We start from the raw sequence: 57,671 nt of genomic DNA, 5'->3' as shown, positions 1-57,671 counted from the left end.
CTGTAGTTCTGCCGGAAATGATGGAAGTAATTTTCCTGTAATACGGCTACCGGGGTACCGGCTAAATCTTCCGCTGGCCCGACGATGTGCAGATAGGACAAATCATACGTACTCAGCCTTTTCAGCAGGTACTGGAAGGTTGGAATGGTTTCCTCATCGGGAGTCATGATCCCTACGTGACTTAGGGCGACCGGAGTAAATTTGATGGCTACACGCGTGCTATCCCACACCTCCAGAATAGCATCTATGATCTCAAACACAAGGCGGGTACGGTTTTCAATACTGCCGCCGTAGGCATCGGTACGTTGATTGGTGGCCTGACTTAAAAATTGCGGAATCAACATGCCGGCCTGGGCATGGATCTCAATGCCGTCAAACCCCGCCTGCTTCGCATGTTGGGCGGCCTGCTTGTAGTGCTGTATGGTCTGTTTAATCTCAGTGACGGTCAGCTCGCGAGGCGTCAGGGAGTCTTTAAAGCCCTCAGGCGTAAACGATTGGGTTTGGGGATTGATGGCGGAAGGTCCGGCCGGCAATTCGCCAGCAAAGAAATCCGGGTGGGACGCCGAACCAATGTGCCCTAACTGGGAGAAAATCAATCCGCCCTTGTCGTGTACGGCTTGCGTGACCCCTTTCCAGCCTTCGATCTGTTCCTGCGTGTAGATGCCGGGTACGTTAATAAACCCAATAGACTTAGTATTGACCCAGGTACCTTCACTCAGAATTAAGCCAGCTGAAGCACGTTGAGCGTAATATTCCGCCATCAATGGCGTAGGGATCAGGCCTGCATTGGTGGCACGGCCTCGGGTAAGCGATGCCATCACGACCCGGTTTTTTAATGTTAAATCGCCTAACTGGTATTCCTCCAACAGAGGTTGTGCGGTCTTTTTCATTCTTTTTTCTAGCAAACCTCGGGTAGATGGCCTCGCGGTACAAGAAGGGAGAAATGAATGGCCTAGGGATAAATTTATCCCGTATCTGGAATCGAGCGGCAATGCCTATTTTTGAATAAAGAAATCAGCACATGTACGAAAGAAAAATTCCCCTCACCATAGATTGTGGCCTGCACTTAACGAAGGAAGTGCTAAACGGCAAATGGAAGCCAGCCCTGCTGAATGCGATTTCGCTGAATATCAAGCGTCCAAGCGAAATCCTGCGACTGTTACCGGGAGCTACCCGCCGGGTACTAAACGTCCAGCTCAAAGAACTGGAAGGACATGGAATGGTAGAGAAGWAAAYTTACCGCAGCTGCCACCTAAAGTAGAATACTCGCTTACGGAAATGGGCTGGTCGCTGATGCCCATTATTGATGCGATGAACCAGTGGGGCGACGCGAATCGCAACTTTCTGGAGGCCGTTATTGCTCAGGACCCTAAAACGGGCGAAACGTCAAAATCGACCTGTCAGTTTTACCGGCAGATGGCTTTAGAGCCTGAAGTTCAGGGATAGGTTGAGGTTACAGAATTACGAAAAAGGTTTTACGTGTCGTACCTGTCGTACGTAAAAGTGTCAAGACTAGTAGTTCCTCTCACGGTTCAAACGAGAAGCATTCGCGGCCGGAAACAAACCGAGAGGATTGATGATTGGATTTGTCCAGGAAGCGTTAGTCCATCGAAATAGCATACAATTGTTCTTCTATCGAAAATGGGCTGTAACCTAATGACCATAAATAAAAGTGGGACGATCAGGCTTTTCACCTGTCCCGTCCCATCCTTCCAAATTTTACGAACGGATGCCTACTATTTCTGCTGACACGCTTGAAGCATTAGAAGCGGAAGGTTAGCGTAAGCATAGCATTTCGGGGGGCACCAGGGAAAAGTCGAAGGTAGTTCTGAGCCCCAAGCCAATACGTTCGATCAAACACATTATTGACGTTCAGGGCCAGTTGCACATTGCTTTTCGCGGGCGTGTAGTAGAAAGCAGCATCAAAAACGGTGAAGGCCGGTATCAGGAAACTTCTGGTAAACCAGGGCACTTTATCGCCCTGATACTGTACACCCAGCCCAATCCCTAAATCTTTTAACGCCGATGCACTGCTGAAATTATAGCGTGTCCACAGGTTCGCACTGTGCCGGGGAGTATTTTGTTTACGGGCACCAATCAGGCTTTCATCCTGGTCGCGGGTAATCACTGCATCGATAAAACTGTACGACGCATTCACCTGCCATTCCGGCGTAATGTAGCCGGCCAGTTCCCACTCAATTCCTCGGCTGCGTTCGGCTCCACGGGTAACGAGTCGGTCTGGATTAACCGGATCGTTGGCGTTCATGAGAATGTTTTTCTGAATGATTTCATACAGGGCCACATTCATGTGCATACGGTTCTGGAAAAACGAAGACTTAACGCCCACTTCTTTCAGATTGCTTCGCAAGGGGTCAAACGTACTGCCAGCGGGTAAATTGCCCGTTTGCGGCATCAGACTCACGGTGTTGGATTGCGGCTGAAACCCTTCCAGATAAGTGCCGTACACGTTGATTGCCGGACTGACCGTATAGGTCAGTCCGATCCGGGGAAGCAGGGCCGTTTTTTTGACCGTACTCGCATTTGGCGTTTGGTAGTTCGTAATATCCTCAAACCAGTCGTTACGAAGCCCGAGCAGTACCAGCATTTTTCCCAGTTGAAGTTGTTCCTGGAGGTAAATGGCATGGGTCGTAGTCAGGGCCGCCGGCAATGCCGTTCTGACATTCATGGTGTAATCTTCCACATTGCGAAGGGTATACTGAGGGTTTTGGAGATCGAAATAGTTCACATTTGGCTTGGGTAATACCACGCSGTTGGCGGTAATGGTCTGGTAGTTGGCGGCATTGGCCAGCACAAACGAACTAGCTACGGTACCGTCTTTCAGCAGAAAACCCCGGGCTGCATTTTGTCCCCCGCCTTTGAGCTTGCTCCAGCTGGTCAGATCATAGCCCAGCAGAAGCTTGTGCCCAATCTTGCCCGTATTAAAATCAAAGTTCAGGTAAGCATTCAGATTGTCGGTGTTCCAGTATTGCTGGCGTTGCACAAACTGCATGGCAGCCAGACTGGTTACGGGTTCGTTTTTGATAGTAGGGGCGAAAGCGTTTGTGGTACGGTGTTCACGCAAATCCTCCGTCCAGGACTGCTTCATGTACGCGGCGTTGAAACCAATCTTCGAACTAAACTTATGCGACAGACTTCCCATCAAAATCAATTCCCTGGACCGGAAGTAGTCATTCGGTGCCCCCAGATTGAGTCGGGTGGAGGTACTGTTGAGCCGCGTCTGACCGGCAACTGCACCAAAAATGGGTTGGCCACGGTCAAGCGTACCGTTCATATCACTGTAGATCAGCTCCGCATTCAACGCCGTTTTTTGGTTCGGAATATAGCTCAAAGAGGGGGAAAGAAGGAGTGATTTGCTATTCACCAGGTCACGGAAAGAACGGGCCTGCTGATAGGCTGCGTTCAGGCGATAAAGCACTGTTTTCGATTCGTTCAGCGGACCCGTGAAATCCAGCGTACCGCGAAAGGTACTGAAACTTCCGCCGCCCAGTGTGACTTCCCTGCGTTGTACAGCCAGGGGTTTTTTCGTCACCATATTGATACTTCCACCCGGATCGACGGAAGAGAAAGTTGCACTGGCTGGCCCTTTGATCACTTCTACCCGTTCAATATTGGCCGTCAGTGGTTGCAAAAAATAGTATTGCCGCGTACGCATGCCATTGATGATCTGACCTTCCTCGTTCTGGCTGATTCCCCGAATGGTGTACTGGTTGTAGTAGCTGGAAGGAATCACGCCGCTGGCGATCTTAACGGCGTCTCCCAATTGAAAAGCCTGCCGATCGGTAATCAATTCTTTGGTAAGGGAGGTGATGGCCTGCGGAATAGCCTTGTTAGGTGTTGAAATCCGCGTGGCAGAAAAGGAATAATCGCCGCTGTAGTCCCTGGCCAGGCGACCCGTCACTTCGACCGTTTGTAACTGACTGGCCTCCGGTAGTAATTCAATGCTAAGAAAATCATTTCCGGCGACCCGTCGCTCGGTCTTGTAGCCCACCGCGGAAATCTGTATCGTTCCTTTGCCTGCCAGGGTAAAGAAACCGGCTGAATCGGTAACGGTTCCTTTGCCCGAACCCAGCAACCTGATGCTCGCACCCGAAATTCTGAAACCCGTAGCGGCCTCTGCAACGGAGCCCCTGATTTGCTGAGCCTGGATTTGTAAAGTGGTCAATAAAAAAAGAAGGGTAAAAAATCGGATCATACAAGGGGTAATTAGACTGTTTTGAGGTAAAGACTTTCCAGCTCGTTGGCTGAGATCGTATCGGCATCAAGGATGGATTGAAGAACGCCTTCTTTCATGATGCCAATGCGGCTGGCTACTTCTTTGGCACGAAAAATGTCATGCGTGGTCATTAAAATGGCAGTACCGTTGGCGGCCCGTGTTTGTATGATTTCCGAAAATTCACTGGAAGCCTTCGGGTCCAGTCCACTGGTCGGCTCATCGAGGAGGAGTGCTTTCGCTTTCTTGGCTACGGCGATGGCAATGCCTACCTTTTGCCGCATGCCTTTGGAGTAGGCAGAAAGCCGCTGGTTGAAAGCCTGGGTTTGCAATCCGGTCGCTGAAAGCAGAGAACCCAGCTCTTCCGGGGTATACGCGAAATCCGCCAGAGAAGAAAAATACGCCAGATTTTCGATACCGGTCAGGTTGGGGTAAAGCATGACCGTTTCGGGAATGTAGGCCAGATAGCGTTTAATTTCCTGCGGCTGGTCAGCCACGGAGAGGCCATTGATAAGGGCAACCCCTTCGCTGGGTTCAGTAAAGCCTAAAAAAAGGTTGATGGTCGTCGTTTTTCCGGCTCCATTCTGGCCGAGTAATGCAAAAACCTCACCCGGCTGAATGAGTAAATCCAGTTGGTTGACCGCAGTATGGTTCCCGTATCGTTTGGTGAGGTTTTTCGCTTCAATCATGGGATAAGTTTTTAATGGTCAGGAAATTTCTTTTAAACAAAACGAAGGCCAGTGCCAGACAAGCGAAAGACCACCCCAGGATCGCCAGGATTCCGGCAGCAGGAAATTCGCTCACATAACCGACGGGTTGATAAGGTGGATAACCAGCCCAATCCAGGTGTTCGGTAGGGGTGTCTTCGAAAATATGCGGATAGAAATATTCCCGAATCTGGCGGTGATGGGCTTTCACCGATTGCAGATAGCGTACGTGACTTTCCAGATCAGTATTGGCTACTTTATTTAAGGCTTGCTGGGCCGCGATAACCGGGTTAAACCAGCTCATGGTTTCGGACAGGCTTTGTCTTTGGCTTAATTTCTCGAAAAGTTGTTCCGATGCGTGTTTCGAATCCAGATCACCCGAGAACTGCATGGCATAGTACCAGCCGGGAGAAAAGGTATGGTCAGGGATCGGGTAGTGGCGATACTGAGGGTAGACCGCATAGAACTTTTCCATGGTGGCCTTCTTGGGCTGGTCCCATTTGGCATGATAGCCTTCCCGTTGACGAATTGCCGTTTCGCTTGCCTCGGGAACGGGAACGCTACTGCTAACAACGATAGTGGCGATGCCGGGCAGAAGGATTGTCAGAAAGATCCAGACGCAAATCAACGCAGTGGCATTGAAGGAAGAGCGTTTGCCGAAGGAAACGATCAGGGCTGCCATGGTGAACCAAAACAGGACGTAAATCAATACCACGAGCAGTAGCTGAAAAGTGGGCCCGGTGAAGGGAAGTTGCAGCGAAAGGCAAGCCGCCGTAAACACGGCGAAGGTGAGCAACAGCAGTACCCCCAGCCGCACCAGTAGTTTCCCGGCAACAGTTTGCCCTACATGGGTAGTTGAGGTGTGCAGGATGTTCCAGACGCCCGTTTCCTGCTCCTCGGAAATGACATTGTAGGTTAAAGCGATGATGAGCAGGGGAAGCAGGAACAGAAACACGAAAGCAGCATCCAGGTTTCCTGCCAGGAGGGTAAGCGGATTGGTTAGTTCTGAATCATAAAGTTGCCCTTCAATAGCAAGCATTTTTACTTTTAGCGTATACGGATAAATATCACGTTGACCCAGGGCAAACCGAGCCCAGGGGGCAGGTGGGTTGACGGTATAAAAAAACGGATAGTACGCCGTAGTCCCTGCGACTTTTCCCGTACCATGCGTAACGACCTGCTGCAAGTGGTTTTTTTGCACGGAAGGTACGGAGGTGATGGTTTGCTCCTGCTGATCAATCACCTGATTCGCGTGCAGAAAGCTGTAAAAGGCGAAAGCCAGCACGCCAATCGTTCCCATTTGTACCGTTTTACTCCGTAAAAAATTCCGTAGTTCCAGGAGCAATACACTTCGGTAACGTTTCATAACTGAAAATGGCGTTTGGTGGAAATGTAGTATAAGGCACCGAAGCCCGCCAGTACCCAGCAAACCAGTGCAGCCAGACTAATACCCGCCGCCGACAGGTTCGCCGCGATCGAAAGCGGCTGGAAGGTGAAATCAGGCATACGCTGCCAATGATCCGCACCGACCTTTTGCTGACTATCGTTCCTATACTGGATTTGCGTTAAATGAATCTCATTAAGGCGTTGTGATTTTTCGTAACGGTAGCGTTCGGTTTGCTGCTGAAAAGCGGTAAAGGAGTCGAAATCAGTACCGGAAAGATTCATCGAAAGGTTACGGATGGCCAGGAAAGGATCCGCGAAACCGAAAGCCGTGGATACGGCATTCTGCGATCGGTAAGTACCGATCAGGCGGTCAAAATGTTTATTGAATAAGGTAGACGTAATGGTTTCGCTTTCCTTCATGACGAATGCCCCGTAATTTAACGGCAGGGCCTGAACAGAATCGACGCCATACTTTTTCAACAGGTCTGCTTTTAATTGGGCAAAATGCGGATCGTTGGGGTTATGACTGTCGCCTTGCTGACTCATCTCTGCTTCGATGGCCTGTTCAAAGGCAATCTTGTTGGGGGCCTCGTAAAGACGGCTACCCAGGGTCTGGGCACTTTTAGGAATGATTATAATGAATAAAATCCAGCCAAAAACCAGTGCCATGAGTGCCTGCTTGGCCGACCTGCTCACCGCCGATACGCCTACGACGAGTAGAACAATACTCAGGAAATAGACTGCGTAAGAAGAAACGATTATCAATATACGTAATGTGTTGTCTACACCTATTTTACCCGAAAGGAAAAAAGATCCGACGAAAAGGCTTATCAGGATGAGCGGTAAGAATAAAATCCAGATCGCAGCGGTTAGCCCCGCCGTTTTGCCAACCAAAAGGTCAAAGTAAGAGGCACGCTGGCAAAGCAGAATTTTTAACACACCGTTTTGTTTCAGGCCCGCAATCGTTGGAAAGCCGATAAAAATAATGAGTAGCGGCACCAGTAACTGTAGAACCAAAGCCATACTTAATTCGCCAAATCGTAACATACCATTCGAAAAACTGGCCTCACTCAGGTTGATTGTATTTTGACGGTGTGCTTCCAGAAATACGGCGTTGCCGACGTAACTGTCGAGGCCAAAATCAAAAAAGCTAAGGGGCGATTTTTCGCGAAAAACCAGATAGCCATAATGGGCCACCCGGTGGGGGTGTCGATCGGGCTGGCTCATCCACTGGTCATAAACTTGCTGATGGGCAGTCGCTTGCTGTCGGTTAAACTTGCCAACGTACTGCCAGCCGGTAATCATTGCCAGTAGCGAAACGGCCAGTAGTGAAAAATACAGTATCCGCGTATTCCGGCCCCGAAAAATGGCATTCCATTCCTGGCGGGCAATGAGTTTGATATAATGAAGGTGCATGGGGCGAGTGATCCGGTCTCAATTGCAATAGTGTTGCAAATAAACACAGGATTCGTTGTATTTGCATCAGTGTTGCATAAAAACTGTAAACTGTTTCCAGCTATATCGACACGCTGCAATTGCTTACCCAAAGCGTTAGGGGCATGAATTGGATAGAACAGCTATTCGAAATTTTAACGAATCCATCTCAAACGGACCATTATTGTTCATTTGAATGAAAGCTTATGTTTGCCCAGATCATAAGTTCCAAAGCAGTCATTACCGAGGAAAGGAACTACGTATGCCATGAATGAATTGTCATCGGCCAGCGAATGGCACGACGAAAAGACTAATAAGGCGTAGCTCCGAAAGCAGGGCTGCTTTCAACATGAAAATTGAAAAAACGACACGGGTATGACTCGTGTCGTTTTTAAGGTGAATGAGCAGATTAGTCTACTTCACGGCTTTCTTACTGCCTTGCGGCTTCAGCCAAAACCGGGCAATAACCAGTAAAGGAACGCTTAGGGTCAGCCAGGATAACGCATCCCAGAGGTTATTACCGACCAGGGCGGAAATGAGGCCGCCGAGGCTGATGATAGCCAGTAACAACGGGATTGTCCAGATATGCCAGAATCGATTAGTCATCCGTTGGGGGCGAATTAAGGGTTAGAATTTCAGCGTTCTCGATCTGTTTTGCCTTCGACTCTCCCATGCGGGCAATCTGAGCTTTGGTTGCTTTGGTGCGAGCAAACCACAAATACAAACCGCTGATCAATACCACAATGGTTACCAGATCGAAAAGTGCCCAGATTATTTTTAGCGGGAGTCCGCCGTAGTCGCCAAAATGGAGCGGTTGCGAAAGAAACAAGGCATTGACAAACCAGGGCATGTCCCGCATATCGGTTAATTTTCCCGTTTTGGCATCAACCAGTGCCGGTTTAATCAATCGTTCGGTAAGGGGTGTTTTACCCTTGGCAAATACGGCGTAGTGGTGCTTACTGGAGAACATCGTTCCCGGATAGGCCACCAGATACGGTTCCATCTCGGGGGCGGCCCGTCGGGTAACCTCGAAGGCCTGATCCAGTGAACTGAGTTGGCCCGTTAAGGGGGCAGCATTCTTATAGGGAGCGGTCATCTCGGCCAGTTGGCCTACCTGCCATAAACCCAGCACCACTTCCGAGAGGGTATTGATGACGCCCGTGAAACCGACCACAACGGCCCAGGCCACCGTTACGACGCCGAGCAGGTTGTGTAAATCCAGCCATTTCAGTCGGGAGGACTTCTCGGTACGAATCATCCCGAAATCAAATCGTTTCATAATGGGTCCGTAGAGCATCAGCCCCGATACAATCGCCAGCACGAACAGTATGCCCATCAAACCCAGAAAAAGTTTGCCGCCTATCCCCATGAACATGTCGGTATGCAGTTGAAGCATGACGTACATGAAACCCTCTTGATCATGGGGCTCTTCCAGCACTTTGCCCGTTCGCTCATCCAGAATAACCGTTTTAAAATTAGTAGGAGGAGCCGTTAGCGAATCGGATAAACTCAGCGTCACGGTATTCGGCTGGTGATCATCCCAGTACAGAAACCGGATTACTTTGCTGGGATTGGCTTGCAGCCCGGTCTCCACGAGTTTATTCAGGCTTACTTTGGGGGTATTGGCGGGCAAGGTGGGAGCCAGCTTAGGTTCCAGCCCCTCAATTTCCTCATGAAAAATCAGAGGTAAGCCCGTCACGCATAGCATCAGCAGAAAAGCCGTGCAGATCAGACTGGTCCACTTGTGAATCTGAAACCAGGTTTTTACCCGTTTGGCCGTGCTCATACGTGTTCGATTCATTTTTTTTGACCGGATTTACCGGATTTTACAGAATTAGTCCTGTAAATCCGATCGTAGTAAAAACTTACTGTAATTTCACAAAGCCCCAGAGGCTGCCCTCGTGGGCTACGTTGAATACCTGTGTCGCCTTGGTGCCATCCAGTACGTAATAGCCGTCCACTTTCTGGCCTGGATTCCGAACCCAGCAATAGATTTTTCCATCGATTTCGGTAATCCCATAATCGTTGGCATAGGAGTAATCATGCTGCGGCATCCCTTCAATTTTTGTTTTCTGGCCCGTAGCCATATCGACTACGTAATAGTCAAAAATTGGGCTGGTGAGGTTAGAGAAATTAGCCGCCAGCGGAGTAGAAGGTAACTCAAGGTAGATCTTCCCGCCTTTTATTAAGGCAGTAGCAATGGAAGCTCCGTTTTGTAAGTCATTGGCTTTCAGTATCCAGTTACGATCAAAATCGGTTTCGCCTTTCTTGATCCGAATTACCGAAGAATTAGTAAAGCCCGTCCCCAGTGCCGTGCTGTAGAAATACAGGGCCCCATCATCGCCGATGCTCCACATCTTATTAGCCGAGGAACCCCAGCCCACGCCTTTCAGCCCCTCATACTTGATCGTTTTATCCAGTTTATCCGTGGCCATATCAATCACGGCAAACGCAATGTAGTTGTACATATCGTCACCGTAACCCAGTGCTTTTTTGGTGCCATAGGTAATACCGGCGTACAGTTTACCTTCCTTCGTTGCCAGCGTGTGCTTGCCAATGACCTGATATTCCACCCCGGATTTTTGCAGGGACGACAGGTCGATCTCCCCGGTTCGCTGCATGGTGGTCGGGTTGAACTTTTGGATCTTGAGCGTTCCCCGCGTTTCGTCCAGGTAATAGCCGCTGGTTTCCGTGGCAATCACGTACTGAGTAGAACCCGCAATGAAACCTCCATCGACAATACTGCCGTCGTCGGCTACGGTATACTTTTGCAGCCCTATGTCACCAGCCGCATTGCTACGGTTGAAAAACCACTTTCCGAAAGCCCGAAAGCCAAAGGCGGATTTGACTTGCAAGGCTTTCGACGTAATGGGGTTTACGGTTCCGGTCGGTATACTGGTGAACGCCGTCAGATAACCCGGTGACTGAAACTTGGTCACATCGGTCATCAGCACATATTTTGCGTTGGCAGTCGGGGTTGGCGTTGGGTTATCAGAACTGTCTTTGCTACACCCCGCGAGCAGGGCGATGGTCAGGCAGCAAAGAATAAACTGGGAAACAGACGTTTTCATACAAGCTTGATTAATAAAGGAGATAGTTTACTTTCAGATGGATACTGCGGCCCGCATTCTGAATGCGGAAATTGTCGTAAACGGGCGTATTCAGCAGATTTTAACCTGAACTCCCACCGAAAACCGGCGGCTGACGGGGTTATAGGTAAAGCCAACCGTGTGGAGCGACTGATTGGGAATGATATTGGGAGCATCGAACCGGGCCTTGCCCCAAAGGCCCAGCAATCCGCTTGGCTCCTGTGCTTTCGGTACGTAGTCCAGGTAATACTCCCGGACAAACAGGTAGTAGTAATACAGATGGAGTTTATCGCGTGAGGACAGCACCTGCGTACACGTGCCCGTGAGTCCAAGATTGGCAGAGAAGTAAGGTGTATTGCGGAGCCGGGAACCTTCAGCAATGCGGTTGCCGGTATCGAACAGCCGGAAATTCTGATACGTGAAATTCCCGTTGGCCCGCAGCCATTTCCACAGAGAAACGGTTAGGTCTGACTCCACGCCCAGGCCCCGTACGTTCGTTACGTTCTGGTTCTGGCTGAACAGAAAATCGACCGGAACCCGCAGAATCAGGTCGTGCGTAATTCGGTAAAAGGAATTGACTTCGAGGGTATAACGTCCCGTTCTTTCGGTCCGAAAGCCCAGATTGACGTTCGTACTCCGCTCGGGCAGAAGCTGAAAATTAGAGCGGTTAAAGTTCCCATCACCGAAGAGTTCGTCCTGTTCCGGGAGTCGCGTGGCCAGTTCAGCCGATGCCCGTAGAAACGCTGAAGGAGTCAATGAAAATTTAAGGGCTTCGGCGATTCCCCAGCGTTGGATCGAAGCCGAACGGGGCTGTTCCGTTCCGTAATAATCGGCATCAATCGCGTGGGTGTTGTAATGGTAAAACCTGACAATCAGCTGGTTGGATAGACGCTCATTCCGCAACGTCGAGGCCAGACCCAGGGCGGCAACGGCTTTGTTATAGTTTGCTTTCTCCGTCAGGACGTCCCGCCCTGACTCCCGAAACGTAACGCCCAGCGGATCGCGACCCACGCGGGTCATAGTAGACGAAACGAGATTGAATTCCAGTCGGTGTTGATCGTTGAACGCATACGCCAGATTGGTACGGGAGGTGTGGTACGAAAAATCGAGCGTTGCCAACGTTCCCCGAACGGAAATTTCGCCCTGACGGGATGGACTGGAAATGAAGTTTCCGTACCAGTCGTAGGTACCTCGGGCCGTATCGGTTTGGGTAACGTGAATCGTGTTGGCCGTCAGGAATTGATCAATGCTGAATTTACCCACTGTTTTCCGGTAGCGTAGCGTCGGGAAGACGGAATACTGTCGGCTGACGCTAGCCCCAAAGGGTTGCGACATCGTGGCACCGTATTGGTTCTGCCGATCAATATCGAAGCCCGTCAGTCCAATTCGCAGTTCATCCGCCCAGCGTAGACGGGTCAGTCCGCCGTAGATTTCAGCGTAATAGTTCGTGAATCGGTTATGAAAGAGTCGCACCGTAGCGGGTCGCTGGGTGGCCGTTTCCTGATCCGTTACGTTGACCGTTACCGGATAGTTGTTATCAGAACGGTTGAGGAAGGCATCGATCCCGACGAAGAATCGACGGGTGGTATCGGTAAACAGTGCATTCAACGACAGCCGATGAGTATTGAATGAAGCGATTTCGTACGACCCTTCGGCATACCGATACAGCGATTTTCTGGTTATGAGATTCACCGCACCGCCCAGAGCATCGGCTCCTAAATGGGTCGGTAACACACCTTTGTATACTTCTACCCGTTCCAGCATATTGACGGGTACGAGTGAGATATTGTAACCAGCCCCGAGATAATCCATCGGAATGCCGTCTTTGAAATTCTTGATGGCTCGTCCCTGAAACCCATTCATCATTAAACCCGCGTCGGAGCCCAATCCACCCGTTTGCCGGATACGTATCCCCACCGAACGGTTCATGAGTTCAACCAGCGTAGCGGGTTGCTCCTGTACCGTTCTGGTGTTAATAACCTCTGCCTTAATCGGTTGCCGTTTGGCCTGCTGGGTTTCGGTTTTACCGGTTACCTGCACTTCCGAAAGTTGGCGAGCCTCTTCCCGCAGCGTAATCGTAAGCTCCACAACGGACCGATTGCCGGAACGAACCACCTGCGTCGACGACTGGTAGCCAAGGTGCGTCACCTGCACCTGATACGTTCCTGGCGGAAGAGTGGAAAACGCAAACTGACCTTCGGAATTGGTTGTCGTGTATTTCTTTAGTTCGATCAGGCTTACCGTAGCACCCGGCAAGACCGACCCTTTCTCATCCTTTACGCTTCCTCTGAATAGCCAGGGAACGGATTGTCCGTTCACCACCCAGGAAGCAAGAAAGGCCAGCAGCAATAGTAGCCTTTTACACATTTATCTGTACATTCGCTTATTAAGACTTATTCTTAATAGTAGCAAAAGTAGGATTGGAAAAAGCCACCCTGGTAACGCGAAATGCAGTATTAATGCCGCGATAGACAGCTTTTTATGAAAATTGTATTTAGCTCCGATGACATCCGGGAACATAACTTCGTAAAGGAGTATCCGGAAGGGTTTAAGGCTGTAAGCTCCACCGGGATTCGGGAAGTCACCACGGAATTCAGGTATGCGGGTATCCACTCCCAGGCTCAGCGGTTGTCCATCGACGGAATCATAGCCGGGTTCTTTCAGTCACGGCACGATTTCTCGTTCACCCACTACATTGAAAGCGATTTTCCGTACCTGCAAATGCATTTCGAATTAACCACGCAAGGCTGCCTCTATCAGCCCAAAGGTGACTTCCAACCCCACTCGCTTATCACCAAAGGACAGCATGCGTTGCTATTTTATCCGGCACTGAAAGGACCTTTAACGTATCTGAAAACGCCCGGTGGCTTGAGCGTGGAAATTGAATTATCGCTGAATTTTCTACGTAAATTATTCAACGATGACCTCGAACAACTGGGGACGTTTGGCCGCCGTCTCGAACAAGGCCAACCCGCTTTGCTGGGCCAACAGAGTTACCCGATAACGCCCCGTATGATTCAGGTGCTGTCCGAGATTCGGAATTGTGAGTACGTGGGTTCTTTGAAACGAATGTTCGTGGAAGCAAAAATCGTGGAGCTGCTTACGCTTCAGATTGATCAGATTTTGTCGGCTCGAGATACGCAGCCCGTATTGAAGAAGAAAACGCAGGATAAACTACAGGAAGTAAGGGCCTTACTGCTTACCCATCTGGATACGCCCTGTTCCATCGAGATGCTATCAAAAACCGTGGGCATCAATCGAACCAACTTACAGGAAGGCTTTAAACAACTTTTCGGTACCACCATTTTTGGCTACATCACCGACCAGCGGATGGAGCGGGCTCAGGAGTTTCTCGCCAGTGGCCGATACGAAACCATTGCCGAAGTGGCAGCGTTGGTGGGCTACAAAAACCCGCAGCATTTCACGGCGGCCTTTAAACGGAAGTTTGGTTATTTGCCTAAACAGGTTTTAAACGAAAAATAGGGGGTACTCTTTTTGTTTTTAGAATCGATTACTAGTCAGAAACGTAGTTCATACCTTGTTTACAGCGTCAGGTCACGCCATTAGCTGCTTGTAACTTAAGCTATCGAATCCGGGAAGAACGGGTTTCTTGTATAGAATAGCTTGGTATACTAAGATCAAAAACCAGTAATCGGTAAGCTGTTGCAGCTTGCTCCTCCCAAGAATGTCAAGGATTTAGCACAATCAGGTTCTGCCTGGGCAAGGACCCGTGTACCTTTTTGTTTACTGCCTGGTTGTTTATAAAAGTGGTACAGAGTTGGGAGCAGATATTATGGTCAAAAGCCTATGCTTTACTTGCCCTTTAAATACAGGTCAAGGATCTCCCAACGCATTTTGTTCAAATCAACGGTGTTGGTATTACTCATGAGGATAAGCGTTATATTCTCGTCAATCAAATGAACCCAATTGGCATGATGACCATAGCCATATCCTTGTCGCTCGGATAGCCTATACTGCTTCTGCCCTAGTTTCTTCGCATATACCCAAAACCCCAAAGCTACATCACCCAGGTGCTCATAAGAAGTAAGCATCAGGTCGATGGTTTCTTTTTTCAGGAGTTTGTGAGTAAACAGGGCCTGATCAAATAAAAGCAGGTCCGTGGGGGTAGAATACATGGCTCCCGCTGAGAAGTAATTGTCAATGTAATAGTTTGTAGGCTGGTAAAAAGTAAGAGGTACCGTATCGTGATGGAAATAGGCCTGGTCTAAATGAGGAATGATGTCGTCATGATGGAGGTAATTGGTATGATGCATGTGCAGGGGAATCAAAATCTTTTTGCGTAACACGTCTTCGTAAGCTTCCCCGTACAGCAACTCAATGATCTTACCGAGTATAATAAAGTCACCATTGTTATACGTGAAGCTGGTGCCAGGTATCTGAACTAAGCGATCGGAACAATACCTGGCAATGAAGCTATCCAAAGGCCATATCGTCGTATTATAGGCCTCGGCTAGTGACTGCATATCCTCATGAGCCCGGCCACTGCTATAGGTTAATAAATTTCGAATGGTAGCTTTCCGGGCGGCTTCGCCCCGATAAGAAGGGTAATAGGTAGCAATGGAAGAGTCCAGATGGATTCGACCCTGTTCCTGGAGTTGCAGGATTAAAACAGCAGTGAAGGTTTTGGTAAGTGAAAAGATGTGAAACTTAGATTGAGCTGAATACTTAACCTGATCGGTCCGGTTGGCTAATCCAGCATACGTCAGGTAGTCAATCATACCATTGCGGGCAATCAGAACCGATCCGTTAAAATGGTTGTGGGCCTGGTAATGCTTTACCAAAGCATCAAGTTTCGTATGCTGCCCGTGGGTAGTCAGGCTTAGCAGGGGAAGAAGAAGTACAAGGAAAAAGATACGCCTGATTTGTTTTGCCACACCCTGACTCTGTTATAAAAGTGTTTTTACATAAAGCTAATTAAATAGGCCTGGTCACTTTCTATTCTACGCTGCTCTGTGGTTGAATAGCCGAAATACGATTACATCCGGATTGTTCGCATCAGTAAATTCCGTTTTTTCAAATAGTTAACTTTTGCAGCAGCCGGGTTGAACGTTGGTTGTCTTTATGAGTGAATGCCTCAATGGTTTCGATACCAAGCCTGTCAAAGGCAAATGCTATGATTTTTTTTGCTGCTTCCTGCATGATTCCTCGTCCCTGATAGTCCGTTAGAAGCTCATAGCCTATGCCGCAGGTATTCATTTCGTCTGAAAAGTCAAAAAGGCTAATGGTACCCAGTAGCTTTCCGCTTACTGTGTCTACAATAGCCCAGTATAAAAATTGACGGGTTTGGATGTTTCTAATAAAGTGTAATGCTTCTTCTAAAGTTTGACTCAGCTTTCGGTCAAGGTACTTGTTTAGGGTTGGCTCAGATCGAAGCAGAAATATCGCTTGTCCATCACTTTCTACCAGTTGCCGAAGGGTCAACTGTTTTGTGGTCAGTGTCGGGAAAGTCAATAAAGCCTTATGAAGCATATTTTTCTTTTCCTGCTGTTTAGTTGTCTTGATAGGATAACCCGTTAACTGATGTTCCGCTAAGCCAGAAAATACAGTGGTTATTCTGGCTTATGGTTGAAGCCTAAATAGATGCTAATATAATTAAATCCAGTATGCAGGATCGTTAACTAAATCTTTCAGGACTAGAAAACGCTCGTTGACCTCCAACGCGTAAGTAGACTTCCCGTGCTCTTTCAATGGATCAGAGCATGCCAGTAAGCTTGCCAGGAATAGGAGTTCTGGAACGCGTTTTGTCATTTCATGAGTAGCCAGTGCAGCCCGTTCCTGTTTACTCACACTTTTCAAACATTAGTTGTTCTTGAACAGGAGTTCTGACTAGTAAGTGGGTGGAACTGAATGAAACTATGGATAAACGTAACGGAGGAGGAGCTTGCATTCCGGGCATTACCCCAGCATATGTGAGTACAAGGCTTCCCTTATCCAGGGTGTAGGTATAAGGCAAAGCCTTGTTGGGTTCAACGGGTTGGCAATTGGCTACGGAGTCGACAGCCCTATACACGTGGGTTTCCGTAAATGTCAAACGTTTTCCGAGTTGAACCTTCGACGAAGGGTCTATCCAGGTCCCTGCTAGTTGATCAGGTGTGATAGAGATGAGAACGTCTGGTTGCTTGCGACAGCCCATCGTTAGAAGTAGAATTATCCAGATAAACGTTTTCATGGTCTGTACAGAAACTGGTGTTCCGTTGCCAGGACCCCATTGTCTGCTATTTCGTTGGAAGGCAGTTGGAAAAGTATTCGTTTGTTACGTACGCATGGTTTTTGACCAGTGATGGATCAACAAAGCCAGTGAACACAAAACCCACGTTCCTGCCGTTCTGCGTGTTCTACTTTAAACCTAAAAATCGATAGATGAGCTTACTCGAATGGCTGCTTGAACCCGCCAACCCAGGTCCGGTTGGTACTGTTAAGGTGAATACCCCTGACCCGGACAATAAGGGAAGGCGTCCCCAAAAATGGCTTGTTTGGGTAGCGATGGTCGCAGGGTTGATTTTAGTAAGTGTGAGTCTATACGGCGTATTTTACGAGGCAGGGGATGGAGGGATTCAGCCCGTACTTATAAAACTATCCTGTCTGGTTGCTTATATGCTCATAGGCCATTTTGTCGACGCCACACCTGATTATACCAATGTAGGATGGCTAGGAGGCCTGATTGACAATCCTTTCCGTATCTCGGATGACTTCAACCGATTGCTCCTGTTTACTCAGGCTCTCTTGTTGCCCGGGAAACTGATGGCCTATAGCCTGATCATAACCTGGTTGATAGGAAAGCGTCTTTATAAAAAGCTTAAGAAATAGTTCTACAGTCGATCGTGGTATCAAGTGGTCTGCACGAGCATCAGAATAGATGAATCCTCAAGAGGGGCCTTTCTGTTTATAACTTTTCCAATGCCTGATTGATAAGCGTAAACATTGATTCAGTAGCCTCGGTGATCACGACATCGATCAAGTAAAATTCCTGGCAAGAGCATCCTGGGGTGCTGGTATACTATTTATGCATAAGATAGCGATAGACTTTTTTTACTTACTAAACCTACGATGACCGAATCTACCGTTGCTGGCCTTACCAATCTGGAACCTGTACTTATTCACGCCGCCCGTCTGGGGGAAACGGCTGTTATGCAGGAATTAATTGATCGTCATACCAATGTCAACGCTCGTGATGAGAAAGGGTACACGCCCCTGATTATTGCCTGTTATAATCATCAGTTCGAGGCGGCCCGGCTTCTGCTTCAGGCCGGGGCTGATGTCAATGCTCAGGATTTTGGTGGCAATACGGCACTCATGGGCGTAAGTTTCAAGGGCTATACGGATCTGGCCGAGTTACTTATTGCTCAGGGAGCAGACCTGAATCTGCAACACGGCAATGGCGGAACCGCCCTGATGTTCGCCGCTATGTTTGGTCGAAACGAAGTAGTGAAGTTATTGCTCCAGTACGGAGCCGATAAAACGATTCGGGACGCAAGAGGCTTAACCGTAATGGACCTGGCCTTACAGCAGAATAATATCGAAGCCGCTGAATTACTGCAGGATTAATAGCTATATAACCGATCAGCTCATACGCTAAACGCAGAAATTGCCACTAAGAAAAAGCCCAGTCTGAAATCATCAGACTGGGCTTTTTTTAATGAAACCTAAGCAGGAATTTTTCTGGGTTTTTCCCGTTCCCAGAAACGATGCTGAGCAATCGCTTTCGTAAACAAGTCAGCCAGGCTTGCGGAATCATCGCTTACGACCAAACCTTCCCGTAAGACAGTATCTTCTGAAAAATCGGTTGGTAGTTTTTTGGCGAAATACGTTGATTCCAATACCTGCATAGCCGAAGCGTGAGCCGCAATGGGCTTGCAGTGTTTGAACGCTTCGTTTAAGAAATGAACTGCATCGGCATCTGCTTCTACCGTAGCTACACTATTTGTTCCCCCCGGTACATACACCGCATCGTATAACACAGATGCCGCCGTCAGGAAACTATGGTCGACGGGAATTTCAGTATGGTCAGCAGACAGAATAAAATTGAGTCGCGGAGCAATGACTTCGACTACGGCACCCTCGGCTTCCAGCTTGCTTTTTACGGTCTGGAGCGACTCTGCGTCTACCCCATCCGCAGCCAGAAAAGCGATTTTCCGCGTTTGAATGCTGTCTTTAATGGTATTGGCCATGCTCAGGGCTTCCGAAGAAGTCAGGGAACCTTCCACCATGACGGAATCATAATCCGCAGGATCTGCATCGGCTGGAACACTGTGATTAACGGGCAAAGCCGGATCCTGGGGTACGGGAATGCGTAACGCAAAGGCTACTTCAGCGGCCAGGTTTTTATCGATCAGTGACAAAATACCCAGCATACGTTCCCGGATGGCCACGGTTTTTACCTTACCTAATTCGAAGCTTAACGCGTCAATGATGTGGTTCTTCTCGGGTTCCGACTGACTGTTGAAAAACAGCCGGGCCTGACTGAAGTGATCCATGAAGCTCTTGCTTCGGGCTCGTACTTTTCGGGCTTCAATGCGTTCGGGATAACTGGAAAAGCCGCCTTCCGAAGACTTCGCCTGTTCGGGATAACCGCCACCTAAGGAATTGGGGTGATAACTCGCCTTTCCCTTATTGATCATCTGACGCATGTGACCGTCCCGTTGATTATTGTGTACCGTATTGAGGGGACGGTTGATGGGAATTTCCTGGAAATTAGGTCCCCCCAAACGCAACAGCTGCGTATCCGTATAGGAGAACAAACGTCCCTGTAACAACGGATCGTTGGTGAAATCAATACCCGGTACCACGTGTCCGAGGTGGAAAGCCACCTGCTCGGTTTCCGCAAAGAAGTTATCGGGATTACGATTCAACGTCAGTTTACCAATGCGTTGTACGGGTACCAGTTCTTCGGGAATAATTTTGGTCGAATCGAGCAGATCAAAGTCAAATTTGAATTCGTCTTCTTCGGCTACGATCTGAACGCCCAGTTCCCATTCAGGAAATTGACCGCTTTCAATGGCATCCCATAAGTCGCGACGGTGAAAATCGGGGTCTTTCCCGGAAATATTCTGAGCCTCGTCCCAGGCTACTGAGTGAACGCCCAGCAAGGGTTTCCAGTGAAATTTAACGAAACTCGATACGCCTTCCGCATTGACAAACCGGAAAGTATGAACGCCAAAGCCTTCCATCATCCGATAGCTGCGGGGCAGGGCCCGGTCGCTCATGGCCCACATAACCATGTGAGCAGATTCGGGCATCAGGGAAATAAAATCCCAGAAGGTATCGTGAGCGGAAGCGGCCTGTGGAATTTCGTTATCCGGTTCCGGCTTGACGGCGTGAATGAGGTCCGGAAATTTGATGGCATCCTGAATGAAGAATACGGGCATGTTGTTCCCTACCAAATCAAAATTACCTTCCTGCGTATAGAATTTGACGGCAAAGCCGCGTACATCGCGGGCCAGATCCGTCGAACCACGCGAGCCGGCAACGGTCGAAAAACGTACAAACACGGGCGTTTCCAGCGAAGGATCATTCAGAAACTGGGCTTTCGTCAGATGAGCCATGGACTCATACACCTTGAAAACACCGTGTGCTCCCGATCCCCGGGCGTGTACGACGCGTTCCGGAATTCGTTCGTGGTCGAAGTGCGTGATTTTTTCGCGTAAAATGAAGTCTTCCAGTAGGGAAGGCCCCCGATCTCCCGCTTTCAGGGAGTTATTGTCATCGCTAATTTTCAGACCCGTATTGGTCGTCATTTTTTCGCCCGAGGATTGCTCGGTATGCGGAGCCAGATTATCGATTTTATCGTTTCCTGGTTGATTGGGTTGATGCGTCATTTTGCTCGTAACTCGTAAGAATACATACTAGACTTAGGCTTCCTGAGAAGCTTTGTAATTCACGTCGCTTTCGGCTACTTCCGTTAACAGGGCGTCCGCTTGTTTTTCTTCTTCCAGCGTCTGAGCGAGTAACGAAGAAACGTCGTCATAGCCCAGCGTTTGAGCCAACTGGGTCAAGCCGCCATACGTGGCAATTTCATAGTGCTCCACTTTTTGCGAAGCCAGAATAATGCCTACGTCGCGTGTAGCAGTACCTTCATCGGTACTTTCAATGATGCCTTCGCCTTCTTTAGTCAAGCCTTCCATCGCATCGCATTTCTTGGCAATGGCTTTTTCGCCGAGGATCTCGAAGATTTGTTCCAGCCGATCCACGTGGGTTTCGGTCTGCGTCAGGTGATCTTCAATCGCCTTTTTGAGTTTGTCGGAAGTGGCGGAGCTAATCATTTTGGGAAGACTCTGTACCAGATGATTTTCGGCCCAGTAGATATCCCGTAGACAATCCAAAAAGAGTTCCTGTAAAGCCGGCTCTGCCGAGGGAGAGGTTTTTGTTTTGAAGATAGGGTCAGCACCCGTTGTGTTTTTCATAATCATGATGGAATAGATACGTACCCTAACTAATCACAAAACTTATACCATCTTTTTAGTGGGGAGGAAAGAGGTAAAACGTGCTAGATGATTACCGGAGGAGAAGATACGAAGGGGTACAAGTTATCTTTCCATGTTGATGAAGTAGTACTAACGGTACTGCGGTACGTCTGTCCGGAAGAGAACATAACATCTGCGGATTTTGCTGCTATACTCTACCTTCAAGCCGATCCATCCGGATTAAAAGCTCACAGAATACCATTCTCAGGCTTCGTGTAGTCCTAAAAGGAAATGGGTTGGTAGTTCTTTCATGAGTACAGCATTTGTTATAGCGTACAAAATTTTAATCTGATTAAATTATCAACCTTTTCTTTATATATCGAAAAACTATATACATTTGAATGATTTCTTTACTGAACCGAACATGGCAATGGAATCCTCCAATACGGAATACCTTCGCGGAACGCTCAAAACGATTGTACTGGGCTTACTGGCTGAAAAAGAGCGAATGTATGGCTACGAAATTACGCAGGCGGTAAAAGAACGGACCAGTGGTGAAATCGTGCTTACCTTTGGCTCACTCTATCCCCTTTTATACAAACTCGAACAGGAAGGGTTGGTACAAAACGAATCCGAAGAAGTAGAGGGGCGGCTGCGTAAGTATTATGCCCTGACGCTCATTGGTCGCCAAACGGCTCGTCAGAAATTACTGGATTTTACCCATTTTACCCAGTTAATGAATCGATTGATGCAGCTTCCGCTCAACCTGTCTACGCCACCTACGCCTGACTCCCCCGCGTTATGACCCCATTAACCCCGCAACAAACCTACTGCCTGCGTCAGCATCTGCGTCAGGTGGGTACGCAGGAGTTGTTAATCGACGAATTAGTGGATTACCTGGCCTGTCAGGTGGAAGACTCAATGCGTAAGGGGCTGTCCTTCGAGAAAGCACTAGCCCTGATCCGGATGGAGGCTACGTCGCTTTCCGTTCGCCATCTCCAGCAGACGCTAGTTCGTCAGGGGGCCTTACCGCAAACGGGTTTCTGGCGACATCCAGCCCGGTGCACTAAACGGAAAAAGGTGGCTTTTGGCCTCATTCAACCCGTGCATCATGCCTTGCTAATCGGAGCATTTTTGAGTGTACTATTAACGGGCTGGTTACTGGCGAGCCGGGGACTCGCTATTCCCGTTGGTCTGGTGGCTAGTTTACTATGCCCCTTGTTGATCCTATTGTCTTTCCAGGCTTTCGCCGTAGCCATCAGCGAACGAATCTGCTCCGCCATCCGGCCCTTCGGTCCGATTCTGCTCGTCGATCCGCCAGCCGAAAAGGAGTATTAGCTCACCGATGATCTGATTTTCAGGTAAGGCTTAACGGCCCGTAAACGACCATTATATTGCTTGGCTATACACGGCTTGAAGGTACCCGTGATTGATTCCCTATATCCTTAATATAAAGAAAAACTATATATACATTTTTTCTACCTTTAAACTTGATTATACCCATGTTTTTTCAACCTGTTTTTCTGCTCGTCCTGTTAGCCGTAGCTAATACCTGGGCTCAATCCGCTCGTCAGCTGTCTCAATCTCCCGTATCGGCACCCAGGCTGGTGGTAGGTATCGTGGTTGACCAGATGCGAGCTGATTTTCTTTATCGTTACGAGAAAAAATATGGGGCCGGAGGCTTCAAACGACTCCTGAACGGGGGCTTTGCCTGTCATAATACTCAGTTTGAGTACGCAATGACGGCCACCGCAGCGGGCCATGCTTCGATTCATTCGGGTTCCGTGCCCGCCATCCACGGGATTGTAGGCAATGACTGGTACGACTCCATCCAGGCCAAGGGCATCTATTGCGTAGAAGACTCCAGTGCTCGACTGGTAGGCCATCCCCATGCTATGCCTGCCCGGTTCTCACCCCGGAACTTGCTGGTAACCACGATTGCCGACCAGTTAGCCCTGGCCACCAACTTTCGGTCCAAAGCGATCGGTATTGCTCTTAAAGACCGGAGTGCCATTCTTTCGGCGGGTCACTCGGCTAAGGGAGCCTACTGGTTTGACAGCCGAACCGGCACCTGGGTGACCAGCTCGTTTTATCAGTCCCAGCTACCCGCCTGGGTAGAAGCCTTCAACGCCCGCAAGCTGCCGGCGTCCTATAGTCAGCGGGGCTGGAAGACGCTGCGACCCGTGGCCGAGTATACGGAAAGCACAGCTGATGATCAACCCTATGAGTATAAACTGCCGGGCAAGTCTACGTCCAGTTTTCCTTATGAAATGGCTGGTCCCGCTGGTGCGGTATTTGAACTTCTGACTTACACCCCCTGGGGGAACACTTTGACTAAAGACATGGCCCTGGCCGCTTTAAAAGGGGAAAATTTGGGCAAGGGCACCGCAACGGATTTTCTGGCCATCAGTTTTTCCACGCCCGATCTGGTGGGTCATTCTTTCGGACCTACGTCGGTCGAACAGGAAGATATTTTTCTCCGGCTGGATGAAGAACTGGCCGACTTGTTAAAGGCCCTGGACAGCTGGGTGGGACCGGAGGGCTATACGGTGTTTTTAACCGGTGATCATGGCGTGATGGATGTGCCCGCTTACTGGCAGGCCCATCACCTGCCGGCGGGACTGATTGATCCGCGTCAACTGAGCCAGACTCTGAATCAAACCCTGCTGGATACGTTTGGACCGGGGAACTACGTTCAGATGGCCCAGATGAATGATCAGCTGTATCTCAATCACGCCCTGCTGCGGGAGAAAAACCTATCCGTTGCTGCTGTGCAGCAGGTGCTTCAACAACGGTTAACGAAGATCGCCGGTGTAGCCGACCTCATCAACCTGCGGGCGATTGCTCAGGCTAACCTGCCGGATCGCCAACTAAGCCTGTACAAGAACAGCTACCACGCCGGGCGGAGTGGCGATTTGCAACTGATGTATCAACCCGGCTGGTTTGTCGGATTGCCCATTGGTACGACTCACGGCTCGGCGTATACCTATGATCGGCAGGTGCCCTGTATTTTCTACGGCTGGGGCATTCGCCGGGGTGAAACCTGGCGTAGCACCAGTCCGTCTGACATTGCTCCCACGCTCTCGGCCCTGCTCCGGATGCTGCCGCCCAGTGGTACGACGGGGCAACCCATTGGCGAAGCCCTGCGACCCTGGCTCAAGTAGTGGTTTACTAACGAATAAAGATAAACCATCCTGGGTCAGGCATTACACGTCGTATCTGCCTTGCAAAGGGGACTGAAGGATGACTATTCCTGAGGTAAAATCTTTACCGTAACTGGACGGACCGTAAGAATCGATTAAAGCGGATCGCCGGTCCAATCGATTCTTACGTTTCCCGCCAAAGGCTTGCGACTCTTGGTGTATTGCTTCGCGTAGTTTTTCGTGCACTGATCAAAAAAAGTACAGGAATATCTATGAGCAGACTTTTGCAGGACGCTACATTGAAAATCTTCTAACGTAGCCTGTTAAACTACTGTTCCAGATAGTCTACTGCAAAGGCTACCCAGTCCTTGATGGATTGATCCAGATACACATCGGGCTGAATGCCAATGGTATCGATGGGATAGTCTGGCAAGCGTAAGGCCCGATACGTAGGCATGAATAATTGATAGGGCGGGCATCCAAAGTCAATCAGATAGGCATTTCCGTAATCCAGGGCTCCGTAGCTGGGGGTGCCCAGTACCTTGACTTTTTTGCTTTGCTTGGCAATAAATAAAAAATATTCCGCCGAACTGCCGGTGCCTTTATTGGCAAGAATGATGATTTGCTGAGGACTTTTGGGAGCTAAAGTAAGCGTATCCACGTAAGCCGGCTGTCCGGTTTTACTAAAGTTCACAAACGAACCCAGATTGGCCTTCAAGGTCTGAATCTGCTGATCGATTCCCTGCGTGGATGTCTGTTTGTCCAGACTTTTTTTATAGGTTTCCAGGTTCGTAATGTACGTTTGAGTCGCCAGAAATTCGGCAGTAGTGTGGCGTATAAACTTCCCTGAAATGTAGGGAAGTAGCTTTTGATACGCATCCGTGGTTCCGCCGGGATTGCCCCGAAGGTCAATAATCAGATTTTTGCTGGATTCAAGTAAGGAAGTATGTTTGGTAAGGAGCTGGCTGATCGTCTTTAAATGCTGATACTCAAAGCTGGGTAACCTTAAGATCGAGGTCTTTTCTGATAGCTTTTTAAAATAAAAACCTTCCAGTTCCTGGAGACGGCTCTCGATCTGGGCCTTGTTGACCCGGGGCACTTGTTTGGTTAAAACCACCTGGATCTGCTCTAAAAACAACAGGGCTCCGTAAAAGCTTTGATACTGTCCTTTCTGAATGGATCGATCCATCAGGGCGTACGTAAAGTAACCATTGGCGAGCAACTTGAATTTAATGTCTTTGGGTTGCCAGGCCTGAGATGCCGACTCAATAATGAACCCGATGTATTCATTAGGATGCACCTTCTTTAAACCAATTTTATACCCGGGCATGGTATAAATGCCTTCCAGGCTGTCTGGTGTCGTCTGCAGGCTTTGCTCAAATTCTTTAAAATCAATCGTGATCTTCTCGCTAAAGGTGCCGCCAGCCGTTGCGAATGGCGTCCCATTGGCTCCTACCCAAAGGTGCGGATCCTTAAAAAAATCGGTATATTTTTTCAATAAGCTCTGGCAGCCTTTGTCATTCCTGCTTTTTGCCTGATTATGCAGGGTTTGCCTGAAGCCTTGATAGAGAGTAGTGTCTTTGGTTTTCGTTGAAAAGCCGGGGTACTCGCGTTCTACTTTGAGTATCAACTTTTCCAGGGCTTGCGTACAGGGGCACTGGGATGGTTGAGCCCGGAGGGGTAGGATAAATAGGAACAGGGCAGACAGGTAAAGCAATCGTTTCATTTTTGATACAAATCAGTTATTGGGCAAAGTAACAGGCTGCCAACCCGCTGAAATTGTAAAAATGTAAACCCGCTAGATATAAAGCCAAAGGCATTCCTGATCGGTATCTACCTTTTTAAAGAACGTAAGAGGACTTACCGAAGTGAACTGTTTAAAGTCTTTGATGAGATGTGACTGGTCGTAAAACAGGCTTTCGTGAGAAAGTTCCGTTAAACTTTTCATGTGTTTCTGGGTAGCGATGGCCGCCCTGAATCGATGAATCTTGCGATATTCGACCGGGGATTTTCCAACTACTTTGCTAAAAAGCTTGCTGAGGTACTGCCTCGAAAAGCCGTGTCTGTGGGCGATGTCCTCTATTTTTTCTTCGGATTCAAGAGCAAAGAGAATCTCTTTCAGGGGCCGAAACTCCCGGATCTGTAGCTTTGAAAACCAGTAGGCTTCCAGTTTTTTTCTCTGCAGGCTTCGATCTGAAGTCGAGAGAATGTCAGCCATGGCAGGATTAAAATCAGAAAAAGGATTAAAATCGAGGGCGGTGTTTTGTTTAAAAAGTAGATACGGATTCTCAATAAACTGGTTGATACCCAAGGGTTTAAAATAGATGGTTATTTCGAGTATCGGCCCATAACATAGCACTTCAATGGGGGTAGTGTACCGGGAAACAAAGTTGGAAAGAACCGTTTGCTGGGCAGAAGGACGAACCAGCAGTCTATGCTTTTCCATCTCAATGCTGACGCCCTGACTTACGGAAACAATAAAATAGTTATTGGGGAATGTCCAGTAATGCAGATTATCCGAATGCTCACTAGGGGAGATAAAATAATACCCCTCGATATAGGGGCTTAAGGCTTCTAGCGTTGGCCTGTAAAATTCCAGGTTCATGGGAGGCTTGTGTAAAGCTTGATCGTAGTTAAATGGAATGGTAAAACCTGAATACATAGGTAAGCAACCTCAACTAAAATCCGGTTCAATCGCGTCACGTTGACCGGGTCACGTTGACCGGGTCACGCTGACCGCGTTAACTGAAGATAAAGATACGTGTCTTGGTGAGAGGTTTGCGATGGGATTCCTTTTTCCATGCCTGGGAAGCCGTTCGAGTACTAACTTTTTAGTATCGAAAGTAAGACATATGTTTTAGAGGATAATCGAGCACATTGATTAGTGAAGTCAAAAATACCCCAGTATCTCTCTACCTGATCGATCTGGCTGTACTCATCGCCATGGATTGTGTTGCGTACCTATACGTCTGGCATGATTATATCACCTGTTCAGTTCATTCATTGTGCTTAGGCAACGATCCAATCTCTATGACCGCTAATCCCCACGATGTTCGTTACAGTGACGAGGTAAAAATACGGCAAATCACCGAAGACGGAACCGGCTTCGATTGATGAATTACCAGCGTAAAGGTAGTTTTTAATGCCCTTCTCAGTTTCCAGTACTCGAAACGCTCGTTAATTCAAACATGTTCACCAGCTCAAAAACCAACCCTTATGAAAGCAGCCCGAATTCATGGTCCTAAAACAGTGACCTGCGACAACGTAGATGATCCGACCATTCAGGAAGGAAGAGATATTATTTTGAAAGTGACGGCTACGGCCATTTGCGGCTCTGATCTCCATATTTACTCCGGGGGCTTGCCCCAACCCAGACCCATGGTGCTCGGCCATGAGTTTATGGGGATTGTGGAAGAAGTGGGCCCGCACATCAAAAATCTGAAACGGGGTGACCGGGTGGTCGTTCCTTTCCCAATTGCCTGTGGCCACTGCTTTTTTTGCGATCACCATCTGCCCGGTCATTGCGAGAATTCCAATCCGGAACACTATGGTCCGGAGGGCGGTCTGTTGACCGAAAAAGGCGGAGCCTTGTTTGGGTATACGGACCTGTACGGCGGCTACGATGGCGGACAGGCCCAGTATGTGCGGGTGCCTTACGCCGATTATGGACCTCGTATTGTTCCCGATCATTTAACGGATGAGCAGGTGTTATTCCTGACGGATATTTTCCCCACGGGTTATAGCGGTATCGATTGGGGGGAAGTGAAAGGCGGGGAAACCGTGGCTATTTTCGGTTCAGGTCCCGTCGGAATCATGGCGGCCAAAAGTGCCTGGTTGCGGGGTGCCGCCCGGGTTATAATTGTGGATACGCTGCAATACCGATTGGATAAAGCGAAACTGACGGCAGACTGCGACACCATTTTGTGGGACAATGATGCCAAAGACGTAGTAGCCCAGATTCGGGAAATGACAAATGGTCGCGGTGCCGATGTGTGCGTGGAAGCGGTTGGCTTCGAACCCGACCGTAACCTGCTTGACCGGGCCAAAGCCGTGATCAATCTGGAAAAGGGCTCACCCAAAGTACTGGAAGCCTGCATGAGTGCCGTACGGCGGGGAGGCATCGTTTCCGTACTGGGCGTCTATCCGACCACGTATGACAATTTCCCCATTGGTCAGTTCTTTGACAAAGGAATCATTCTGAAGGGCGGTCAGGCTCCGGCTCACAAGCACATCGACACCTTACTCAGCTACGTTGCCGAAGGAAAAGTGAAGCTTGATGATATCATCACGCACCGCCTGCCCTTAACGGAAGTATCGCATGCGTATGACATCTTCAAACGTCGCGTCGATGATTGCGTGAAAGTGGTATTAGACCCCTGGAAGTAAAAGCGTTAGGGTTCAGGGAAACGCCTGGCTCACTACCGCAGCGAGCGAAGATTACAACATTTGCCTGAACAGGATCTCAGGGATAGACTAACAGACTATCTCTCAGATCCTGTTTTTTAGGAAAGAAAGTCCACGGTTAATGAGCCGAATTGGAGACGGGTTCCTGCATACGCTCTACTTTTCCGTAATCTATGTAGATGTAAGGTCCTAATAGGGTTCGCTGCAAAGCTAACGTGTAGGTTCCGCCCGCATAGGAGGCTTTCGTACGAAGCGTTTCCTTACGAGGTACGGTATAGGTAGTTTTTTCCGGACGAAGCAGCAATTCATTGAGTACCCGGCCATCCATAGACGCAGGCCTGGGCAAGCCGTGTAAATAAAGCACCGTGGGGATCAGGTCAATGATGGACGTAGGCAATTGGCTAACCATACCCTTTTTGAAGCCAGGACCGGCGGCAAAGAGGTTCGTATGCACTTCGTAGGGACTTAAGCTTCCGTGTCCGGCTGTTCCTTTAGCAAAACTCTGACCGGGGTAGCCCGCATCGTTTTTCTCGTCCGTCCAGTTGACATCCACTAAAATGTCAGCGGTTCGGGAGGCATGATTCCAGTGAATACTTTCAAAAGAAAGCGTTCCCTTGACCCAACCTTCCTGGCGGTTTTTCGTACCCGCGGGTGTAAATACGGCCCCAACCCAGGGCTCAGCCTGTAGTACCTGCACGATCTGCTGAATTTTGGTACGGTCATGTCCTTTCACGTAGATAGCTCCATCAGCCAGTACGACATCGTCACTTTCTCTGGAAGCTTTAAGACCTTTTGCGATTAAAAGGTCCGTATAGCCCGTCTTGCCCTGGTGCGTTACAAAGCCATGATCCGTAGAAACCAGAATGTTGTAGTGCCCGAGCAAGCGACGGGTCTGGAGCGAGTCCAGGATGCGACCAAATTCCTGATCCACCTGAGCAAGGGCCTGTTGCGTCAGGCCCCTGCCGACGCCGTGTACGTGGGCGGTAGCATCGGGATCCGAGAGCCAGAGTGAGCATACCAATGGACCCTTGGCAACGAGTCCGTAGCGAAGGAGAGCATCGACGACCCAGCGGTGGCGGGCCGTATTCGGAATGGCATACGCGGGGGGTGGACCAAAAGCCTGATAGATGGAATCCTGTGCCGTCGCGGGTATGATCAGTCCGGGATTGATAACTAGTCCGCCGCTGCCCTTTCGGTTTTGCAGCAAGGCCTGGCCCGTCGTGCCGGAGCTAAACACCATCAGCTGGTGGCCCGCCTGCTGCAATTGCTCACCCAGAGAAGGGGTCGTCAGTAAATCACCCTGTTGGTTGTCATCAATGGCCTGAAGAGCTTTCGCATCCCCCGTATCCAAAGCCTTGGTCGGATGAACGCCGGGAAAATACACGGCATTCCCCAGGATGCCATGCGTTTTGGGGTAGCTGCCCGTCGCGAAAGAAGACGTATTGACGCGGGTAACCGTTGGAAATACGCTGTGGTGCTCGAGAGCCTGACTGGCCGTTTGCCGAAAAGCATGCAGACGGGGCATGGCCGCTGGGGTAATATAATCGGGCCGTAAGCCGTCAAAAGTGACGATGAGCGTACGAAGCGGCTGGGGTTGTGCCTGAAGCCCTTCGTTAAACAAACCCAAACTTAAACCTAGTATGCCTAAAAGTTGAGAGAAAGTACCCATACGCATGATGTTAGAATTGAGGTTTCCAGGGCATGATACCCGCCTGTCGAGTCGCATCCTGAAAGGTTTCGAGTTCGTTCACTAAAATAAAGTCAGCTCCCGCCTGCCATAAACCCGCCAGCTGATCGGGCGTTTTGGCGTAGAAGTAATTGATCCGGATGCCGTGCTGTTTAAGCAAAGCAAGAGCCGCCGGACGCCCGGCTGAACTTTCGCTCAGGAGCTGAATGAAATGAGCTTTTTGATCCACCGTAGCCCGGGCGTACGCCTGATTATCCGTGCGGTTTCTACCGTCGGAATTACAGATAAGAATCGATGGATGGACGGCTCGGGCACCCCTGGCAGCGTCCTGACTACAGGCTAGAAAGGTCTGATGCAGGCGGTCCGTCGTGACCAGATACCGGGCAACGGCCCGACCCACTTCGGCACCACCCTTCAGGTGACAGTTGAGCCACACGTTGCGGGGCATGATCGCCAGCGTTTCCTCCAGCGTAGGAATGCGGGTATGCGGTCGACCCTTCTTCACTCCGGCATCCAGTTGCCGAATGTCAGCGAGGGTTAAATCCGCTACTCGTCCGCTGCCGTTGGTGGTGCGATCCACCGTTTCGTCGTGTATAATGACCAGGGCACTATCCCGCGTAAACTGCACATCAAATTCAATCATGTGAGCACCCAGCTGAATGGCCCGCTGAAAAGCAGGAATGGTATTCTCGGGATGCGTATCCATACAGCCGCGATGGGCACACAAGCCTCGGGTAGGCAGTTCTATCTTCTGGGCACAGAGGCTGGATACGGCCAGACTCCAGAGCAGAAGGCTTTTGACTAATAAGTTCATACAAGCATGATTCATTAGCGTTCCCACCATACCTTCTGGTCACTGGTATCGCCTCCCATACTGGCTACGGCTTTCGCCAGAGCTTCGGGGTTCAGCGATTGCAGGTATGTGGGATAGGGAACGCGGGAGGGAAACTGGTTTTCAGCGGGAATGCCCGTCCCGCGGGGGAGTACGGGGTAGCCCGTCCGGCGTTTTTCAAACCAGGATTGATAATCGACAAAAAAGGAAGCATAGTACTTCTGAAGCATGACTTGCTCAAACTGGGCTTCGGAGCTACTGGCGAAAGCAATGAGCGGATGCTCCAGAAAACCGGCGGGCAGACTCACGCCCCACTGCGTCATGGAGGCCGCAATACCCGCTTCGTAATGAGCTTTGGCTGTTTTTCCAGTGGTAAATCCTTTCAGGGCTAGTTCTGCCTTCATGAACTCTACTTCCGCGTAGGGCATCATCACGCCCAACTGAGGGAGCGTTTTGAGTACGTCGCTGTAGCTGGAATTGCGACCTACGGCGTATTCAACCGTGGTAGGGTAGCCACTCTCAATGCCCTGATACACCGGCACGCCGTTGACCGTCACGGGCAGGCACCATACCGTCCGACGGGGATCATTCGTAGCGTTCAGGGGGGCAAGGAAAAACTTGGTGAAGTAGTTGCCATCCCGCCAGTCTACCTGCCGGGCGTTGTAATTCGGGTTGTAGTACGGAAAAGTACCGGGGTAACGAAAAATAGCTTCATCCGCATTACTTGTAAAGACGGGATACTGAGTCGGATTCGCCAGTATGGTTGCGATCTGCTCCTTCACGGGTACGGTTCCGTCACGCTTGGACAGGCGGAGTAGTAAACGCAGTCGCAGGGAGTTGGCAAACTTTTTCCATTTGAGGATACCCGGACTGGTGCTGCCCGAAAGAGCATTAGCCGCGTAAACCAGATCACCGCCGTAAGTCAGGGCTTTGCGTTCGTCGAAGAGGGCATTGGCCGTTTCCAGATCTTTCAGCAATTGCGGATAAATGCTTTGCTGGCTATCAAAGCTGGGTTTTACCAGACCCTGAGCGGCCCTGGTCGACTCCGAATAGGGAATGTCTCCGTATAAATCCGTCAGAATCGAATACGCCCAGCTTTTATAAACCAGAGCAATAGCCTGATAATTAGGCTCCTGAAGACGTTGGGCGATCTGGGAGAGATCTTCAATATCCGTTAAAAAGCCGTAGAAGTTATTCCAGACGCCCGTACCCGGTCCGACCACGTAACGGTGCAGACCACCCCCACCGGCACTACCTCGGGGGGCATCTACCTGCATGAGTTCATGGGTAAAGTTACGGGCGGCTCCCGTAGAAGCATTTACGATGCGGTACTGCAACTGCCCAAGAAGTACACCCGGTGTAATTTCCTTGGGTCGGTTCAGGTCCGTATTCAGTTCCTGAAAGCCCTGCGTACAGCCAGCCGTCAGGAGTACAAGCAGTAGCCAGCGAAGATAGGATAAGCGAAACATCAGGCTTAGAGTTTAAGGGTTAAATTGGCCCCAATGACACGGGTGGATGGGAATTGAGCCAGTTCAACGCCCGGGGTGAGCGTACCGCCGTTTAGGTTACCCCCCTCGGGGTCAAAACCGGGAAACTTGGTGAAGTTGAACAGATCACGTCCGTACAAGGCCAGACTGGTCTGGCGAAGCCCCGTTCGTTGGAGCCAGCGTTTGGGCAGGTTGAACTCCAGCCGCACTTCCCGGATTTTCAGGAAAGAAGCGTCGAAGATGTTGGTCTCGGCGTTGGTGATGGCGTAGTAATTATCGTAATAGGAGCTGGCTGCCACTTTTACCGTATTAGGGGTAAAACTGCCATCGGGCTGCTTCACGACCCCCTGACCAATGATACCATCCTCGCGGCCGGGAAGGGTTACGTTAGTTTTACCCAGCGTATTGTTTTTATGATTGGTCTGGGAAAACAGACTACCGCCTTTCTGGCCGTCGAGCAACACGCTCAAACGCACCCCGCGATAGCTGAATTCATTGAGCCAGCTGGCTTTCCAGTCCGCAAAAGCATTGCCCCACTTTTTGTTTTCGGGGTCCAGCGGAGCCGGAAGCCCTACGGATGAATAGATGATCTGACCATCGGGCGATCGTTGAAAACCCCGGCCGTACATATCGCCCATCAGCCCACCCACGCGGGCTTCGATGGAGACGTTGGTATTATGGTTGTAAATCACCTGATTGGTAATGCCCGCGGCCAGTTCGCGTACGTGGCTTCGGTTGCGTGACCACAACAGGGTCGAATTCCAGTTCCATTGACTGGTAGCCAGCGGTCGGCCCGTGAGTTTGAGTTCCAGCCCGCGGCTATTAATCAACCCCGCATTAATCAGAGCATTGGTATAGCCCGAAACCGGATCGAGGGGAATGGCCAGAATCTGATTGCGACTGCGGTTGTTATAATAGGCCACATCCAGTCCTACCCGATTATTCAGCAACCGCACGTCCAGACCGAATTCATAACTCGAAGTAATCTCCGGTTTTAGGTTGGCATTGAATAGCGTCGTAGCATTGGTAAAACTGTTTCCGTAAATTTTATCGTAGTAGCGGTCGGTCTGGTAAGGACGGGTGTCATTCCCCACTTGAGCCCAGGAGGCCCGTAGCTTGGCAAAAGAAAAGCTTTGGGGCAGGGGCAGGAGCTCATGGAGCAGGAAGCTACTACTTACGGAAGGATAGAAAAAGGAGTTATTGCCGTAGGGAAGTGTACTGGACCAGTCATTACGGCCCGTCAGATCCACGAAGATTTTTTCGTCGAGGGAGAACTGAGCCGCCGCGTACAAACTGTTGATGGCTTTGCGGGTTTTCAAAGGATCCGCAACGGCCTGATCCAGACTGTTGGAGATTTGATAAATGCCGGGTTGAGCTAACTGATCGGCGTAGAGTCCGGCAAAATCATACAACTGTCGCATGGCATTTCCCCCGGCACTGGCATTCAGGTGTACGCGGGAACTGAGCTGATTTTTGTAACTCAAAAGAAAATCCGTGTTGGATTCGTAGCTAAAAACGTTTTGCTCCCGGTACATTCCACGGGGGTAACGCGTCATGGAGAAGGGACGTTGCTGCGAGCGAAACTCGTAGGACATGTCCAATCCCGAGCGTACAAGTAAATCAATATGATCCGAGAGCTGATACGTGGCCGAAAGCGTACCGATGACGCCGTGCTTGTTCATCTTATTGAGCATCTCGTACATGATCAAATACGGGTTGTCGGGCGTAGGGTTGAAGGGATTGCGTTGCTGTACCTGCTCCAGGCCCGTTGCCCAGTAGGGCTTAAACCATTCCGGACGAATATTCGGGGTTGTACCCAGAATCAGGAAGTACATCAGCGTCTGGTTATTGTAACCGGCGGCGGGAAGGTTGTCACTCTTTTTATTGGAGTAATTGACCCGACCGTTGATTTTCAGCCGATCAGAAACCTTCTGATTCACGGATAGGGCCGCATTGATGCGTTCGAAGCCCGTATTGGGAATGATCCATTTGTTCTTCAGGTGCGTTAGCGAGAAGCGGGCCGAACCTTTGTCTGTACCACCTTCCAGAGAGAGGCTGTTGGAGTACGTCAGTCCCGTTTGGAAAAAGCCCGAGATATAATCCTTGTAAGGTACCCAGGGGGTACGTTCCGTGGGTTTGCCGTTGGGAGCGGAGGGATTGTACTGGTAGTAGGACTGTCCGTTAAACCTGGGCCCCCAGGCCCGGCCTGCGGCTACCGTGGTGGCGGTGTTCGGCCCGTCGGGACTATCCAGGTACGAAAAATAAGTACTCGTGCGGCCTTCACCGTATTCAAACTGGTAATCAGGCCAGCGGTTGACGCCTTCGATACTGACGTTGGAATTGACCGTCACTCCAATTCCCTGGTCTTTGCGGGCACCGGATTTCGTGGTAATGATCAGGGCACCGCCTGCGGCACGGCTGCCGTACAGGGCCGTAGCACCGGGGCCCTTCAAGACGGTAACATTTTCAATATCGTCAGGATTTAAATCGGACAAACTTGACCCGTAATCAACCGGACTGTCGGCGGAGAGGTGGGAGTTGTAACCCGTCCCTGTAATGCGGCTGCTAACGGGGACCCCATCGACAACAATCAGGGCCTGGTTGTTATCCAGGTTTAATGAAGATTCGCCCCGCAGGGTAATGCGGGCGGACCCCATCGGACCCGCACCCGTGCCCTGGATGTTTAGTCCCGCAACTTTTCCCGCCAGTGAATTGACCCAGTTGTTGGTCCGGGCATCTTTAACGACGTTCTCACTGAGACTTTGAGCCGCATAACCCAGGGATTTTTCCTCCCGTTTGATGCCCAGAGCCGTAACCACTACTTCCTGTAAGGCTAAAGGACTGGCTTTCAAACGCACGTTCAGTTGGGTACTGCTGCCAATGGCTACTTCGGCCGTAGCGTATCCCACGAAACTGAACACCAGCTGATCAGCGGGCGTTAAGGGGCGGGGAGGCCGTAGGGCAAACGTTCCGTTTGCCGTAGTCACGACACCTGTAGTCGTGCCTTTCAAAAGCACATTGACACCCGGTAGGAACTGGCCCTGCTCATCCGTGACTGTCCCCTGCAGAAGAGGGGTCTGACTCCAGCCGGGACTGGCTATCGAAAGCACGAGAAGAAGAAAGAAAAGAATAGAGGTTTGACGCATAAAAGGGATCTGGGGAAGGGTTTGAAACCGCAAAGCTAGACCCGTGATATGTCCTCAATGTGACGGGAATATAGCCAAATAGTGAACTTAACGTATAGCGTATTACCCCAAAAATCATTTTTGATTTGAGGTGTCCATAAACGAAGTTTTACCCGCTGTAGGGAGGCGTAAACGCCAGGGAAGTAACGTTCATCCGTAAGCTGAGAAGAATACGGGTCGATGCATACAGACAAGAAAACAGGGCACTTCTGCATGAAGTTTGTTAGTTTTGACTGGATTCCGTTTTGTCAGAAATTGGAATAGTGAGTCAGGGACTCCTGGCATTTGCCTTTTGTATATAGCCTGCATGAATCAAAAAAGACTCAAACAGCGGATCAGTAATTTTCTTACCGGAGAGTATTTTACGGATGCCCTCCGCATTACGCTTAGTATCATTACTCCCGCAGGGGTTCTATTTGCTTTAGGTTTAGCCCAGCCTGCTATTGGTGTTACCCTCGGGGCACTGCTGATTGCCCTGACCGACCTACGTGGAACGATAGAGGATAAACGCACGACTACCACCGTCAGCATTTTGCTGTTTTTTCTGGTATCGCTGATCTCCATTGCTGCTCTGCCTTATCCCTGGCTTATGGGGGCGGTCTTTTTTTTGATTACACTGGGGTGCTCCATGCTTACGGCTTACGGAAGCCGATTGTCAATGGCAGGTACTGCAGCCATTGTACTCATGATTTTTATCTGGGGGCTCAACCCCACGGATTACTGGTTTTGCCTGTATCTGTTGATGGGTGGACTCTGGTATTACGCGATTAGCCTGCTGCATTTGTGGCTATGGCCCGAACGATACCTTCGCTACGCCATTTCCGAGGCACTGCTTACTACCCATAATTATCTGCAAGTCAAAGCCCTGTTCTACGATACAGATCTTACGCTAAAAGATTGTTACAATCAAGCCATTCTGTCCCATACCCGTGTCAGCGAAGCCCAGCAGCAGTTACGCAGTATTCTGCTACGCGACAAAGCAGTCATGCATCAGGACAACCGAACGGGGCAGGTACTCTTGCACGTAGCCGAGAAGACCATTGATCTCTACGAACAGATCACGGCGATTCACTATGACTATGACTTTATACGAAATCAATTCGCAATTACCGGTGCCCTGGATCTGATTCAACAGATGATCCGTTTACTGGCGGCAGATATGCTTCATGTCAGCGAGATGAAACCTTTCTCGACGCGGCCGCAACAAGGGACACAAACCGACCGTCAGTTAACGCAACTAACGGCAAGATTCGAGTACCTGATCAAAAAAGAGAATGATTCTAACGCGGCCATTCTTTCCCAGCTACTGGCTAACCTTAAAAGTATTTACGCGGATATTCAGGAAATAGACCATACGCTTCGTAACGAAACCAACGTCATCATTCCCGCAAAAACCCAGGTAGAATACCAGCATTTTGCCCCTTTTGAAAAGTTGGAATGGAAGCAGCTGGTATCACATTTTAAAATTAGTTCGCCCATATTCCGGTTTTCGCTCCGCCTGGCAGTAACCTGTTTGTTTTGTTACCTGCTGGCTCAGGTATTTGTCTTGGGCAAATACAGCTACTGGATACTGATTACCGTGGTTGTTATCATTAAACCAGCCTTCAGTCTGACCCGGCAACGAAACATTCAGCGGCTTACGGGCACCCTGTTGGGGATTGTCCTGGCACTGGTTCTGCTCTATTTCGTTACAAACACGGCAATCCTGCTTGTGTTCGCTGCGGTGTTTCTGCTCGTTTACTTTACGTTCAACCGAACCCACCACCTCGTCAGTGTGATTGCTCTCACGCCGATGGTCATCAGTATCGTATACCTGTACGGGAATAGCGGCTGGGGCTTCGTTCTCGAACGAATCTACGATACGCTCATTGGCTGTGCCATTGCCTTTGGAGCCACTTACCTTTTCCCCTCCTGGGAATCCAGCCGCATGCTGTTTTTGTGCAGAGAATTGCTGAAATCCAATCTACATTACCTGGAAAAACTCGATGATGCACTCAGTGGAAAACCCATGAATGTGACGGCCTATAAACTGGCCCGCAAGAGTGTCTATCTGGGGCAGGCCAATCTATCCCAATCCTTTCAGCGAATGCTTAGAGAACCCGGTAATAAAGCCATTGTCTCCGAGTATATGTATCATTTTCAAATGCTGAATCATATGCTCAGTGCCCATATTGCCTCGCTGTTCAGGTCGCTTTCGATGCAGCACAACGCAGACCCATTCGCTGATCGGAACCGGGTGAAGGCGGTAAGGGACGTCCTGTTCCAGAGTCTGCTATTGTTGGATCCTCCACCCAGAGAAGCGACCCCTGATGATTCGGGGAACAGGCTCAGTGAATCCCTCCATCTTTCACCAGAAGAATACAAAGACCCGTTTTTTTCGCTGAAAACCATAGGCGGGCAAATCAGGCTTTGCTGCCTGGAACTTCGAACCGTGCTGGCCTGAGTGGCCAGGGTGTTTTATTTAATTGTACGCATTGCCTTCCTGCTTCATTCGTTCTGAAACGAGTCAAAAATTGAATATTAGCCGATCAGGTACTTGGTTCATCAACGACTAGAGAGGTATTCCCGGGTTTTTCGGAGAGCAACCGTTTTGTATCAATCCATACGCTGCAAAATAAAAAAGGCTGACGCTTGTCGTCAGCCTTCTGAATGGAGGAGGATTTAGCCCCCCACGTACCCTTTGATGATCGTAGTACCTTTGATGATTTCCGAAGCTGGAATAGAAGCAGGCCCGGCTTCGGTCTGGCAAATGATCGTATCGCCTTCCAGCTGGAGTACCTCCATGGCTTGCCCGTCGTTGATAAGTGCGTGGCCTTCTTCGGGTTTATGAATGACCTGATCGCCAATTTGTATTGTTTCCATACGCGTAGTACATAGGTTTGGTGTACGGGCATAAAAACGCGGACCAGGGCTTAGATCACCAGTTTTTGGAATCGGGTATCCATGTCGAACGGGGGTGGTAATACTTCCAGAGTAGGGCGGAAATTTTTCGCGTCAGCGTCCAGGCCTCGTTAGTGGCTTCCCAGCTTTCATCCCGGTTGTTTTTGGTGAAAATGGCACAGACGTAAGGATGCGGTCCGGCTACGTAAAAAACTTCACTACGACTTTGGTTAACGCAGCCGTGTTTATCCGCTACAAACACATCCGGGGGAATCTGCGATAACGCGTACTGATCCCAATACTGACGGCCCAACAGGCGAAGCATTTTCTCACTGATGGAAGGATTAATAAGTTTCCGTTCGGAAATAGCCGTAAACAGGCGGGCCATTTCCCGGGGCGATGTTTGTCCCCAACCATACCGATTGCGAATGGCTTCACGACCCGGCGTACGACTATTCACCCGCGTAACCTGGTAACCCAGACTGTCCAGTACCTGATTGATACGCAAACCGCCCCCCGCTAACCCCTGTAACCACAAACTGGCCGTATTGTCGCTGGTACTGAGCATGAGTAAGAGCAGGCGACTGATTTCGATTTTTTCACCCGTTTTCATGGCATTGACTAAATCGGCTTCGTCGCTGGCTTTGTAACGCAGCGAATCCGTTAGCGTTACCGACTGGTGATAGTCAAGCTGCCCCCGCTGGATTTTGTCCATGATGCCCAATAGAATAGGAACTTTTACAATACTGGCCGTTGGGAAGATGGTATCGGCCCGGATGGCCGCGACAGAATGCGTTTTCAGGTCTTCGACGTAAATACCCAGATCCCCGTGGAAGTCTTTTACCAGCGTCTCGAGTTGTTTTTGCAGACGGGTATCCGTTTTCTGGGCCTGGGCGAAAGTAGTAGTTAAAAAGAGAAGAAATAGGAAAAGTCTAAACATGAAAGAACAGAATTTGATTACGCATTATGCCGATGAATCAGCAAAGTACCGCTATTTTTTCCACTTCACTTTCCGCAACAGGGCCTGGCCTACTGCGAATCCCTGTTGTTGGCCATTTACGATGGCTTCCCGGTAGTGGATGCCCCCGTACAAGCGACTGACAGCCGCTTCCTGAGCCGCCTGAGTAAACGAAGCGAAATGCCGCACGGGCAATCCGTAGGGTACTTCGGTACTGTCGTGAAAGGCTACGTTTGAGCCAAAGACCTGATCGAGCACTACAGCGGCGGCGGTGGAAATGACACTATGGCCACTGGGGTACTCCGGGAAGGGCGGCGTTTGCAGAATCGGTTTCCAGCTTTCGCTAATGTGAGCGTTTATATAGGTTTCGGGACGGATGACATTGTAGGTGTACTTATCCTGCCAGCAGGTGATAAAGCCGTCGAATATGGCGAGAGCCGTAAGGACGTAGGCGGAACTGGTTCGGTAAAGGTCCGTATGAAGCTGACGAGCCACCTGCCCGGCTATCGACATCCAGTGCCCATTGGGCGAAAGCTTCTTACTGCCGAAATGCATATGACCCTGCGTGTGCAGAAAGAAGGGGTTGCAGTCCCAGTAATTGGCAATGAGTCGTTGCTCTTCGGTCAGGTTCAGGCCCGCCTGCTGCACATCCTGAGCCGAGTGGTAGAACGCACTTTCGGGGGAAATACTGTACGCTGGAGGAGTCGACAAGTGGTATTGCGTAGACGAATCCAGTACCATCGGTTTAATACGACCCCAGTAGGGCTCCACGGCGGGCATGTAAGCCGGCGGTGTAGGCAGCCACGATCCTTCTTTTTTAAGCGGTGCATACCGACGAAGGGAACGCGTTTGCTTGTACTGATCCGTACCCGCCCAGGCCAGGATATGCTGAGCCATTTGCTGCCCCATCGCTTTCGATTCACGGATTTCTTCCGCCGTATAACCTCGCTGCTGTACCCGCTTCCAGAGCGTTGCGGCTTCTTCTTCCAGGACTTGTTCAGAGAAAACCAAACCTCTGCCGACCACGAGTAAGGCTTCCGTAGCCGCCAGCCCCGCCTGAGCGTGGGAGGTCTTTTGAACGGCAGGCGACGAAAGTCCGCGTAACTGCCCGGCCAGCGACTGGTAGGTTTTCGGTTCAAAACGCATCAGTGTTTCGTACGCGGCTACGTGAGCGTAGACATAAATCCGGGAAGCCACGGGAGGCGAGAAAATATCGCTGACAATCACTCGCGTCAGGGCATCCTGAGCTTCATGAAAAAGGATGCGTTCGAAGGCTTCGCGGGTGTATTGGGCGAAACTTTGCTGGCCGAACAGACTGCTCAGCAAGATGATAACCAATCGTATTTTATTCATCGTTCGTAGCCAAGAAGAGAGCCGTCGTTAACAGTGAAATACAGGCGTTTCTGTCCCGCAGGCGTTGGGATGATCAGGCCCTGCCGCACATCGCCGCCCAGCCAAAGGCCCGATTCACGCGGGGAGATGGTCTGGAACTGACCCTTCCCATCGCCCTGTAAAATCAAACCAAAGCTGGCATCACAGGGACCGTGTTGCACCCGATACGGAGAAAAATTACCGGCGAGGAGAATATCCATTTTCCCGTCTTTATTCCAGTCGTCGAGCAAAAGTGTGCTCACCCGGGAAAACTGGGCTTCCATCGGAAATCGCACGAAACGGAACGTACCTTTTTCGTTAATAAATACGCCGGAAGCCATTTCACAGGCTTCCACTACCCTGGCCTGAGCCAGTGCCGATTTGCTAAAGAGGTTTTCGACGGTGGCGTCTGCGTATTGGTGATACCGGGTAAACTTCTTTCGAAGGGGTACCACCTGATCCAGCAGTTCGTCGCGGGATGCCGCCGGGTACGGTTTGCCCTGTACGTAATAAGTCCAGATGGGATCAATGATGCCGTCGCCGTCAATATCTCCGGCCACCACTCGCATGGGCTGATCGGGGCGGGGTTGGAATAGCGTATTCAAACCGGCATTTCCGGCCACAATATCCGTATCTCCGTCGCCGTCAATGTCCGCCAGTTGCAGCGAAGCCCACCAGCCCGTACTACCTGATAGACCCATCGCTTCCGTATGATTCTGAAAGGCTCCGTTGGTTTGCAGAAATACGCTGACGGGCATCCAGTCGCCCGCCAGTATCAGGTCGGGTTTCTGATCGCCATTCAGGTCCTTCCAGGCGGCGGTCTGTACCATGCCGATTTGACGACAGGCGGGTGCCAGAGCATCCGTAACGTCCGTAAAGTGCGGCGTACCTCCTTTGGGCGTGTCGTTTCGCAGGAGATAACTCGGTGATGCCAAAGGAAAACTTCCCGCCTTCCCGCGACCACCCACAAAAACATCCAGATCGCCGTCACCCTCCAGATCAGCTATCGCAAGGGCCATTTTGCTGTCCCGCATGACGGGTAGTACGCCGGTGGGCGTTCGACTGAATTGTCCTTTCCCATCGTTGAGATAGAGCCGGTCCTGATACTCGGGTGCTCCGGATTCGTACTCATTTCCACCGCTAACTACGTACAGATCCAGATCCGAATCCTGATCGGCATCAAAGAATAAGGCATTGACGTCTTCACTGGCAGCATCCGCCCGCCAGGGCTGGGCGGATGCCCGTGCGAAGCTACCGTTGGCCTGCTGTAACCAAAGCTCGCCGCTTTGATCCACGGCTCCACCCAGGAAGAGGTCTTCCCGACCGTCGCTGTTCACGTCGCCCCTGGCCATTGCTGGTCCCAGCCGTGAAAGCTGGTACGGAATCAACACTTCTACTTTGAAATCAACAAAGTCGTTTTCCCGGTGTTTGTACGGAATCAGCGACGCCGTAGACAGGGGGCGAAACCAGGGCTGCGTTGCTATTTTTGACGGATCAGCCATTTTTTCGGTTTGGCGGGCATCCATAACCAGAAGCTGATTGGCCGCTGGATTACGAAGGCTGGATACCTTTCCATTGGGCCAGTACACCGTCACTCGCTGAATCTGACTTTCATCGCCCAGTCCAAAATGCAGTACTGTTTCCACCGATGCCTGATACCCGCGAACGGGCGAAACCGTTTGTAACTGTTTCCCGGCTTTTGTTTCCAGGATTACCTTGGCTCCCAGGGCCTGCGTATTCCCTGCTTCCCCGGTTAATCGAACGCGGAGGTAATGTTTCTTCTGCGTGTGAGCCTGATTCTGGTACAGCGAAACCGGCTCGTTTTGATGACAGATGACTAAGTCCAGATCACCATCGCCGTCAAAATCAGCGTAAGCACTGGCACCCGATACCGCGGGAGTAGTCATGCCCCAGGCTTTGGATTGATCCGTAAAGGTTAAATCATGGTTATTCCGAAAGAGATAATTAATGAGTTGATTGGAAGGCATGCGTTTGACCAAATCCAGCGTCTGAAAATTCAGATTACCCCGGCCCGCTTCCTTCAATTTTGTTTCAGCGACGGTGTACTTCATGAAGTCCATGTCGGTGAAATCGCGGAGATAGCCGTTGGAAACGAACAGGTCTTTCCAGCCGTCGTTGTCAAAATCCGCGAGCAGAGCCGACCAGCTCCAATCCGTAGCGGCCACGCCCGAAAGCTGACCAATTTCACTGAAATGAAGCTCTCCCTGCGTATCGCTGCCCTGATTGAGTTGCAGCATATTTCGCATTTGCTGCCGAACGTATCCACTGTCAATCAGTAGTTTATAGGTGTCGTATTCGTCGGCACCTTTTAGCATTTTCTGGCGATGATTATCCGCCGGAAGCATATCCAGCGTAACGACATCGGGCAACGTATCATTATTGAAATCCGCCAGGTCGCAACCCATCGAAAACTTTGACGTGTGAGCCATGCTGGAACGAATGGTTTCCTTAAAGCCCGTATGTTTTCCCGACGAATCATGTTGATTCAGGTATAAACAATCCTGTTCGGTATAGTCGCTGGTGGTATAGAGGTCGGGCCAGCCATCATTATTGAGATCGCTCACCCCCACGCCCAGACCAAAGTTGATGGGATTATTGAGAATGCCTTCGGCCAGCGTTACGTCGCTAAAACGGCCGCCATCATTACGAAGTAATAGATTTCCAAATCGGGGATCAGGCGTACGTCGCAGCTCCCGCGTATTAAGCAGGGGATTAAAGGTATGATTGGAGTGATTGAGAATGAAAACATCGAGATCGCCGTCGCGGTCGTAATCCAGAAAAGCGGCCTGGGTGGTTTGGGTGCCGGGTAAGTCCAGTCCGTAATGGCGGGCCTGTTCGGTGAAGTGGGGTATGCCGTCTTTGAGGCCTTCGTTAATAAATAATTCGTTTACCAGTTGCTTCGGTCCAAATTTTCCCGAATGGCAAACGTAAATATCGAGCCGTCCATCCGCGTTAATATCAACGATGCTTACGCCGGTTCCCCAGGTGCCATTGCCCGCAACACCTGCCTGCTTCGTGACATCGCTGAACTTCCAGTCGCCCTGATTCAGGTATAATTGATGCGATACGGTATTGCCGGAAAAAAACAGGTCGGGCCGTCCATCACCGTCGAAATCACCGATGCCCACGCCATTACCATTGTAGAGATATTCGTAGCGGAAAATGTGCAGGGAATCCGTTTCCCGGATTTCATTCGTAAACGTTACCCCCGACTGACTAGCCGGAATTTTTACAAACAGGGGAGGAGGCGTACCGTGGAAGGCCAGCCAAAGGGGGAGTGCCATACCAATAAGCAGGCCTAACCCTAACTTGGAAGGGTTCATACGATAAAGTAAAGCTTGGGGTTAAAATGAAGTAATGTTAGGTTATAAAGCGGGGGGGGGGTGAAGGGGAGGGTGGTTTAATGGTTGAAGAGTTTGAAGTTTAAAAGGTTTAATGTTGAAAGTTTGAATGGTTTGAATTGTTGGACGTGTAGTGATTCGTACAATCGAGTTGTTGTCAAATTTTTAATGATCTTCCAGGGAACTGAATCCCCTGGAATACACATCAATCGAACCGAAGGCTTTCGTCGCCGGGCTCATAGGTGATGTACACCAGAATGAGCGTCATCATTTCCTGATCACTTCGCATGTTTCCATCGGAGGTAATCAGTTTGGCGGGTTTAAAAGGATTCATCGGGTTTTCATCCGTATTATCGTATTTTCCGATTACATGAACCGTTGACCCAGTCGGAACAATAACCGGCTTTTTGTAGCGATAGAGTTCCTGCCAGCGAAAGTCCCACTGCGGAATGTGTACCAGTGGGAGGGTATCGCCTTCGGTTCTGGTGGCATATGCCGTAAATTCTTTACCGATCTGGTGCATGTGGGGCCAGGCGTACAGGAGCGTGATGGGCTTGTTGCGGTATGCCACTTTCAGACTACAGGTTTTTACATCGCCCCCAAACAGGAATAGGGGAGGAGTAATCTCCTTTTCACCAATTCCCCCTGAGCCCAGACTAATCACATTAACAGTACGGCGAATCGGTTCCTTTTTGAAAAAGAAATTCACGCCACTGATCGTCTCTTCATCCTTACCCGTCGGAGCGAAGTGAACGGTTAGCAAAACGACGCCACGCTTGGGCATGACCCAGCCCATCCCTTTCGGATAGCTTTCGGGAGAGGCTCCGGGAATCCAGCCGCCGTAATAGGTCATTTTCTTTTTGTAGGGCATCCATTCCTGGTACCGCCAGGAATCGGCTGAATTTAAATCGACCTGATCAATGCTTTGGGTCAGGCTAATGGCGGGGTCTTCTACCGGATGAATGGCGAAGTTGGCGTGGTGAATGACTTTCTTGTTGGAAGAAGTAAATTCCAGAGCTTCCACATTCATGGCCTCCGCCAGTTCGAAAGGGATCTTGAATACCATAAACCGCTCCACGCCGTCGCCTTTTTGCAGAAAAGGTTTGGGCATGGAAAGCGTCAGGTCGGGTAAGCGGTGGTACGCCGTTCCGGCCTGTGCTCGTTTTTGCAGGGCTATTTCGGATTCCGTGTTCACTTTGCCCTTGGGCATGTCGTTATCAATCCAATCGGTAATCGTTTTAATCTGTTCAGGTGTCAGACTTCGTTTATTGGCGAAATCCACGTAATGATCATCCGCACGCCAGGGGGGCATATAGCCCGAGTTAATGACTTTCCGGATGAATTTGGAACGTTTGCTGACATCTTCGTACGAAATCAGCGAAAAGGGGGCCGCCTCGCCGGGACGATGGCAAACGGCACAGTTAGCGTGAATAAGGGGTTGTACGTCCCGGTAGAAGGTAACTTTTTGAGCGAAACCCGCCCGTGTTCCGAGCAAAGTCCAAGCTACCATCAAACCGAATACCAGGTAAGCTTTCATACGTAAGGGTAAAAAAACAACCCACCGAACCAATCGGTGGGTTGGGTTCCTAAATTAACAATAATCAGGAAAGTATACAAATCGAATTGCTTACGGACGATCCCACCAAACGCGTCCCGTAGCATCCTGAGGGTCTGTACCAAAACCCGGAAGTTTAGCCATTTCATCGTAAGCAGCCTTACGATTCGTATAGTTAGGCTCAGTAGGAGCGGGGATACCCAGCGGTGCCCGGCGGGGTACCGTTAGTGTCGCTCCGTTGGAGACCAGATTAGGCAGAGCCAGGGTTGAACTGGCATTCGGGAAACCCGTACGTTTCCAGGTAGCCCAACCTTCCGTAGGCTGACGCAAGAAGTGAATGTATTCCTGGCTGGCAATCAAGTCCAACGCTTTGGCTGTGTTGAATGCCACCTTCGGATGAGCCAGATAAGCTACTTTCTCCGCTTCCGTCATGGGCGTATAGTCGGGAAGTACGGCGTCTTTCGCCAAGATATCGTACCAGTCTAACGAAGAGGTAACCCCAGCTTCGTACCAGTTTTTAGCGTTCTCCGTGGTAATGCCCTGAGCGGAGAGTTCTGCCCGCATAAAGCAGAAATCAGCGTAGGTAATTACGGGGAAGTAGTTACGACCGGTACCTACTGTACCATTGACCGAATACGCAGCCTGGAATAAACGTGGCTGAATGTACGAAAGCGTGTCAATGGAAGTACGGTTGCCATTCGTTACCAGGATACGAGGCGTATAAAAACGCTGCACATTCTGCTGATTCACTGACTGATCAGGGCTCGTAAATCCACCCACATACCGGCGGGCAGGTTCTTTGGTACCCACTGGTAATTGTCTGGGGTTAGCCGCAATCAGCAAATCAATGTTTGCCTGTGAATAGTTATTTTTGGTGAAAAACGCGTCGATCCGTGGATCCTGCGTATCCCACATAAAATCAACCAGAGGCTTGGACGCCCGAAGTCCTGCGGGACTCCAGTTACCCCCATTGTTGAAGGCAGCGGGAGCCACAAATACCCAGCCATCCGCATTGCTACTCATCAGATCGTCAGCGGGAGAAGCCAGAACTTCCTGAACAATGCTTCGCATTTTCGTGGCATCGACCTTCGCCATCCGCATGGCAATTTTTAGGCGGAGGGCATTAGCCCCCTTCACCCATTTCTTTGCGTCGCCCCCAAAATACTGATCCAGGTTACCCACCGTAATCTGCGGAGCTGAAGGAGTAGTCTTAAGCACAGTAATAGCTTCTTTTAACTCCTGGTCCAGGGTAGCAAACAGAGCTTGCTGGGTGTCGTACTTGGGGGTTAACGTTCCGCCATAACGAGCCTGGAAAGCCTCCGTGTAGGGGATGCTACCGTAAATGTCGCTTACGTAAAATGCGTAATAGGCTTTAACGATCCGACCCATACGAATAATATGTACGTAACGAAGCTGCTCCTCCGCTGGTAGCTTTTCAATCAGCTTCTCCATGTCAACAACTGCGTTACCTACGCCCGTATAGAGACCACCGTAACGGTTTGCAAAGTTGTCATACACTTGGGTGAAGTTTTGACCATTACCCGTCAAACCCGTTGAATATTGCATCCAGGGCATGATCCGCTGGTAATTATCATAAAAGGCCTCGAAGTCCCGATCGTGCACATTGATGATGGCATTCAGCAACTGGTTAGCCGGCGGAACCTCCGTCAAAGCGTCGGGATCCGTGTTGATGTCAACGAAAGCCTGGTCCTTGCAACCCGTCATCAACAACGTAGTTGCGAGCATTAAGCCGGAGAGGTATTTTTTATAGGGTGTAATCATGTTCGTTATGTCAAAATAATCAAGGTATTGAATTATAATCCTACGTTTACGGATACCCCGATATTACGGCTGAAAGGAAGTCCGCCGTATTCGGCAAATTCCCCCGCCCGGTTACTCAGCAGGCCCTGTGGATTAATACCATCTTTTGCGGTGCGGTAGAGATAACCCAGGTTACGACCTACGATACTTACCCGAAGCGATTGTACTTTAATACGATTCAGCAAGGCAGATGGAACGTCATAGCCAATGGATGCTTCCCGTACGGCTACCCAGGAATTTTCAAATACCGAATACTCCCGAATGCCTGAACCCCAGTTAGAAAGGTTGTCATAGTAAGCGTACGCCGGGATGGGTTTCAGATACCCTTTGTCTACGGCTTCCTGATACGTCATGCCGCCCAAATCCACCTGTACGCCATCCACATTGGCTTTAACTCCAGCCGCCAGAACGCCATCGGGAATGATACCATCGTTCCGCTGAACACCCTGATTATCGGTGAAAGCGATTCCTCCGTGTTCTGCATCACGGCCGGACAAGCTGTTTTTAAAGCTACCGAAGGCTGAACCGTAGGCATGGGTAGAGGAAGCCATTACGCCGCCAATTTTGGAATCCAACTGGAACGTGGCCGAGAAATTCTTGTAACGAAGGGTGTTGACGTTGCTTAAGAGGAAGTTCTCCATCATCGTGCCTAACTCTTTCGATCCCTGACCGGCAGCACCACTACGTAAGTACGTAAGATAACCTCCGTTCGTACCACTCGCAGCACCAATCAGCTTGCGTCCCTGAGGATCACGAGCGTAAGCGTAGGTAGAAACAATCGTTCCGTAATCACCACCCGCTTTGGCCACTGACCGTACGTCAGCACCAAAAGCCAGACTTAACTCGTAGGTGTCAATGCCATCGGCCAGTTCAAGAATCTTGTTCCGGTTTCTACTAAAGTTAAAGGAAGTAGTCCACTGGAAATCTTTGTTTTTAATCGGTGTACCACTCAGAATAAACTCAACCCCACGGTTCAGAATTCGACCGCCGTTGATGGTCCGGGAGGTAGTGCCCGATTCCTGAGCAACGGGCAGGCGGAACATTTCGTTCGTCGTCAGTTTATTATACACCGCTACGTCCAAAGTCAGACGATTATCGAAAAAGCGTACGTCTGCCCCAACTTCCCACTCACGAGCCCGACGGCTTCTGATGTTCGGGTTTGCTAAGATGTTATCCCGGAATCCGTAGCGTTGAATCTGACCGTTAATCGAATTGAAAATACTTCCAGCGGAGTAGAAACCATCCCGGTTAAGCGTCCAGGGATCAATGTCACTACCGGTGAAACCGTAGCTGGCCCGTAATTTACCGAACGAAAGGGTATTTGCTAGGTTTTTGAACGTTTGAGTAAAATCCCAGGCTACCCCTAAGGAAGGATAGAAATAAGCCTTTTCCCCCGCTCCATTGGCATACTTAAGCGTGGAAGAAAATTCCTGACGGGCTGTAAAGTTGACGAACAACTGGTCTTTAAAGCTAACGTCACCGTACGCATACATAGCATCTTTACGGCTGGATGGATTCAGAACCCCTGAACCTATTAACGTACTAACCGAGTTCGACAAGGCAAACACACCCGGTAAACGTAAACCACCATTCGTAGTCACGCGATAATCCCGGCCTCCCAGCACGCGGTTGGTTTCCCCCCCGGCTGATAAGTTCAAATGCACAGAAGAGCTAAGATCACGATTTAAGGTAAGTACCCCCTGAATACGAGACTGGTTATTGGATAAAGAAAATTCAGAGTATTCACCGTTGAAGCCCTGCATATCCCCCTCAAACTTGTTTTCCGTATTGTATTGCTCATTCTGAAGGTTCGCCCGTAACAGACCCGTCAGCCAGGGCGTAAAATTCATGTTTACATCAATGTTACCACGGAAAACTCGCTCATTACGCGTTGTATTGTAATGGAACGTTTGCCACAGGAACGGAGAAATATTGTACGGATCAGCCGTGTTTACTTTCCGTCCACCCGTTGGTGATTCGTAGTTATTTACCCAGTAATCAATGTCAAAGCTACGCGGACGACCGTATACGAAGCGGAATACGGGGTTGAATGTACCGCCCTGACGGATCGGGTTTAAGTTGTCGTTGATGGTATAATCTGCCGAAACGTCCAGATTAAACACTTTACCCAATTTTTGAGTAGCCCGAACGTTAAAGTTGTTACGCTTCATTTCGGCTCCACCGGGCATGATGGTCGTGTTGTACAGGTTAGAGTACGATACCCGGAAAGATCCACGGTCATTCGCACCTTCTACGGACAGGTTGTTATTGATGAATTTACCCGTCTGGAAAAAGTCAAGCGGATTGTTCGCTACCCAGGGTACCATACGGCCATCCAGGTCACGTACCATGCGGCCATCCAGTTTAGGGCCAAAGGAATACGGCCAGCTGCTAGTGTTGTTTACAACCTGATCTACCCCATCTGCTCCCTTGGCAAAATTGGGAGAAATACCAGCACCGTATTCGTTCTGAACGTCTACGAAACGGTAAGCCGTTTCCAGCGAAGTGGTATGATTAAAGTTCACCCCAAGACCTTTTTGCTGACGTCCTTGTTTGGTTGTGATTAATACTACACCATTCAGGGCTTCAGAACCGTATAAGGCACTGGCCGCCGCACCCTTCAGTACCGACATGGACTCTACGTTGTCAGCATTGAAGTTTTTCATGATGTTACCAAAATCCTGAGCGGCACCCCAGGAATCAGCACCGGTAGTACCCGGACGAACCAGAACCCCGTCAATAACGAACAAAGGTTGGGTGTTCGAGTTCAGCGAAGCATTACCCCGAATCCGGATCCGGGAAGAGGACATGGGTCCGCCGGAACCCTGATCGATTTGTACCCCGGCTATTTTACCCTGCAACGCATTCACCAGGTTAGCTGAGTTAGCCCGTTGTAAATCAAGGCCTTTGGCTTCCTGAGCAGCGTAGGAAAGTTTACGAGCTTCCTGCTTGATGCCGAAGCCGGTTACGATGACCTCTGTCAGTGCTTTCGCATCTTCCTGCAACGTAATCGTGATTACCGTCTGGTTAGCTACGGCAACTTCCTGACGCAGATAACCAATGGCTGAAACCACCAGCGTAGGATTGGCCTGAGTCACGTTCAAACGGAATTTTCCTTCTGAATCGCTGGTCGTACCCGTGTTAGTCCCTTTGACTACCACCGATGCACCCGGAACGGCTGCACCTTTTTCGTCCTGGACAGTCCCGGACAGGCTTCCTGTTTGAGCCCAAGCCGACAGGCTCGTTGTAAACAGAAAAATGAGGAGTAGTAATTGTTTCATGAACAATGGTTAAAAAATGAATGAAACGTAATTCTGCCCAATACCATAGAATCTATGGCAATCGGTCTTGCAATGATAATAGATGAAAAGCATTTTAGTACTTTACTTAAATAAATAATTTAAAAACTTTTTGTAATAAAAAAACAAAAAATATAACTAATTAAATATAGTGAGTTTTTTTTACATAAATGGTCTATACTTAAGTAATTAAGTGCTGTCAACCATGTTTGAAGAAGAAGTAGAGGAGTCCTCTGTTGTAGTCTACAAAAAGAAGCAACGGCTTCAGCAAGCCCTTTGGTTAGTGTACCAGCAAGGGGTTTGTACGCTCTCACAATTAGCCAAAGGTGTCCATACCAGTGTCCCATCCGTTACTGAGTTAGTAGAGCAGTTAGTCCAGGAAAACTGGATTCAAACCGTGGGAACTGTAACGGGTAACAATGGCCGCAGACCTACGGCGTATAGTCTGAACCCCGACTTTCATCGGGTGGTAGTACTTGACATCAATACGCATGGACTGAGTCTGCTGGTGATCGATACCAAACACGAAGTAGTATTCAAACATGAGGCTCCTGTTCCGCTCGAAAATTCTGAAAGCTATTTAGAGACGCTGAAGTCTTTCGTGATGGAAACATTTGCCATTATTCCTTTTCCGGAAGGACGGTAATGGCTATTGGTATTGCCATGCCGGGACTTATTGATGAACAAACGGGCAAGAATTTAACCTATCCCAAGCTAAACATCACAGGAGTATCCTTTAAAGAATGGATTAAGCATCAGTTTTCACTTCCGGTCTTCCTCATCAATGATACGAAAGCTACGGTTCTAGGCGAAAGTCGTTTCGGAAGAGGGCAGGGGAGTAAACACATGTTCTCGCTGAATATCGACTGGGGGGTAGGTCTGGGAATCGTTCTGAACGGAGAAGTGTTTCAGGGGGCTTCGGGCTTCGCTGGCGAATTAGGCCATATTCAGGTGGAAGCGGAAGGTCAGCGTTGTTACTGCGGCAAGATCGGCTGCCTGGACACGATTACGTCGGCTCCTGCGGTCGTACGTCGAATCCAGAAGCGAATGAAGGAGGACAAATCGTACCCGGATCAGGAAGTAGCGGAACTGGCGATTGATCGCGTGTTGGAACTAGCCCGCAGCAAAGACCCGCTGGTAAGCCAGGTGATATATGATACGGGATTTCAATTGGGCAAAGGGTTGGCGACTGCCATTACCATTCTCAATCCTGAAATAATTATCATTGACGGAATTCTTGCTCAGGCCGGTGCGTTAATCACAAAGCCTATTGAGGAAGCCATTGAAATGTATTGTATGCGAGCTTTTCTGGATAAGATCCGGGTTGAAGTAACTACGCTAGACGGCAATGCCAAATGGATGGGTACGCATGCTTACGTCATGGAAAATATTTTAAATCTTTTGTAGTCATGTACGTCTGGGTACTTCATTTTTTTCTGCTAGTGCTGGGGCCTGTCAAGGCCCAGCCGTCTGCTGGTAAGTTACGGGTGCTGCTGTTTACCGATACGGAATGCCCGATTTGTCAGAAAATAACGCCAAGGGTTCAGAAATTAGCCGAAGAATACAAAACAGGCGTTTCTTTCGAACTAGTGTATCCAACGGCTCAGCTTAAGGAATCTGAGGTAAGGCACTTCCAAAGCGAATACAACCTGACTTTACCATATCGATTAGATCCCAGGCATCAGTTAGTGCATCGGTATAAAGTAACGACTACGCCGGAGGTCGTCCTGCTTTCGGCCAATAATCAGGTGTTATATCAGGGAAGCATCGACGATCAGTTTTACAAACTGGGTTCGTATCGCACGGCTCCGCAACGACATTATCTTAAAGAAGCGTTGGTAGCCAGTTTGCAGGGTAAGTCGGTACCACTCGCGTATACAAAAGCGGTAGGGTGTTTAATTAATGATTAGCGTATAATTTATAGAGAGCACTAGATTGGATAATTAAAAAAGCTAGTAGTTGTGTTATATAATTTAAGTTATGTTAAATAGTAATTTCAGTAATAGTTCAACTACAAAGTACATACTTTACTCCTATCCCATTCACGCTTTGAACCAACCTGTTTTCTTACCTGTTATGTTGCTGGAGTAGACCTCAGGTGAGTCCATAACCTTCGGGATTCTCTCAGGTAGCTAGTTATCAAATAGGTTGATAGGCAAGAGCGGCATTGAAAAGAAAAGAAGCCTAAGAAAGAGCCACAGGCTTGACCCATTCTGTAGCGTAACATTTCAATCCTACGCTTTTTTAGTCCCCAGTGGTAAGCAAGCCTTCATTATAATAACACTCATCATAGCTTTTTATAAATACTGGAATAGCCACAGATGATGGTAGAAGTATAAACAATTTATTATACGTAATAAGCAAATGAATAACAGAATCTTTAAAGGATGTATCACAACATATAAAATGGATAAACTGCTTATAATTATTATAACGTTTATAAAACGTTATAATAATTATAAGCAGTTTATCCATTTTTACCTGACTTGCACAGCTATATTTATAGAACTTAATACACCTGCATTCAGTTAACGGTATTAGAAAATTGATCAGAAAGTCATTGGGCATTGTTGAACGGAAAATACGGCAGAAACAGGAAGTCAGAAATAGCATCTTGCTAGCGGCCTGGCAACTGGTGGAACGGGAAGGCTGGCAGGCTCTCTCGATCCGCAAAATTGCGGATGCCATTGAGTACAGTATTCCGGTCATTTACCAGCACTTTGATAACAAAGAAGCGATTCTTCTGGAATTCATCAAACAAGGTTTTGGGCTACTGACCCAGGAATTGCAGGCCGCTCGAACCGTTTCTCCCCTACCCTCGCAGCAGCTCATGGATATGGCCCGGGCGTATTCGAAGTTTGCTTTCAAGCACAAGCATTACTATCAGCTTATGTACGGAATGGGTATGCCCGCCTGTGAAACCGTCAATCAGGTTGAAGAAATGCAGGCTTTTAGTCAGGTCTTGCTTCAGGTTATTGGCGAAGCCATTGCCCAGAGTCAGCGTCCGGCAACGAATGACTTCCTGAAATTTCACACTTACTGGTCGATCTTACATGGACTAGTAAGCATTCAAATGATTGAATCGCAGCAAGGCCCCAATGGCTGGCACGATCAGGTACTGGAAGATGCGGTAAACGGATTTATCCAATCGATGAATTAATTTTTTTGTTTTTTAGTTAACAGTGTTAGTTTTTATATCATAGTAAATTTTTCATCCATTTTTTAACTTTCTTTGTATGTCAACGCTTACAAAATGGGCTGTAGACCCCCTGCACTCCGAAGTTCAGTTTAAAGTGAAGCACCTGGTGATTTCTACGGTAACGGGTTCATTTAATAACTTTACCGGCGGAGCTACTACCAATGATGACTTCAGCGATTTTTCGGGAGCTGAAATTCACTTCTCACTCGACGTGAACAGCATCGATACCAATCAGGCCCAACGCGACGAGCACCTGAAATCGGCTGAGTTTTTCGACGCTGAAACCTATCCCCACATTTCCTTCCTATCTACGTCTTTCCAGAAAGTAAAAGGCGATGTTTATAAACTGACGGGTAACCTGACGATGAAAGGCATTACCAAACCCGTGGAAGTAACCGCTGAATACGGTGGATCTGCGAAGGACGCGTACGGAAATACCAAGATTGGTTTTGAAGTAACCGGCGTGGTGAATCGGAAAGAATTTGGCCTGACTTACAACGCGTTAACTGAAACGGGTGGTCTGGCTTTGGGCGAAGACATCAAATTGATTGCGAACATTCAATTGGCTCCGCAGGCTTAATTCAGATTTTTTATACCTTTGGCCAACGCACTAACGTAAACCAATACAATGAAAAAACTAGCTTTATCGCTGCTGTTCACAGCTTTCTCACTTGCCAGTATGGCTCAGTCAACCTGGAAGGTGGACAAGAATCACGCTCAGCTGAAATTTGACGTAACCCACACGGGCATTTCAACCGTATCCGGAGCGTTTACGGATTTTGATGCTACCGTTACAGCCACGAAAGAGGATTTTAGCGATGCCACGTTTGAGTTCACGGGCCAGACGGCTTCCATCAATACCGGTGTAGAAAAACGCGACGCTCACCTGAAATCCCCGGATTTCTTCGACGCTGCCCAGTACCCGACCCTGACTTTCAAAAGCACTTCGCTTAAAAAAGATGGGGCAGACAAATACAAACTGATGGGTAATCTGACGCTTCATGGCGTTACTAAACCCGTAACGCTGGATTTGTGGTACCGCGGAACGATTACGAATCCGAACAACAAGAAACAGGCGGCTGGCTTCCGGGCTACGGGCACGATCAAGCGTAGTGATTTTGGTATTGGATCGAAATTTCCCGCTAACATGCTTAGCGAAGAAGTCATGATTACCGCAGACGGAGAATTTGGCAAACAATAAGCAATTCTCTTTCAACTCCAGGAAACCCGACTTTATGAGTCGGGTTTCTTGCGTCTAACCGGGAGGCTACTGCCCAGCTTTTCGTACTTTTGTACCTTCATCCGCAGCGAAAGACCTGCCAACAAACGTAAACAAGCCATGACATTCGAAGAATTAAACCTGCACAAACCGCTTTTAAACGCACTGGAAGACCTGGGTTATACTACCCCCACGCCCATCCAGGAGAAGGTTTTTTCAGTTGTGATGTCGGGAAAAGATGTTTGCGGGCTGGCACAAACGGGTACGGGCAAAACATTCGCCTACCTCCTCCCCTTACTTCGACTGTATCAATTCTCGAAAGACCGGCTGCCCCAGCTTCTTATTCTGGTTCCCACCCGCGAGCTGGTAGTGCAGGTCGTAGAAGCGGTCGAGCAGCTAAGCAAATATCAAACCCTTGCGGTACTGGGTGTGTACGGTGGCGTGAATCTGAAAACGCACGTAGCCGAACTCAAAAAAGAAGTGGATGTATTGGTAGCAACGCCCGGCCGACTAATCGATCTGATTTCAACGGGTACGCTGAAAACCAAAACGATCAAGCGACTGGTGATTGACGAAGTGGACGAAATGATGAATCTGGGCTTCCGTTCGCAGCTAACGACGATCCTCGATTCACTCCCCGCGAAACGCCAGAACCTATTATTCTCCGCCACCATGACGGAAGAGGTAGACACGTTGATTCAGACGCACTTTACCAGTCCCGTTTTCGTGGAATCTTCGCCCGTTGGTACGCCGCTGGATAATATCGAACAGTCGGCCTATCCGGTTCCCAACTTTTTAACGAAAGTAAACCTGCTGGAATATCTCCTTCAGCACGATGAAAATTTGCGGAAAGTACTCGTGTTTATCGCGACCAAAACGCTGGCCGACCGTCTGTTTGAACAACTCGACGAGCAATTTCCCGAACAGGTCGGCGTCATTCACTCCAACAAAGCCCAGAATTATCGTTTCAATACCGTACAGGCCTTCAAAGACGGCCAATTACGGATCCTGATTGCTACCGATCTGATTGCCCGTGGCCTTGATATTTCGGAAGTATCCCACGTCATCAACCTCGACGTCCCTGAAATTCCGGAAACGTATATCCACCGCATTGGCCGTACGGGCCGGGCGGATCAAAAAGGCGTTGCTTTGACTTTTGTCAACCCCGCAGAAACGGAATACCGGCAGGCCATTGAAAATCTGATGGGGGTTCCCATTCCCGAACGTCCCCTGCCCGAGGACCTCGTCATTACGCAGGATCTTATTCCGGAGGAAATTCCCAAAGTCGTACACAAGATCATACCGGTCAAATTACCTCCTCAGGAAACGGTTGGACCCGCTTTTCACGAAAAAAGTGCGAAAAACCAAAAGGTGAACGTGCGACGTAATCACGCGGAAGAGATGATGAAAAAATACGGTAAACCCATTAAGAAAACCCGTAAAAACAATAAACCACGGTAAGAGGCAGGGTGCAATTCAGTACCCGACCTCTACCGCCGAAACCCGGATATACGCAGTTCATTCGTATCAAGCGTTTGCCAGTTGATTTCTTCCCGTACCTTTCGAAGGGGATGATGCCGTCTGGGGGACCGGGTGCAACCGTTTTCGCAAGAGAATCATCCTGGTCTCAATTCCGGTTTTACCCACGCGGGGACTTCATTCCTGTTTTTTTTCTTCGATCCGTAGGGTACAACCGTTTTCAGTTGTCATAACTCCGAAAGGCCCAGTAATGAATGGTAGGTCTAATCCGTTTACAAAACCAGAAGATCGTTCCTTAACCGATCAGGACATCCTGCGATCCATCCAGCAGGGCGATGAACGTACCTATGAAACGCTCTTCCGGCATTATTACGCTTCGCTGTGTCAGTACGGGTTTTCCTTTCTCAAAGATTGGGAAGACGCGGAAGAAATCGTGCAAAGCGTGTTTGTAACGATCTGGGAAAAACGGCAGTCGCTAACGATTGAAACCTCCCTGAAATCGTATCTGTATCGGGCGGTACA

General features: G+C 49.4%; 43 protein-coding genes and 1 pseudogene (2 of these 44 running past the window's edge). 18 read left to right on the top strand and 26 right to left on the bottom strand.

Features of this window, described 5'->3' with window-relative positions:
* A protein-coding gene (locus BWI97_RS22730) for an alkene reductase (RefSeq protein WP_102202932.1) crosses the window boundary here: on the bottom strand, positions 1–890 show its 5' portion. The gene continues 223 nt to the left of window position 1, outside the view; only the first 890 of its 1,113 coding nucleotides appear in the window; its start codon is at positions 888–890; its stop codon lies beyond the left edge, outside the window.
* Positions 891–1,021: 131 nt separating this feature from the next.
* On the opposite strand from BWI97_RS22730, the pseudogene BWI97_RS28480 reads away from it, so the two are divergent.
* Together BWI97_RS28480 and BWI97_RS28475 are read left to right on the top strand one after the other, a co-directional pair.
* Positions 1,022–1,278, top strand: a pseudogene (locus BWI97_RS28480) (winged helix-turn-helix transcriptional regulator); the annotation flags it as partial.
* Positions 1,279–1,446 (top strand): hypothetical protein, encoded by a 168-nt coding sequence (locus BWI97_RS28475; protein ID WP_233207968.1) that lies wholly within the window; start codon positions 1,279–1,281, stop codon positions 1,444–1,446.
* 316 nt (positions 1,447–1,762) lie between these two features.
* Here the strand turns inward: BWI97_RS28475 and BWI97_RS22720 are convergent, their stop codons facing one another.
* The 8 genes from BWI97_RS22720 to BWI97_RS22685 form a co-directional block, all read right to left on the bottom strand.
* Complete coding sequence (locus BWI97_RS22720) at positions 1,763–4,183, bottom strand: TonB-dependent receptor (RefSeq protein ID WP_233207967.1); 2,421 nt, start codon at positions 4,181–4,183, stop codon at positions 1,763–1,765.
* 41 nt (positions 4,184–4,224) lie between these two features.
* Complete coding sequence (locus tag BWI97_RS22715; protein WP_102202930.1) at positions 4,225–4,920, bottom strand: ABC transporter ATP-binding protein; 696 nt, start codon at positions 4,918–4,920, stop codon at positions 4,225–4,227.
* On the bottom strand, positions 4,913–6,304 hold the full coding sequence (locus tag BWI97_RS22710; protein WP_102202929.1) for a DUF3526 domain-containing protein: 1,392 nt from the start codon (positions 6,302–6,304) through the stop codon (positions 4,913–4,915). Before BWI97_RS22710 ends, BWI97_RS22715 begins: the two co-directional genes overlap by 8 nt.
* Positions 6,301–7,740, bottom strand: a complete 1,440-nt coding sequence (locus BWI97_RS22705; RefSeq protein ID WP_102202928.1) for a DUF3526 domain-containing protein — start codon at positions 7,738–7,740, stop codon at positions 6,301–6,303. Before BWI97_RS22705 ends, BWI97_RS22710 begins: the two co-directional genes overlap by 4 nt.
* Before the next feature lie 432 nt (positions 7,741–8,172).
* Positions 8,173–8,364: a hypothetical protein gene (locus BWI97_RS22700; protein WP_199182067.1), complete on the bottom strand. Its 192-nt coding sequence runs from the start codon at positions 8,362–8,364 to the stop codon at positions 8,173–8,175.
* Positions 8,357–9,559 (bottom strand): PepSY domain-containing protein, encoded by a 1,203-nt coding sequence (locus BWI97_RS22695; protein WP_233207966.1) that lies wholly within the window; start codon positions 9,557–9,559, stop codon positions 8,357–8,359. Before BWI97_RS22695 ends, BWI97_RS22700 begins: the two co-directional genes overlap by 8 nt.
* Before the next feature lie 64 nt (positions 9,560–9,623).
* On the bottom strand, positions 9,624–10,829 hold the full coding sequence (locus tag BWI97_RS22690; protein ID WP_146011001.1) for a hypothetical protein: 1,206 nt from the start codon (positions 10,827–10,829) through the stop codon (positions 9,624–9,626).
* A 90-nt stretch (positions 10,830–10,919) separates the two neighbouring features.
* Positions 10,920–13,214 (bottom strand): TonB-dependent receptor, encoded by a 2,295-nt coding sequence (locus tag BWI97_RS22685; protein ID WP_102202924.1) that lies wholly within the window; start codon positions 13,212–13,214, stop codon positions 10,920–10,922.
* Positions 13,215–13,328: 114 nt separating this feature from the next.
* Here BWI97_RS22685 and BWI97_RS22680 point away from each other — a divergent pair, with 114 nt between their 5' ends.
* A complete protein-coding gene (locus tag BWI97_RS22680) occupies positions 13,329–14,330 on the top strand; it encodes an AraC family transcriptional regulator (RefSeq protein WP_102202923.1) in 1,002 nt (333 codons plus the stop codon).
* 329 nt (positions 14,331–14,659) lie between these two features.
* Here BWI97_RS22680 and BWI97_RS22675 read toward each other — a convergent pair whose 3' ends face one another.
* Entirely contained in the window at positions 14,660–15,649 is a 990-nt protein-coding gene (locus BWI97_RS22675) for a serine hydrolase (RefSeq protein WP_199182066.1), read from the bottom strand.
* A 232-nt stretch (positions 15,650–15,881) separates the two neighbouring features.
* On the bottom strand, positions 15,882–16,337 hold the full coding sequence (locus tag BWI97_RS22670) for a GNAT family N-acetyltransferase (RefSeq protein ID WP_102202922.1): 456 nt from the start codon (positions 16,335–16,337) through the stop codon (positions 15,882–15,884).
* Between the two features lie 891 nt (positions 16,338–17,228).
* Between BWI97_RS22670 and BWI97_RS22655 the strand changes: the two genes are divergently transcribed.
* Complete coding sequence (locus tag BWI97_RS22655) at positions 17,229–17,675, top strand: hypothetical protein (protein ID WP_102202919.1); 447 nt, start codon at positions 17,229–17,231, stop codon at positions 17,673–17,675.
* A gap of 240 nt (positions 17,676–17,915) precedes the next feature.
* A complete protein-coding gene (locus tag BWI97_RS22650; protein ID WP_094811634.1) occupies positions 17,916–18,413 on the top strand; it encodes an ankyrin repeat domain-containing protein in 498 nt (165 codons plus the stop codon).
* Positions 18,414–18,511: 98 nt separating this feature from the next.
* On the opposite strand, the gene BWI97_RS22645 is transcribed toward BWI97_RS22650, so the two are convergent.
* Together BWI97_RS22645 and BWI97_RS22640 are read right to left on the bottom strand one after the other, a co-directional pair.
* Positions 18,512–20,683, bottom strand: a complete 2,172-nt coding sequence (locus tag BWI97_RS22645; protein ID WP_102202918.1) for a catalase — start codon at positions 20,681–20,683, stop codon at positions 18,512–18,514.
* Positions 20,684–20,716: 33 nt separating this feature from the next.
* Positions 20,717–21,268 carry a ferritin-like domain-containing protein gene (locus BWI97_RS22640; RefSeq protein ID WP_094811630.1) on the bottom strand — a complete coding sequence of 184 codons (552 nt, stop codon included), beginning with the start codon at positions 21,266–21,268 and terminating at the stop codon, positions 20,717–20,719.
* 430 nt (positions 21,269–21,698) lie between these two features.
* On the opposite strand from BWI97_RS22640, the gene BWI97_RS22630 reads away from it, so the two are divergent.
* From BWI97_RS22630 to pafA, 3 genes are all read left to right on the top strand, one after another.
* Positions 21,699–22,073: a PadR family transcriptional regulator gene (locus BWI97_RS22630; RefSeq protein ID WP_102202917.1), complete on the top strand. Its 375-nt coding sequence runs from the start codon at positions 21,699–21,701 to the stop codon at positions 22,071–22,073.
* Positions 22,070–22,606 carry a hypothetical protein gene (locus BWI97_RS22625; protein ID WP_102202916.1) on the top strand — a complete coding sequence of 179 codons (537 nt, stop codon included), beginning with the start codon at positions 22,070–22,072 and terminating at the stop codon, positions 22,604–22,606. The genes BWI97_RS22630 and BWI97_RS22625 overlap by 4 nt, the downstream gene beginning before the upstream one ends.
* Before the next feature lie 164 nt (positions 22,607–22,770).
* Positions 22,771–24,432: an alkaline phosphatase PafA gene (pafA, locus tag BWI97_RS22620; RefSeq protein ID WP_102202915.1), complete on the top strand. Its 1,662-nt coding sequence runs from the start codon at positions 22,771–22,773 to the stop codon at positions 24,430–24,432.
* Positions 24,433–24,739: 307 nt separating this feature from the next.
* Here the strand turns inward: pafA and BWI97_RS22615 are convergent, their stop codons facing one another.
* Together BWI97_RS22615 and BWI97_RS22610 are read right to left on the bottom strand one after the other, a co-directional pair.
* Entirely contained in the window at positions 24,740–26,137 is a 1,398-nt protein-coding gene (locus tag BWI97_RS22615; RefSeq protein ID WP_102202914.1) for a S41 family peptidase, read from the bottom strand.
* A gap of 72 nt (positions 26,138–26,209) precedes the next feature.
* Positions 26,210–27,016, bottom strand: a complete 807-nt coding sequence (locus BWI97_RS22610) for an AraC family transcriptional regulator (protein ID WP_158242819.1) — start codon at positions 27,014–27,016, stop codon at positions 26,210–26,212.
* A 611-nt stretch (positions 27,017–27,627) separates the two neighbouring features.
* Between BWI97_RS22610 and BWI97_RS22605 the strand changes: the two genes are divergently transcribed.
* Positions 27,628–28,797, top strand: a complete 1,170-nt coding sequence (locus BWI97_RS22605; protein WP_102202912.1) for a zinc-dependent alcohol dehydrogenase — start codon at positions 27,628–27,630, stop codon at positions 28,795–28,797.
* 136 nt (positions 28,798–28,933) lie between these two features.
* Here BWI97_RS22605 and BWI97_RS22600 read toward each other — a convergent pair whose 3' ends face one another.
* The 4 genes from BWI97_RS22600 to BWI97_RS22585 are packed head-to-tail and all read right to left on the bottom strand — an operon-like array spanning position 28,934 to position 35,967.
* Complete coding sequence (locus BWI97_RS22600) at positions 28,934–30,490, bottom strand: alkaline phosphatase family protein (RefSeq protein WP_102202911.1); 1,557 nt, start codon at positions 30,488–30,490, stop codon at positions 28,934–28,936.
* A gap of 4 nt (positions 30,491–30,494) precedes the next feature.
* Entirely contained in the window at positions 30,495–31,316 is an 822-nt protein-coding gene (locus tag BWI97_RS22595) for a glycerophosphodiester phosphodiesterase (protein ID WP_199182065.1), read from the bottom strand.
* 14 nt (positions 31,317–31,330) lie between these two features.
* Positions 31,331–32,803 (bottom strand): SusD/RagB family nutrient-binding outer membrane lipoprotein, encoded by a 1,473-nt coding sequence (locus BWI97_RS22590; protein ID WP_102202909.1) that lies wholly within the window; start codon positions 32,801–32,803, stop codon positions 31,331–31,333.
* Positions 32,804–32,808: 5 nt separating this feature from the next.
* Positions 32,809–35,967, bottom strand: coding sequence for a SusC/RagA family TonB-linked outer membrane protein (locus BWI97_RS22585; RefSeq protein WP_102202908.1), 3,159 nt, complete (start codon positions 35,965–35,967; stop codon positions 32,809–32,811).
* A 346-nt stretch (positions 35,968–36,313) separates the two neighbouring features.
* On the opposite strand from BWI97_RS22585, the gene BWI97_RS22580 reads away from it, so the two are divergent.
* The gene (locus BWI97_RS22580) at positions 36,314–38,449 is read left to right on the top strand and encodes an FUSC family membrane protein (RefSeq protein ID WP_102202907.1); all 2,136 of its coding nucleotides are present in this window, start codon (positions 36,314–36,316) and stop codon (positions 38,447–38,449) included.
* Positions 38,450–38,667: 218 nt separating this feature from the next.
* Here the strand turns inward: BWI97_RS22580 and BWI97_RS22575 are convergent, their stop codons facing one another.
* From BWI97_RS22575 to BWI97_RS22545, 7 genes are all read right to left on the bottom strand, one after another.
* A complete protein-coding gene (locus BWI97_RS22575; protein WP_094811610.1) occupies positions 38,668–38,868 on the bottom strand; it encodes a hypothetical protein in 201 nt (66 codons plus the stop codon).
* A 55-nt stretch (positions 38,869–38,923) separates the two neighbouring features.
* Positions 38,924–39,826: a serine hydrolase gene (locus tag BWI97_RS22570; protein ID WP_102202906.1), complete on the bottom strand. Its 903-nt coding sequence runs from the start codon at positions 39,824–39,826 to the stop codon at positions 38,924–38,926.
* Between the two features lie 51 nt (positions 39,827–39,877).
* Positions 39,878–41,197, bottom strand: coding sequence for a vanadium-dependent haloperoxidase (locus BWI97_RS22565; protein WP_102202905.1), 1,320 nt, complete (start codon positions 41,195–41,197; stop codon positions 39,878–39,880).
* Positions 41,194–44,520 (bottom strand): VCBS repeat-containing protein, encoded by a 3,327-nt coding sequence (locus BWI97_RS22560; RefSeq protein ID WP_233207965.1) that lies wholly within the window; start codon positions 44,518–44,520, stop codon positions 41,194–41,196. The genes BWI97_RS22565 and BWI97_RS22560 overlap by 4 nt, the downstream gene beginning before the upstream one ends.
* A 262-nt stretch (positions 44,521–44,782) precedes the next feature.
* Entirely contained in the window at positions 44,783–46,114 is a 1,332-nt protein-coding gene (locus BWI97_RS22555) for a cytochrome c (RefSeq protein ID WP_199182064.1), read from the bottom strand.
* Positions 46,115–46,204: 90 nt separating this feature from the next.
* A complete protein-coding gene (locus BWI97_RS22550) occupies positions 46,205–47,878 on the bottom strand; it encodes a SusD/RagB family nutrient-binding outer membrane lipoprotein (protein ID WP_233207964.1) in 1,674 nt (557 codons plus the stop codon).
* A 68-nt stretch (positions 47,879–47,946) separates the two neighbouring features.
* Positions 47,947–51,234 carry a SusC/RagA family TonB-linked outer membrane protein gene (locus BWI97_RS22545; RefSeq protein WP_102202902.1) on the bottom strand — a complete coding sequence of 1,096 codons (3,288 nt, stop codon included), beginning with the start codon at positions 51,232–51,234 and terminating at the stop codon, positions 47,947–47,949.
* A 223-nt stretch (positions 51,235–51,457) separates the two neighbouring features.
* Between BWI97_RS22545 and BWI97_RS22540 the strand changes: the two genes are divergently transcribed.
* The 8 genes from BWI97_RS22540 to BWI97_RS22500 form a co-directional block, all read left to right on the top strand.
* On the top strand, positions 51,458–51,898 hold the full coding sequence (locus BWI97_RS22540; RefSeq protein ID WP_102202901.1) for a MarR family transcriptional regulator: 441 nt from the start codon (positions 51,458–51,460) through the stop codon (positions 51,896–51,898).
* Entirely contained in the window at positions 51,898–52,659 is a 762-nt protein-coding gene (locus tag BWI97_RS22535; RefSeq protein WP_102202900.1) for an ROK family protein, read from the top strand. The genes BWI97_RS22540 and BWI97_RS22535 overlap by 1 nt, the downstream gene beginning before the upstream one ends.
* Before the next feature lie 2 nt (positions 52,660–52,661).
* Positions 52,662–53,162, top strand: a complete 501-nt coding sequence (locus tag BWI97_RS22530; protein ID WP_102202899.1) for a thioredoxin-like domain-containing protein — start codon at positions 52,662–52,664, stop codon at positions 53,160–53,162.
* A gap of 635 nt (positions 53,163–53,797) precedes the next feature.
* The gene (locus BWI97_RS22520) at positions 53,798–54,412 is read left to right on the top strand and encodes a TetR/AcrR family transcriptional regulator (protein WP_233207963.1); all 615 of its coding nucleotides are present in this window, start codon (positions 53,798–53,800) and stop codon (positions 54,410–54,412) included.
* A 76-nt stretch (positions 54,413–54,488) separates the two neighbouring features.
* Positions 54,489–55,031 (top strand): YceI family protein, encoded by a 543-nt coding sequence (locus BWI97_RS22515; RefSeq protein WP_094811593.1) that lies wholly within the window; start codon positions 54,489–54,491, stop codon positions 55,029–55,031.
* Positions 55,032–55,079: 48 nt separating this feature from the next.
* Complete coding sequence (locus BWI97_RS22510) at positions 55,080–55,652, top strand: YceI family protein (protein ID WP_094811591.1); 573 nt, start codon at positions 55,080–55,082, stop codon at positions 55,650–55,652.
* A 138-nt stretch (positions 55,653–55,790) separates the two neighbouring features.
* Entirely contained in the window at positions 55,791–57,131 is a 1,341-nt protein-coding gene (locus BWI97_RS22505; protein WP_102202896.1) for a DEAD/DEAH box helicase, read from the top strand.
* A 268-nt stretch (positions 57,132–57,399) separates the two neighbouring features.
* Positions 57,400–57,671: the 5' portion of an RNA polymerase sigma-70 factor gene (locus tag BWI97_RS22500; RefSeq protein ID WP_102202895.1), read on the top strand. The gene runs 343 nt beyond the window's last position; only the first 272 of its 615 coding nucleotides appear in the window; its start codon is at positions 57,400–57,402; its stop codon lies beyond the right edge, outside the window.

The organism is Siphonobacter sp. BAB-5405, assembly GCF_002872335.1.
Lineage (GTDB): Bacteria > Bacteroidota > Bacteroidia > Cytophagales > Spirosomataceae > Siphonobacter.
The sequence above is the reverse complement of the archived record's forward strand: the minus strand, read 5'-3'. Positions and strand labels throughout refer to the sequence as shown.

Excerpts from the sequence above, each read along its gene's own strand:
- BWI97_RS22600 (WP_102202911.1), bottom strand. The coding sequence starts at position 30,490 with ATGCGTATGGGTACTTTCTCTCAACTTTTAGGCATACTAGGTTTAAGT.
- BWI97_RS22695 (WP_233207966.1), bottom strand. The coding sequence starts at position 9,559 with ATGAATCGAACACGTATGAGCACGGCCAAACGGGTAAAAACCTGGTTT.
- BWI97_RS22640 (WP_094811630.1), bottom strand. The coding sequence starts at position 21,268 with ATGAAAAACACAACGGGTGCTGACCCTATCTTCAAAACAAAAACCTCT.
- BWI97_RS22630 (WP_102202917.1), top strand. The coding sequence starts at position 21,699 with ATGGAATCCTCCAATACGGAATACCTTCGCGGAACGCTCAAAACGATT.
- BWI97_RS22530 (WP_102202899.1), top strand. The coding sequence starts at position 52,662 with ATGTACGTCTGGGTACTTCATTTTTTTCTGCTAGTGCTGGGGCCTGTC.
- BWI97_RS22605 (WP_102202912.1), top strand. The coding sequence starts at position 27,628 with ATGAAAGCAGCCCGAATTCATGGTCCTAAAACAGTGACCTGCGACAAC.
- BWI97_RS22535 (WP_102202900.1), top strand. The coding sequence starts at position 51,898 with ATGGCTATTGGTATTGCCATGCCGGGACTTATTGATGAACAAACGGGC.
- BWI97_RS22615 (WP_102202914.1), bottom strand. The coding sequence starts at position 26,137 with ATGAAACGATTGCTTTACCTGTCTGCCCTGTTCCTATTTATCCTACCC.
- BWI97_RS22590 (WP_102202909.1), bottom strand. The coding sequence starts at position 32,803 with ATGTTTCGCTTATCCTATCTTCGCTGGCTACTGCTTGTACTCCTGACG.
- BWI97_RS22505 (WP_102202896.1), top strand. The coding sequence starts at position 55,791 with ATGACATTCGAAGAATTAAACCTGCACAAACCGCTTTTAAACGCACTG.
- BWI97_RS22610 (WP_158242819.1), bottom strand. The coding sequence starts at position 27,016 with ATGAACCTGGAATTTTACAGGCCAACGCTAGAAGCCTTAAGCCCCTAT.
- BWI97_RS22655 (WP_102202919.1), top strand. The coding sequence starts at position 17,229 with ATGAGCTTACTCGAATGGCTGCTTGAACCCGCCAACCCAGGTCCGGTT.
- BWI97_RS28475 (WP_233207968.1), top strand. The coding sequence starts at position 1,279 with ATGGGCTGGTCGCTGATGCCCATTATTGATGCGATGAACCAGTGGGGC.
- BWI97_RS22550 (WP_233207964.1), bottom strand. The coding sequence starts at position 47,878 with ATGCTCGCAACTACGTTGTTGATGACGGGTTGCAAGGACCAGGCTTTC.
- BWI97_RS22540 (WP_102202901.1), top strand. The coding sequence starts at position 51,458 with ATGTTTGAAGAAGAAGTAGAGGAGTCCTCTGTTGTAGTCTACAAAAAG.
- BWI97_RS22680 (WP_102202923.1), top strand. The coding sequence starts at position 13,329 with ATGAAAATTGTATTTAGCTCCGATGACATCCGGGAACATAACTTCGTA.
- BWI97_RS22650 (WP_094811634.1), top strand. The coding sequence starts at position 17,916 with ATGACCGAATCTACCGTTGCTGGCCTTACCAATCTGGAACCTGTACTT.
- BWI97_RS22545 (WP_102202902.1), bottom strand. The coding sequence starts at position 51,234 with ATGAAACAATTACTACTCCTCATTTTTCTGTTTACAACGAGCCTGTCG.
- BWI97_RS22575 (WP_094811610.1), bottom strand. The coding sequence starts at position 38,868 with ATGGAAACAATACAAATTGGCGATCAGGTCATTCATAAACCCGAAGAA.
- BWI97_RS22700 (WP_199182067.1), bottom strand. The coding sequence starts at position 8,364 with ATGACTAATCGATTCTGGCATATCTGGACAATCCCGTTGTTACTGGCT.
- BWI97_RS22715 (WP_102202930.1), bottom strand. The coding sequence starts at position 4,920 with ATGATTGAAGCGAAAAACCTCACCAAACGATACGGGAACCATACTGCG.
- BWI97_RS22560 (WP_233207965.1), bottom strand. The coding sequence starts at position 44,520 with ATGGCACTCCCCCTTTGGCTGGCCTTCCACGGTACGCCTCCTCCCCTG.
- BWI97_RS22690 (WP_146011001.1), bottom strand. The coding sequence starts at position 10,829 with ATGAAAACGTCTGTTTCCCAGTTTATTCTTTGCTGCCTGACCATCGCC.
- BWI97_RS22580 (WP_102202907.1), top strand. The coding sequence starts at position 36,314 with ATGAATCAAAAAAGACTCAAACAGCGGATCAGTAATTTTCTTACCGGA.
- BWI97_RS22515 (WP_094811593.1), top strand. The coding sequence starts at position 54,489 with ATGTCAACGCTTACAAAATGGGCTGTAGACCCCCTGCACTCCGAAGTT.
- BWI97_RS22555 (WP_199182064.1), bottom strand. The coding sequence starts at position 46,114 with ATGAAAGCTTACCTGGTATTCGGTTTGATGGTAGCTTGGACTTTGCTC.
- BWI97_RS22585 (WP_102202908.1), bottom strand. The coding sequence starts at position 35,967 with ATGCGTCAAACCTCTATTCTTTTCTTTCTTCTTCTCGTGCTTTCGATA.
- BWI97_RS22595 (WP_199182065.1), bottom strand. The coding sequence starts at position 31,316 with ATGAACTTATTAGTCAAAAGCCTTCTGCTCTGGAGTCTGGCCGTATCC.
- BWI97_RS22565 (WP_102202905.1), bottom strand. The coding sequence starts at position 41,197 with ATGAATAAAATACGATTGGTTATCATCTTGCTGAGCAGTCTGTTCGGC.
- BWI97_RS22510 (WP_094811591.1), top strand. The coding sequence starts at position 55,080 with ATGAAAAAACTAGCTTTATCGCTGCTGTTCACAGCTTTCTCACTTGCC.
- BWI97_RS22685 (WP_102202924.1), bottom strand. The coding sequence starts at position 13,214 with ATGTGTAAAAGGCTACTATTGCTGCTGGCCTTTCTTGCTTCCTGGGTG.
- BWI97_RS22670 (WP_102202922.1), bottom strand. The coding sequence starts at position 16,337 with ATGCTTCATAAGGCTTTATTGACTTTCCCGACACTGACCACAAAACAG.
- BWI97_RS22710 (WP_102202929.1), bottom strand. The coding sequence starts at position 6,304 with ATGAAACGTTACCGAAGTGTATTGCTCCTGGAACTACGGAATTTTTTA.
- pafA (WP_102202915.1), top strand. The coding sequence starts at position 22,771 with ATGTTTTTTCAACCTGTTTTTCTGCTCGTCCTGTTAGCCGTAGCTAAT.
- BWI97_RS22570 (WP_102202906.1), bottom strand. The coding sequence starts at position 39,826 with ATGTTTAGACTTTTCCTATTTCTTCTCTTTTTAACTACTACTTTCGCC.
- BWI97_RS22625 (WP_102202916.1), top strand. The coding sequence starts at position 22,070 with ATGACCCCATTAACCCCGCAACAAACCTACTGCCTGCGTCAGCATCTG.
- BWI97_RS22705 (WP_102202928.1), bottom strand. The coding sequence starts at position 7,740 with ATGCACCTTCATTATATCAAACTCATTGCCCGCCAGGAATGGAATGCC.
- BWI97_RS22645 (WP_102202918.1), bottom strand. The coding sequence starts at position 20,683 with ATGACGCATCAACCCAATCAACCAGGAAACGATAAAATCGATAATCTG.